Genomic DNA, 57,265 nt, shown 5'->3' on the forward strand with positions numbered 1-57,265 from the left:
AATGTTGAGGATCTACTCAGTCAGGCTCCCTCTCCCCTGGCTTCGCCCGGGGAGAGGGTTGGGGTGAGGGGGGCTCTTCAACCCTTCAACTTGCGCCCCAAAAAATCCCGCATATACCCCGCAATCTCAACCGAATGCGTCTCCAACGCAAAATGCCCCGCATCCAGCAAGTGAATTTCCGCATCGGGAATATCACGCCGATACGCCTCCGCACCTGGCGGGATAAAGAACGGATCATTCTTGCCCCATACCGCCAGCAGCGGCGTGCGATGGCTGCGAAAATACGCCTGGAACTCCGGATAGCGCGCCACATTGCTGCGGTAATCCAGGATCAGGTCCAACTGGATATCGTCCGCACCAGGGCGCGCCATATAGCCGATATCCAAGGTATAGCCATCCGGCGACACGCGTCCGGCCGGCGCACCGTGCAGGTATTGCAGATCGCGAATCACCTGCGGCGACAAGGCGTCGCGGCAAGCCTCACGATGAGCTGCCGTCGGCTCGCGCCAATACGTCTGCCAGCTACCCCAGTTGTCGCTGAACCCGTCCAGATAAGCATTGCCGTTCTGGCTGATGATCGCCGTGACACGCTCGGGATGCGCAAGCGCCAGACGCAGCCCGGTCGGTGCGCCGTAATCGAAGATATACAGCGCATAGCGTTGCAAGCCGATGGCATCGACGAACTGACCGATGACGCGTGCGAGTTCATCGAAGCTGTAGTTGAACGTTCCGCGCGGCGGCGCCTTGGTCTGGCCGAAGCCGGGCAGGTCGGGAGCGATCACGCGATAGTTCTGCGACAGCTGCGGGATCAGATCGCGAAACATATGGCTGGAGGTGGGGAACCCATGCAACAGCAGGATCACGGGTGCATCAGCCGGGCCGGCCTCGCGATAGAACACTTCGACATCGCCGACCTTTTGGGTGCGAAAGAACACCGGCTGGCGGCTGGCCGAGGCAGGCGCGCCAGATGCGAGTTTCCTTGGGGCGGCCATCGAGCTGGTGGCCAGCGCAGCGGTTCCTATCGCCGTGGCGAGGATCGCTTTGCGGCGCGTTTTGTCGACAATTTCATTATGAATATCATTCGATTGCATGACTTATCTCCTGTGCTTTGTCATATCGGGCGCACTTGAGCCGTCATGCGCCATCCTGTAAAATACTAACTACCGATCGGTAGGATATGACTGCCAGCTTATGAAAACAAGTCTCGACACCATCATCAGCGAGGCCCGCGAGCTCTTTCGCGACCATGGCTATGCCGGCGCGTCCATGCAGGACCTGGCCACGCGGGTCGGCATCAAGAAGCCCAGTCTCTACACCCGCTTCCCTACCAAGGAGTCGCTGGTGCCCGAGGTGCTGGCCTTGACCACGCGCGAAACCTTCGACGACTTGCCGGATGCGTCGGCGCCGTGGATGGAGCGCTATGAGACGGTGCTGCGGCGCATTGCCGATACCCTGAGCGATCGCACCCGCTGTGTGGGTCTGCATCTGGCCTATGGGATAAACGACGAAACACCGGAAGCGGCCGATGCGGTGCGGGCGTTTTTCCGCGAGCAGCGCGACGGCATCGCGCGGATACTCATGCCGGCGTTTGCCAAGGACACCGCCCACGCCATGGCGACCGACGCATTGACGCGTCTGGAGGGCGCCACCTTGTGGGCTGTCATCGACGGCGATACGCAGCCCATGCAACGCGCAGTCGATGCGTTGCTGGCCGATGCCAGGGTACGCGGCAAGGCGTAACCATCATCCGGATATCGCCATCGTTGCGATATAGTCGGCCGCTCGTTACGTCCCCTCGGAGAAGCTCCATGGCGCGCATGCGTTTGAAGTGGTCGGTCGGTCTGCTCTCGTTGCTGGCGCTGGGCTCGGCCGGGGTCGCGCATGCCGATGACCTGGTGGTGTCGGCGGCGTCCAGCCTGACCAACGCCTTTCAAAGTGTCGCCAAGGCCTACGAGGCCAAGCACCCCGACACGCATGTGGTACTCAATTTCGCTGCCTCCGACGTGTTGCTGCAACAGATCGCCAATGGCGCGCCGGCCGACGTGTTTGCCTCGGCCGACCAGACGGCGATGGACAAGGCCGAGTCCAAGAACGTGCTGCTCAAGGGCTCGCGCAAGAACTTCGCCGCCAATCAGCTGGTATTGATAGCGCCGATGGCCAGCAACTTGAAGGTCTCCAGCCTGCGCGATCTCACGCAGCCCGCCATCAAGCGAATTGCCGCCGGTGATCCGGCCTCGGTGCCGGTCGGCCGCTACACCAAGGGCGCGCTGGAAACACAGGGTTTGTGGGACGGTCTCTCGGCCAAGACCGTGCTGGCGCAAAACGTTCGCCAGAGCCTCGACTATGTAGCGCGCGATGAGGTCGATGCCGGTTTCGTCTTCGCTACCGATGCGGCGGTCGCCAAGGACAAGGTCAAGGTGATCATGACGGTGCCGACGACGACGCCCATCAGTTACCCGATGGCGGTGATCGCGCAATCCAAACATCAGGCCGAAGCGCAGGCATTCGAATCCTATGTGATGTCCAGCGAGGGCCAGGCGGTACTGGCGCAATACGGGTTTCTGAAGCCCTGATTCCCATCATGGATATCTGGGCGCCGCTGCTGTTGTCGCTCAAGGTCGCTTTGTGGGCGACCGGCTTGAATCTTCTGTTCGGTACTGCGGTGGCTTACGGCTTGTCGCGCTGGCGCTCGCCGATCGCCGAGCTGGTCGATTCCTTGCTGACCTTGCCGCTGGTATTGCCGCCCACGGTACTGGGCTACTACCTGCTGGTGGTCCTGGGGCGCCACGGCGTGCTCGGTGCGTGGCTGGAGCGCTGGAACATCAATCCCGTATTTACTTGGCAGGGCGCGGTCATTGCCTCGACCCTGGTGGCGTTTCCGATGATCCAGAAGGCTGCGCGGGCGGCGTTTGAAGATGTCGATCCGCACCTGGAAGGCGCTGCGCGCGTCTTGGGGTTGCCGGAGTGGTCGGTGTTTTTCCGTGTATCGTTGCCGTTGGCGGCCAGGGGCATCACCGCCGGTGCCTTGCTGGCGTTTGCGCGTGCACTGGGTGAGTTCGGCGCCACCTTGATGATTGCCGGCAATCTGCCCGGCCGCACGCAGACCTTGTCGGTGGCGATCTATGCCGCGGTGCAGGCTGGCGACGATGCAGGCGCCAATACCATGGTCATCGTGGCGTCGATCACCTGCGTCGTCGCCTTGTTGATTGCCGGACGCCTGGCTCCCCAGCACAGCCAGCGGCGGTCGGAACGATGAGCGTCGATATCGCCATTCACCGCATCATGAATGACGCGCAGCGTCGGTTCGAGCTGGATGTGGCGTTTCGTTCGGACCGGCGTCGTATTGTGCTTTACGGTCCGTCCGGTGCGGGCAAGAGCCTGACCTTGCGTGCCATCGCCGGGCTGCTGAAGCCGGACCGCGGACACATCGTGGTGAACGGACGCTCCCTGTTCGATGCCGCGCGGCCGCTGAATCTGCCGACGCAGTATCGAAAGGTCGGTTATCTGTTCCAGGACTATGCGTTGTTTCCGCATCTTACGGTGGCGCAGAACGTGGCGTTCGGCGTGCAACGCGGCATGTTCAATCCACGCCGGCACGGAGATGTGCCGGCGCCGGCCTTGCGCTGGCTGCAGGCGTTCGAGCTGGAGCCGATCGCCGGCAATTATCCCGCGCAGATTTCCGGCGGTCAGAAACAACGCGTCGCCCTCGCTCGTGCACTGGCTGCCGAGCCGGACATCTTGCTGCTGGACGAGCCATTCTCGGCGCTCGATCCGGCACTGAAGAGTCGCATGCGCAACGAACTGACCATGGTGCAGGCGCAGCTCGATCTACAGATGCTGGTGATTACCCACGATCCCGCCGATGCCGAGGCGCTCGGCCAGCATGTATTCGAGATCCACGAAGGTCGCGTACGCAGCGAGTCGAACGTCTCAGCGTAGAAGGTGGGCCAGATCGTCCGGTGTGTCGATATCTATGGCGGCGTGCGGCACGGGCAGGGCGCGAACGCGTTCGGCATGGCGTTGCAACAGGACACGTGCGCCCTGCGGCCCGGACAGTTTCATCAGCGCATCGATATCACCGCGAGGAAACAGGCAAGGGGGCCCGAGCACACTGGCGAAGCTCGCCGCGATGATGAACTCCGGATCCAGGCGATGTGCGTCGATAAGCAGTTGCAGATCGTAGGCGTCGATCAGCGCCTGATCGGCGAGGCACAGCATGACGGCAGATAGACCAGGATGTTGCTGTGTCAGCTGATGCACACCCAGTGCGATCGAACTGCCCAGGCCTTCGTGCCATTGCGGATTGAATACGAGCGACACATCCAGGCCGTCGAGCAGGGGCTCGATCGCATCGCGATGCGCGCCGAGCACCACGGTGACGGTCGCGCCGGTCTGAACAGCTTCTCTGGCCACGCGATGCACCAGCGGCACACCATCGATCAGCGTGGCTTGCTTGGCCGAGCCGAAGCGGCTTGCTTCGCCGGCCGCCAGCAACACGATGCCGATCTCGCTCATGAGTGGATCGGACCGCTGGTGACGCTCAGTCGTCGGCCTTCGCGCGCGTTGAACGTGGCGACGATCTCGGCGAGCACGGCCAGTGCGATTTCCTGTGGCGTGTCCGAACCGATATCGAGCCCCGCCGGTACGTGCAACTGATCGAACTGCCCGTCGAGCGCGTGGTTCATTCGTCGGGCACGGTCGCGCGAGCCGATGGCACCGACATAAGCTGGAGAGCTGTCGCCCAGGGCGTTGAGGTACTCCACGTCGAGTTCGTAGCGATGCGTCATCACGACGACAGCAGTGAATTCATCCGGTTTCAATAGCTCGCAAACCGTGCTTGGGGTAGCAACGCGCGCCACGACCTTTGCCGGTAAGGCCATGGCGAGGAGTCGTTCGGCGTGGCTATCTACGACGGTCACCTGCCAGCCCAGCGTCAATGCCAGGTCGACCATGGCGCGAGCGCCCACGTTGGCACCGATCAAGGCCAGCGCCGGTCGTGGATGCAGTCGTTCGAACAGGGCAGTTACCGCGCCGCGTGGGGTGGCCAGTTCCCGGCGTTCGACGCGGGCGGAAAGAGCGCTCATGGGTTCGTCGAGCAGCGAACTCAGCGCTTCGTCGCCGATGTCGTCGAAAAGCGTGCGATGCGTGTCGTCGATTCTTCGGCGCGGGCGTGCCTGGACCGTGCCGTCATGGGAGAAAACCGTGGCCATGCTGCCAAGACGTCGCTCGCCGAGACAGTATTCCAAGGCCTCGAGATAAGCGATGTCCTGATCGCCGAGCACCGGTTCGATCAATACATCCAGCTCGCCGCCACAACCCATTTCGATCAGCACGTCGTAGTTGGCATCGCGGTTGTAGTGCACCAGCTGGGTTTGGCCGGTGGCGATGACTTCGTTGGCACGAAAGACGATATCGCGTTGCGGACAACCGCCGGCCAGCTCGCAGACGATGCGGCCGTCGCCGCGCACCAGCATGCTGGTACCGGCACGGCGAAAGGTGGAGCCGTGCGTATAGGTAATCGTCGCCAGCGCCGCGCCACCTGCGAAGCCGTCGCGTTGAAGTTCGCGCAGCGCGTCGATCAGCGACTGCAGCTCCTGTGGCGAGTTCATGGTGTCGTGGCTGCGGCATCCATATGCATGCCGATCCAGCCGCCGCGCAGGGAATAGACGTTGGCATAGCCTTGTTCGCGCAGGCGCTCGGCAGCGTAGCGGCTGCGCGCGCCGCGCGCGCAAATCAGCAGCCAGCGGCTGTTGGCGAAACTTGCCGCGTGGTCGAGCACTTCACCGGAGGGAATCCACAGCGCCTGGGTTTGAAGCGGATCGGCTTCGATCTCGTCGCGTTCGCGCAGGTCGACCAGTTGATAACCCGCCAGCACGGCGGCCTGCAGGCTTGGAAAATCCCGCTCCAGTGCTTCGTTCGATCGGCGCGCCGACAGACCTAGCTCGGCTTCGGCATGACAGTCGTGCTCGGCGCGGCGGGTGCGAATGCGGCGCATCTCCAGATCGGTCAAGTCGACCAGCACCAGGTCGTTGGCCAGTTTGCCGGGCAGATCGAGCAGAAGCTTCAAGGCCTCATTGGCTTGCAGCGTGCCGAGCACGCCCGGTGCCGGCCCCAATACACCTGATATTTCACAACTGCCCAGTTGTGCCGGGTCGGGTTCCTGCGGCCAGAGGCAGCGCATGCACGGCGTGGCCTGATCCGGACGATAGACATGCAGCTGGCCTTCGTATTGATACACGCTGGCGAAGATCACCGGTCTGCCGGTGACGACCGCCGCATCGCTGCAAAGATAGCGGCTGCGCATATCGTCGGTGCATTCGAGGATCAGATCGTAGGACGCAAACAGCGGCACGATCTCTTCGGCGGTCAAGGCGTGATCGATGCAGGCGACATCGACGCCGGGATTGAGCGCGCGGATACGCCGCGCCGCCAGCAGCACCTTGGGCTGGCCGATATCCGCCGCGTCGTACAAGGTCTGCCGATGCAGGTTGCTCGCTTCCAATACGTCGCTGTCGACGATGCCGATATGGCCCACGCCGGCACCGGCCAGGTAAGCGAGCACCGGGCAGCCGAGACCGCCGGCACCGATGACCAGCACCCGGCTTGCCGCCAGCCTGGCCTGGCCCTCCGGCCCGACTGCGGCCAGTCGCGTCTGGCGCGAGTAATCGGGTACGAAGCCTGGGGTCACGAAGCTTTCCTCAACCGTTGCAGGATGTCTTCGCGTTCGCCGGGTGAATTGGCGTTGTCCAGCGCCTGCGGATCGACCGGGGCGATCAGTTTCGTATCGATCGCGATCAGGCCCTTGCGCGGGCAAACCCGTCCGGTCGCAACACTCGCGGCCAGAGCGTCGATCGCCGACGGTTCCCAGATCGCACACAGCGGTTCGGGCAGGCCGTCATGCGCGCTGCTAAACGCAGTCGCATCGCGTGAGACATCGCGAGCGGCAAGCAGCGCATTCAAGGTCGCGCTATTGAGCAGCGGCAGATCGCAGGCAAGCACCAGCCACGCGGCATCCGGGTGGGCCGCATGTGCGGCAAGGATGCCGGCGGCCGGCCCGATATCGGCAAGCTGGTCGACGATCTGCGGCAGGCTGCGACGCGTCTCTTCGTTGCGCTGATCCTCACGCACTGACACATAGGCCTGCTCGACCACGGTTTCCAACAGGCGATACGCGGTCAGCAGTTGCGGCTGGTCGCCATAGTTCAGCAAGGCCTTGTCCTGGCCCATGCGTCGACTGGCGCCGCCGGTCAGCAACAGACCATAGAGTGGACGAGCCGGGGTATTCATGGCGTGGGCTCCGTAAGATCGATATCGCGCTTGCCGCCGCTCTTGCTCAGCAGACGCACGTCGCCGATCACCATGGCGTGCGACATCGCCTTGCACATGTCGTAGATGGTCAGCGCGGCGATGCTGGCGCCGGTCAGCGCCTCCATCTCCACACCGGTCGTGCCTCGGCAGGCCACTTCGCACTCGACCACCGCGTCATCGCCTTCGATATGGATGTCGAGGTTGCAGCGTTCAATGGCCAGCGGATGGCAAAGCGGGATCAGTTGCGGGGTGGCCTTCGCGCCCATGACGCCGGCAATCTGGGCGACCGTGATTACCGCGCCCTTGGGCGTGACATAGCCGGCATCGCGCAAGGCGGAGGCAACGTCGGCGGGGAAGCTGACCCGGGCCTGCGCGCGGGCAACCCGCCGCGTGATGGCCTTGTTGCCCACATCGACCATGCGTGGCTGTTGATTTTCGTCGACGTGCGAAAGCATCTTGAATCACTCCTGCATGAACATCGGCGCGCCGGTCATGACCATGCGCGAAAGGGCGCCGTAAAACCCGCTTCGAACGGCGACGCATTCGGCGGTAGCTCGATAATGCCATCCGTGCGCACCAGCGAAGCGAAATCACCGGACGTCGCCGACGGTACGGGTTGCGCCATCAGGCGGCCATCGTCACCGTCTTCGAGTGCGACGGGAATGAAGCAGGTAAGGCTGGCATGGGTGGTCAGCGGCGCGGCGAGGGTTACCGCGCGTGGCCGCGATGCCGGCATGCCGCTGGCGGCGCGCAATGCGGGTAGCACGTAGCGCAGCGTGCATACGAGCGCGGAGACGGGGTTACCGGGCAGGGCAAAGACCGGTTTGTCGCCCGGGGCGATGCCGAACCACATCGGTTTTCCGGGCCGTTGCGCGATCTTGTGGAAGACTTGTTTGACACCCAGTGTTTCCAGCGCACTCGGGATGTAATCGCGCTGCCCCATCGAGACGCCGCCGCACAGCACGATCACGTCCCGGTGTCGCAGCAGCTCGTCGAGCAAACCCAGGATGCGTTCACGCTCATCGGTGACGTGATGCACCGACACCTCGCCAAAATGGGCATCGCGCAGTGCCGCGGCGATGGCATGGTCGTTGGAGCGTCGGATCTGCCAAGGTTCCGGTTGCGCATCGATGTCGACCAGTTCGTCGCCGGTCGACACGACGGCAATGGCGGGCAGGCGGGAAACCTCGACATCGGCGATGCCATTGGTAGCCAGCACGGCGATTTCCGGTGCGCGCAGCATCCGCCCTGGCGACAACAGCAGATCGCCTTCGCGGCAGTCCGAGCCGCGGCGATGCACGAACTGTCCCACGGCGTTTACCGCGCCGACCGTCAGGTTGGCGTAGCCTTCCGACTTCCCCAGGCTTTCGACCGGCACTACGGTATCGGCGCCTTGCGGCAACATGGCGCCGGTCATTACTTCCAGGCAGTGGTCCGGCGTCGCGAGGGTCATGGCAGTCTCGCCGGCCAGCTGGGTGCCGGCGATGCGATAACGCGTAAGCGACGCCTCGTGGCGGATGGCGATGCCATCCATCATGACGCGGTCGAACGGCGGTTGATCGCGATCGGCGCGAATGTCCTGGCGCAATATGCGGCCTTGCGCCTGCGCCAGCGGAATGCGCTCGATGGCAAAGCGCGGCATATGCGCTTCGATCAAGGCCTCGGCGGCCGCCACGCTGATCGGTCCCTCCACGTATCGACTCCGGACTTGAAACGGGCTGGCAGTTTAGCGCGTTCCGTCGTCATCCCGGCGCAGGCCGGGATCCATTCCTCAGTGCCAATGCTTGCCAAATGTTGCCTGACAAGCGAGAGGTGAGGAGTGGATCCCGGCCTGCGCCGGGATGGCGAGTAGGAGGGGCTTCTACACGCCATCTTTACATCTGACGCGGCACGCAACACAAACAAGCGACTTAAAGATCAAGTTAGTTTTTTTGTGCTCAAGCGAGTGCTTTAATGACCCATTAGCGGAGGGTCCTCGGCCTAATGCCTCTCAGGGATGAGACCGAATCAAACTGGGAGAAGCTTATGTTGTCCTTGTCCGTCAATGGTCAGTCGCACCAGGTCGACGTTCCGCCCGACATGCCGCTGCTATGGGTATTGCGCGACGTCATCGGGCTTACCGGGACCAAGTTCGGCTGCGGGATTGCGCAGTGCGGCGCCTGCACCGTTCATCTGGATGGCCAGCCGGTACGTTCTTGCGTATTGCCGGTCGGCTCGATCGGTAGCAAGGCCATCACCACCATCGAAGCGGTGGGCAACACGCCCAATGGCGCCAAAGTGCAGCAGGCCTGGCTCGAGGTCGACGTCGTGCAATGCGGTTACTGCCAATCGGGCCAGATCATGTCGGCGACGGCCTTGCTCAATCGCACCGCCAATCCCAGCGATGCGGATATCGATGCGGCCATGTCCGGCAATATCTGCCGCTGCGGTACCTACGTGCGCATCCGTGCGGCGATCAAGCAGGCTGCCACCGGCAAGCTCGACATCCTGCAGACCATCGTGACCGCACCGCAAGGAGCCACGTCATGAGCAACGAAACGCAACATCTGCCGACCGATGAGTCGATCGACATCAGCCGCCGTCGCGCGCTCCAGCACACCGGCCTGGCCATTGCCTTCCTGTGGCTGGGCGGCAGCGGCATCGCATCGGCCAGTATCAATGCGCGTCGCCAGCCGGGCGATGCGGAGGCCGCAGCGGCCGATGGCAACCCGCCGTTCGCGCCCAATGCCTTTATCCGCATCGACACCGATGGCAGCATTCGCCTGGTCATGCCCTCGGTGGAGATGGGGCAGGCGATCTATACCGGCATGAGCATGATGATCGCCGAAGAACTCGGCGTCGGCCTGGATCAGATCAAGGTCGAAGCCTCACCGCCCAGTGATCAGCTCTATGGCATTCCCGCGCTTGGCGGACAGATTACCGGCGGCTCCACCAGCACGCGCGCTACCTGGCCGGTATTGCGCGAGGCCGGTGCGGTGGCGCGAACCCTGCTGGTCAGCGCGGCGGCGACACAATGGCAGGTCGATCCGTCGACCTGCTCGGTCGATCGCGGCGCCGTGCATCACCAGGCATCCGGGCGCAGCGCCAGTTACGGCTCGCTGGCGACGGCGGCCGGTAAGCTGCCGCTCCCGGACAAGGTGCAGCTGAAAGATCCCAAGGATTTCACCTTAATAGGCAAGCCGCTGCGTCGCGTCGACTCGGCCGACAAGGTCAAGGGGGCGACCCAGTTCGGTATCGACGTACGGCTGCCCGGCATGAAAGTCGCCGCGGTCAAGGCGTGCCCGACACTCAACGGAAAGTTCGCCTCTGTCGACGACAAGCCGGCACGCGCCATTCCTGGTGTGGTCGACGTCATTCATACCGAAGATGCCGTCGCGGTCATCGGCGATCACTTCTGGGCCGCCAAGCGTGGTCTGGAAGCGTTGGACATCCAGTGGAATCTGGGCGAGAACGCCAAGCTCACCACGCAGCAGTTGCGCGATGCACTGGCCGACAGCGCGCAGAACGGCAAATCCATCGTCGCCAAGGAAGTCGGCAAGCGGCCCGAAGGCGGTACAACCGTTACATCGACCTATCAGCTGCCGATGCTTGCCCACGCCACGATGGAGCCGCTCAACACGACGGTGTTCGTGACCTCGGACAAGTGCGAAATCTGGGTGGGCACACAGGTGCCGATGCGCGTGGTCGACGTGGCTGCCAAGATCACCGGCCTTGCCGCCGACAAGATTGTCGTGCACAACCAGTATCTGGGCGGCGGTTTCGGTCGGCGCCTGGAAACTGACTCGGTCGAACAGGCCGTGGCGATCGCCAAGCAGGTGTCCTATCCAGTCAAGGTGATCTGGACACGCGAAGAAGATATCCGGCATGACCGTGTGCGCCCGATGTATCACGATCTGCTGACGGCGGTGGTCGATGCCGACGGCAAGCCCTTGTGGTTCGGCGACCGCACAAGTGGCGGTACCGTGCTCGGTCGTTGGGCTCCCGGCGCGATGGGCAAGGATGGCCTCGACAGCGATGCCGTCGAATGTCTGGTCGAAACGCCTTACGACATTCCAAATACAAAGATCGAATGGATCCGCCACGACATGCCACCCGGTCTTGTGGTCGGCTGGTGGCGTGGGGTCGGGCCCACGCACAATCTGTTTTCGTTCGAAAGCTTTATCGACGAGCTGGCGCACAAGGCCGGCAAGGACCCGTTGGCCTATCGCCAATCCCTGCTGCAGAAGAACCCGCGCAGTCTGAAAGTGCTCAACACCGCCGCCGAAAAAATCGGCTGGGGCAGCCAACCGTTGCCCGCGCGCGTGGGCCGCGGGATCGCATTGGGCGAACCGTTCGGTAGCCGTGTCTGTGCGATCGTGGAAGCGGAAGTCACGCCGCAAGGCGAAGTGGTCATGCGCAAGGCGGTGGTGGCTTTGGACTGCGGTATCGCGATCAATATCAGTTCGATCGAAGCCCAGGTTCAGGGTGGCCTGCTGTTTGGCCTGAGCGCAGCGCTGTATAGCGAAATCACGCTCAAGAATGGAGCGATCGAGCAAAGCAACTTCCACGACTATCGCAATCTGCGCATCAACCAGACGCCGGTCGTCGAAGTGCATCGGATCGAGAACGACGAAGCGCCGGGTGGGTTGGGCGAAGTCGGCACGGCTATCGCAGCACCAGCGTTAGCGAATGCCATCTTTGCGGCAACCGGTGTGCGTCTCTACAAACTGCCGGTCGATCGCACACTGCTGGTCCAGAGCGGCGATGCCATGCAGCACGTCGTGTCATCGGGGTCCGGCAAGGGGAGGGACGTGGCATGAAACGTTTCTTTCTGATCATCGTCCTGCTCATCGTTATCGGCGGCGTGGCCTATGTCTTGCTCAACCGCACCGACCCCGCCGAAGGTGCGGCGCCCGTCATTGTTGGCGCGCCATCCGGTTCCGATCCGATTGCGCGTGGCGAGTACCTGGCCAAGGCGGCCGATTGCACCGCCTGCCATACGGTGCCCGGTTCCGATAAGCCATTCGCCGGCGGCGTAGCATTCAAGTTGCCGTTCGGCACGATTTATTCGAGCAATATCACGGCCGACGAGGCGACCGGTATCGGTAGCTGGAGCGACGACGACTTCGTGCGCGCGGTGCGCGAAGGCGTGCGCAAGGACGGCGCGCATCTGTATCCGGCATTTCCGTATACCTCTTATACGCAGCTGAGCCGTGGCGACGTGCTGGCGATCAAGGCCTACTTGTTCAGCCTGCCGAAGATTCACCAGGAAGACCGCGCCAACGAACTCGGTTTCCCGTTCAATCAGCGCTGGGCGATGGGTTTCTGGAACGCGGGGTTCTTCAAGAGCCAGCGCTTCGTTGCCGATACATCGAAGTCGCCGCAATGGAATAGCGGAGCGTATCTGGCCAATGCATTGGGTCATTGCGCGGAATGTCATACGCCGCGCAACTTCGCCTTTGGATTGAAGAACGGCAGCGCGCTGTCCGGCGAATCGCTGCAGGGCTGGCGTGCCTATGACATCACCTCCGATCCCGATCATGGCGTCGGTGGATGGAGCGAAGCGGAGCTGGCGAGCTATCTCAGCACCGGCCATGCGCAAGGTCGTGGTTCGGCCTCCGGTCCGATGGGCGAGGCGATCGAGAACAGCCTGCAATATTTGAAGCCGGAAGACACCGCCGCTCTGGTGACCTATCTGCGCGGCGTGCCGGCGAACTCCGGCAAGGACCCGATCAGCGTCGACGCCAAGGCGGCGCCCGCACTCGCATCCACCGACGCGGCGCCCGGCGGCGACTCCGCCGATAGCCAGCACCTGGGCATGCAACTGTTCGAAGGCGCGTGCGCGAGCTGTCACCAGTGGAACGGCAAGGGTCAGCAGACCAGCTACGCCTCGCTATTGGGCACGCGTGGCGTCAACGATCCGGCCGGCACCAACGTCACCCAGGTGATCCTCAACGGTTCCAAATTGCGCATTGGCGATACGGACGTCTACATGCCGGCTTTCGGCAAGGCGTATTCGGATACGGAAGTCGCGGCGCTGGCCAACTACGTGATTTCGCATTTTGGCGCCAAGACAGGAACCGTGACGCCTGCCGAGGTGGCTCGGCGACGGGCTATATGAAGCGGATACTTGTTGCCTTGTCTTTGCTTTGGACGGCCGCGGCGGTTGCGGCCGATGCCCCGGTCCAGCACATCAACCCGCCGGCATTGAGTACGCCCCACGGGTATTCGCACGTGGTCGTCGTGCGCAGTGGCCGAACGGTTTATGTGGCTGGGCAGGTGCCGCTTGATCGGAATGGGGCGCTTGTGGGGGCGGAAGATCTGGCAGCCCAGGCCCGGCAGGTATTTGAAAATATGAAGGCCGCGTTGAGTGCGGCTGGTGCGAGCTATGCGGATGTGGTCGACATGACGACCTATCTTACGGACGTGTCGCAGATCGATGCGTATCGAAAAGTGCGCGACCAATATATGTCGGCGCCATTGCCTGCGGCGAGTCTCGTCGAGGTGAAGAGTCTGTTTCGCAAGGATGTGATGATCGAGGTTAGTGCGATCGCGGTCGTACAGTAGCTTTCGGGTTCTTTGTGGGAGCGGCCTAAGCTGCTCCCACAAAAGAAGGTTGCCGAGATCGGCTTCAGCCCCCGGTATGGCTCCGCGTCACCTCAAAAAGAAACCACATGCGACGTTCCGACTCGTCGATCCAGTTCTCGATCAGGCTGGCAGTCGCAACGTCCTTATGGTCGTCGCACAGGTCGTGCACCTTGCGCAGATAGCCGGTCAACGTCTTGTTGTCTTCGCGCAGCTCGGCAAGCATGTCTTCGGGCTGTACATACTCGGCATCGTTGTCCGATAGGCGCTGATGTTTCGCGATGCTGCCGATCGAGGTAAGGGTGCGGCCGCCGATCTTGCGCACGCGCTCGGCGATGTCGTCGGTCATCGCAAAGATCTGCGAAGCCTGATCGTCCAGCAGGAGGTGGTAGTCGCGGAAATGGGGGCCGCTCATATGCCAATGAAAATTCTTGGTCTTCAGGTACAGGGCAAACACATCGGCGAGGGCGACGTTCAAGGCGGCGCTCAGGTCACGGGTCGCCTTGGCGGACAGATCGGTCGGCGTGGCTAGCGGCGCGTTGCGGCGCTTCTGCAGTTGCTGTTCGCGTTTCACATCGTTCTTGCTCATGGTCAGCTCCGACGGGGTGGGTTTATCGCTTAAGGTACCACCGTCGGAGCGGTTCGGATCAGTGATTGCGTGGCGCTTCGTAGTGCTGGTCGACCTCGAGCGCCTTCGCATAGGGGCCGTTCCAATCCCGCTCGAAAATCTGGGTCAGCGTCTTCGCGGGTGCCTCGCCCTGCACAAAGATCGATGCATCCACCGTATTGTTGAAATAACTCCATTCCCAGTTGCCCGTGCCGATATAGACGCTGCGGTCATCGGCTACCGCATACTTGGCATGTTCTACGCGTGCGTAGGGGATAAAGCCTTGCGGAGAGGGCGGCAACTGGGTGAATTTGATCGTCACGTTGGGCAGTACGGCAAGGCTCTTCAAATACGACTGCATGGGTTCGCGCAAGGCCCAGTCCGCCACGATGATATGCACCTGCACACCACGCGCCGCGGCATTGCGTAACGCGGCATCCACCTCCGCCCACCAGCCCTTCGGGCCGTACTGACGAATCGCCGATAGCGTCATGACCTGGATGCGCAGCATGTGCTGGCTCTGGTCGATCATCCGCACCAGCGCCGGCTGCTCGGCGGTCAACGCGTAGGGTGTAAGCGAGGGCGGACTGAACGCGGGGAACGCGGTCAGCACAGCGCCGCCATCGCCATGCAGGATGACCGGATCGTCGCTGGTGACGGGGGCGAAGGGGAGTGGCCTGGTCGCTTGTTCGGCGGCCTTGGGCAGATCGGGCTTGCCGGCGACTTGCCAGTCGAAATCGAATGCCGCGCCGAACGTCTGCGCCAGACGTGGATTGGCGATGCGTGCACCGATCTCGTGAATCTGGTCGATGGCGCGCCAATCCCAGTTCTGGCTGCCCACGAAGACGACGCTGTTGTCGACCACCATGTACTTGGCGTGCAGCACGCCGCCGGTCAGCTTTTCCACGGGAAGCTCGCGTACTTCGATGCCATCGATGCCGCGCAGGCGCGTTACGCTTTCCAGGTTGTCCTTGAGAAAGGTCTGGTCTACCAGCAGACGCAGCTTGACCCCGGCCTTTGCCTTGGCGATGAAGGCATCGACGACCGCGGCAAACTGGCTACCTGGTTTGTCGGAAATATAGAACGCCGCAATATCGACGCTCTGCTTGGCGCTACCGATCATTTGCAGCCATACGGCCTGTGTCCGGGCAACCCCGGGCTCACCATAAACGCTCGCTTCCGGCACGCTTTCGACGATCTGAAAATCCGGCGCGGCCTGATCCGGTGCATGTCGCGCGGATAGCTGGGTGGCTGGGCTCAAAACGAGGCCCGCGAAGAGACAGCCCAGGCCAATGGCCCGGCGTGCGCGTGTGAAATCGAAATAGTGCATGGCAATGGCCCCCTTGAGTCGCTGTTATAACATAACAATCGCAAGGCAATGCGTCAGCGTTATGACCAAGACGAAGTCCGGAATTCGTGACGCGAAAAAGTGACGTCACAAAAATACAGTGCTTGCCGCGGCGCGCCCCAATTTCAAGGAAATTTGCCGATTTTCGTTACGCGGCACCGTACTTTCTACTTGAATATAGTGACGCGTCACAATATTATGCAGCCAACGTCATAAGGAGGAATCGTGATGCGTGATGCAAAAGACCCCGGCACGCTCGAATTGCGCTTTCGAGCGCGAGCGGGTCGTCCATCGTTGTTTGGCCGGCCGCTGACTCCGGCCGAGCGTGCAAGGCGTTATCGCCTGCGCAGGGCCGATCGCATGCGCATGGCCAGGCGTTCGCCGGAAAAGGCCACCGATGTCAGTTTGCTGGACGAGCTGCGCGGCAGCATGGCCATGGGTCGTGCGCGCAATATCCATCGGATCATTCGGGAGATCGCCGCGCGCTACCCCCTTTAGGCAGGGGCGGTGTCGCGGAAACGGACATAAGATGTGCCACCGTTGCCACGTCCCGGGGTTCGTATGATCTGCAAATCGTTTGCCACCGCCGCCGTCGTTATTGCTGCTGTTCTCACGATGTCGCCCGCTCGGGCCGACACGAGCGAAGAGAAAGCCGTGTTGGTGCCGATCCAGGCGCTGTTCGACGGCATGGCCAAGTACGATCGCGATGCCATGCTCGCGCCGGTACAGCCCGAGGGGAGTGTGGCCTTGCTACGTGACGGCAAGGTCGTGCGCATGACCCTGGGCGACTTCGCCAATCACATCAAACCGGGCAAGGACAAGATCCAGGAGCGTATCCACGATCCGCTGATTCGTATCGATGGGGATATCGCCATGGTCTGGGCGCCTTACGAGTTCTTGATCAACGGGCAGGTCAAGCATTGTGGGACCGATGTGGTGAACCTCGTGCGGATCGAGGGGCGCTGGCTGATTGCAGGTATTGCCGATAACAGTCGGTCGAGTTGTTCGGCGCGGTAGCGGAGCGATTGGATGACAACCACATACATAGTGTGGCTGTGGTGGGCCGGTCGCGGCTGAAGGGGGGGGGCTTCGAATAACTTCACCATTCCTATCGTCGTCCAGGCGTAGGCCGGAATGACGAGTAGGAGGTTATTCGAGGTCCCCTGAAGTTGCTGCCCACCTAGGCGCGACGAATAACTCAACTCAGCTATTCAAAATGCAACACAAACAAAAATAGACGTCCGGATGTCCATCCGTACTTTGTAACAAGAGTGAAGTGCAAGCAGCATAGGCTTGCCCGCGCTATCGGCGCCACTTCATCGCGCGTGTTTCCCCGGCACGCATCGATTCGACATTCACTTTCTGCTTCCTCCCCATGTCCACAAAGAAACCGCAAGATCCGTCTCAGCCCCTCTCCGATGCACCCATCGACTCGAACCGACGCCGCCTCCTCGGCGGCATGGCACTGGCGGGTGCAGCCATCGCAGCCGGTGGCGGCGAGGCATTGGCACATGCGGCAAAGCCAGCTGCGCAAAAACATTCGACGGGCGACCTCGATGCGCAACTACGCAAGCATGTCCAGCATGTGGTGGTGATCTACGCGGAGAATCGCAGCTTCAACAATCTGTTCGCCGAGTTCCCCGGACTGGAAAAGCCGCTTTCATCCTTGCAGCCCCACGAGTATCAACAGCGCGATCGCGACGGCACGCTGCTGAAGACATTGCCGCCGATCTGGGGCGGCATGGTGCCGTGGGAGCAGGTCGCCGACCATCGCAAGCATGTGATCAAGGAATCGGATATCACGGGGTTGGCCAACGCGCCGTTCACCCTGAAAACGACGGATGGCCAGCCGCTGCCGCATGGCCTGATCACGCGCGACCTGTGGCACTCGTTCTATCAGAACCAGTTGCAGATCAACGGCGGCAAGAATGATGGCTTTGTCGGCTGGGGCGATTCGGGCGCGATGGTGATGGGGCGCTATGGCGATACCCATATCAACCTGCGTCTGTGGCAGGTCGCCAAGCAGTACACGTTATGCGACAACTTCTTCATGGGCACGTTTGGCGGCTCGTTCCTGAATCACCAGTATCTTGTCGCGGCGCAGCCGGGGTTCTATCCCGATGCAGCCCAGAGTCCGGCCAAGATGCTGATCGCCGAGCTGGAAAGCGACGACCCGACCGACATTCACCTGAAACTGGCGGAGAATTCGCCGAAGAGTGCGATGGCCGGCATACCTCGTTTTGCTTCGCGCAGCGCATTGACGCCCGATTTCTTTGCGGTCAACACCATGAGTCCGCCGTATGCGCCAACGTTCCCGTTGGACGCTACGCATCCGGAGCTCGCCGATGCCAATAGCCCCAACCGGTTGCCACCGCAGAACCACGAGACCATCGGCGACAAATTGTCGGCCAAAGGTATCGATTGGGCCTGGTACGCCGGTGGTTGGCAGGATGCGCTGGATGGACATGGCGACGGCGGCGAGAACGAGTTTCCGCAGCGGCCGAATTTCCAGATGCATCATCAGCCGCTCAACTACTTCAGCCAGCTGGCTCCTGGTACCGAAGCGCGCAAGCGGCATCTGCGCGATGGCGGCACCGGCGACATCGCACGCAGCAATCACTTCATTGCCGACGCGGAGGCCGGCAAGCTGCCGCCGGTAGCGTTCTATAAACCGCAAGGCGATCTCAATATGCACGCCGGGTATTCGGACGTGCATGCCGGGGATCAGCATATTGCGCGTATTCTCGATGCCTTGCAGCGCAGTCCGCAGTGGCAGTCGATGGTGGTGCTGATCACCTTCGACGAAAACGGTGGCTGGTGGGATCACGTGGCACCACCCAAGGGCGATCGTTGGGGGCCGGGTTCGCGTGTGCCTGCCTTGGTCGTATCGCCTTTTGCCCGTCGCGGTTTCGTCGATCACACCGTTTACGACACCGGCTCGATCGCCCGCTTCATCACGCGTCGCTTTGGGCTGGACAAGCTGCCAGGCCTGGCGATGCGCGAAAAGGCGATGCTTGCCGCCGGCGGCGTAGCGCCGGGCGATCTCACCGCGGCGTTGCAGTTCGAGTCATAGCCCACCCGTATACGCAGTCTTGTTTGCTTCGCTCCGATGAAAGCGCAAACCCCATGGCCGCTATCCTGCAGTGAATCAGCTCCTGGGTTTGCGCTTCTTCGCCGGAGCCGGTCGCGTAGACGGCGCCTTGTCCGCACGCGCCGAACTTCGTTTCTTCAAGGTGGCGGCGTAGCGTTCCTCGCCCTCGACAAACTTGTCGTAGTAGCGCACCACCATTTCGGCGACTTCGGCATTGATCATGTCGCCATCGAGCTGCGGATTGTCGATCACCATTTCGGTGGCGGCGTACATCACTTCGGTGGACAGGCGCATGGAGAAGCGCAGGTCTTCTTCGCGCGCATTGGGAAAACGATCGCGCAAACCTTGGTAACTGGTTTCCGATACCGATTCGTGCGAATCGAGACGGATGTGACGCAAGGTCGGCACGGCGCGCAACGCGCGCATGATCCAGGCCGAACCCGGGAAGGCGAGGGTGGCGGCGTTGATCGCGGCCTGCATGTCGCGCAAGCCGCGCGTGGTCGCTTCACGCGAACCGTCATAGTCGAGCGCTTGTTCCTGCGCCAGCCACGCGCGATAGGCCTGGTTCTGACACTTCATCAGGCGCTCGCCAAGCTCTTTCAGAATGGCGTACTTGTTGGGGAAATAACGGTAGAGCGCCGGCGGCGACAGGCCCGCCTTTTCGCAGATCAGATTGGTCGACAGGCGCTCCACGCCCACTTCGCCGAGCAGATGCGAGGTGACGTCGAGAATCAATTCGAAGGTTTCGACCGAACGCTGTTGTACCGGTTGCTGCTTGGTGTCCAGCGAAATCTTGGTCGTGCGCGCGCCGGGTCGCTTTCGGCGCATCGTGTCAGTCATGGGTCGCCCTTGAGATCTGAGCTCCTGCGAACGTTCGTGTCGCAAAGAAGCCATCGCTCGAATCATACGGTTCTTTATGTCGGCTGGCGATGCGCAACATCTGCTGCATCGCGTCACGCGTCATCTGAGCGTCAACGCGTCGTCATCAAGTAACGATAGTCTTAATTACTGTTTCTGTAGCACCCCTCACATCCAGGTCTCGCACACCCCATCGGGCTCGATCGAGCTGACCGGTGCGGGCGAGTGCGCGATCTTTACCCGCAGGAGTTTCGACGTTCATGCATCACGCAATACGTATGGGCCTGGGTTTGGCGGCCCTGGCCACTGCACTTGGCGCAGCCGCGCAAAACACCAGCAATCTTCAGGGTATTTCGGTATCGGCCGCGGTCGACGACCCCAACGCTGCGCCGCCGGGCACTGCTGCCGCGTTGGCGCCGGCGCAAGGAAACATGGCCGAGCTCGAGCCCCAATCGGTGTTGAATCGTAATTACATCCAGACGATCGCATCGCCTAAGGACGATTACCTCGCCGTACTCGAACTGACGCCATCGGCGGTCAACGCTTCTCCCAATGGCGCGGGTCTGTCCAGCAAGAGCGGTACCGTGCGCGGTTTTCAGGACGGCGAATACGACGTCACGTTCGATGGCATTCCGTTTGGCGATCCGGGTGCGTTCGGTCACGCGACGACTGCGTTTTTTCCTGCGCCGACACTCGATGCCGTCGTCGTCGATCGCGGTCCCGGTACGGCGAGCAACCTCGGTAACGCAACCTTCGGCGGCACCGTCGCACTTTACTCCGCGCCGACCACCGACAAACCGTCGGGTCAGGTGTCGGCGATGTTCGGCAGTGGCAATACCTGGCAACTCGCCGGTACGGCCAATACCGGCACGATGAACAAGATCGGCACGGAAGCCTCGGTCAATTACACCCATCTCGAATCCGATGGCTTGCTCGATTTCGCCGGGCTGCGCCAGGACAACGTGCTGTTCAAGATCAAGCAGCCGCTGGGCGACAGCACCACGCTGACGCTGGTAGCCGACTACAACAAGGTGAAATGGAATACGTTCACCGCCCAGCCCACCAAGCAGACCGACCGCTTCGGCCTGGATTTCGGCGGCCTCAACAACGACCCGAATTCGCAGGGCTACTACAACTACAACATCGACGATCGCCACGCCGATTTCGAGTACCTGCAGCTGCATGGCGACTACGGCACCTGGCGCCTCGACAACAAGCTCTATACCTATGGCCTGCGCGACAGCGGTCCGGGTGGCGTGGACTTGCTCGGCAATACACCCAACAAGGCCCTGCTGCCCAATGGCGGTGTGCCCGGCGCGATCAATCACAGCATCTATCGCGCGTATGGCGACATGCTCAAGGCGGAGAAGGACGTCGGCAGCGGCTGGCTGGATAGCACCTTGCGCGCGGGTATCTGGGCGGAACGTACCTACCAGAACCAGGACCAGGTCACGGTCGATCTCTCGACGATGACGCCGCGTGTATTGGCGGGTACGCCGAACGCCAACATCATCGACACCCGTCAGCACACCAATACCACGCAGAGTTATGTCGAGGTGGAGTGGCGACCGATCGAGAACCTGAGCATCGTGCCGGGTATCAAGCACATTGATTTTGACCGCACGCTGGAGGGTGTTTCGAACTTCCTGCCCGTGGGTGGCGCCGGGCATTTCAGTACCACGCTGGGAGCGGTCGCGGTCAACTATCGCTTCAGTCCGAACCTCGCCGGTTACGCGCAGTGGGCTGAAGGTTTCCAGGCGCCGAAGGTGAACATCCTGCAGGGCGATGGCAGCAACGTCGATCCGCAGCAGACCAAGAACTACCAGGCTGGCCTGGTGTGGAAAGACGCACACACCGTCGCGGACATCGATGTGTATTACATCGATTTTTCCAATCTCGTAAGCAGCGTGGAAGAGCCCATCGGTCCCGGCGGTTCGCTGATCTCCGTGTTCGTCAATCAGGGCGGCGTGATCTACAAGGGTATCGAGGGCGAGATCACCCATATTCTTGGCGATTCGGGGTTCAGCGTCACAGCGAACGGCAGCATCAACAGTGCCTATTCCAAAACTACGGGCCTGCAGATCGCCAACGCGCCCAATGCCACGGCCGATGCGGGTTTTATCTACGACAAAGGTCCGTTGTACGGTTCGTTCCTGATCAAATACGTGGGGACGCGTTTCACCGGCGTGGGCGAGACCAGCGGTGCGACGTACAACGCCAACACGCGTTTGCCGACCTACAACTATGCCAACTTGAACATCGGTTATCGATTCACGCCTGACCTGAGACTGCAACTGTCGACCAATAACCTGTTCGACCATCGCACGCCGATCCAGGGCAACGGAGCGGCGACCAATCCGACGTTCTACTACCTGGCGGCGCGTAACTACACGCTGCAGATGACCTACACCTTCTGATATCTGTTACCGAAGAAGAGAAGCATTGATGAAACCTTTTGTTTCAAGCATGCGCCGCGCACTCGGGCTGGCGATCGCCTGTGTGGCGATCGGCGCGCCGCTCATGGCACAGGCCGGTGAGCATGTCGCCGACGTCAATCCGTTTATCGGTGAAGACTGGTATGGCGAAGTCTTTGTGGGTGCGTCGGTGCCGTTCGGCATGGTCAAGCTGGGGCCGGACCTGCACGGTTATGGCAATCGCAAGGGCTTCCAGAGCACGGGTGAGGTGCGTGGTTTCACGCACCTTCACCTGAGTGGCGGTTCGGGCAAGTACGACAACATCCGCGTCGCGCCGAGTACGGGCGAATTGCAACCGACCGATATCCATTCGCCGCGCGGCGACGAGCAGGCCAGCCCGGGTTACTACGCGACGGACCTGACCCGGTATCGCGTCAAGGCCGAGCTGACGGCGACCCGCCGTACCGGTATGCATCGCTACACCTTCGCCGATGCCGGCGAGGCCCACATCACGATGGACCTCGATCTGCTGAGCAAGGGTACCGGTCCGGAAACGCAGCGCTTCCTTGGTGGCGAGATCAAGGTGGTCTCGCCCAACGAGATCGTTGGCGTGGGCCGTTATATCGGCGGCTGGAACGAAGGCGGTGAGTACGACGTCTACTTCGACATGGTCACCGATACTCCGGCGCAGGCAACGCGAACCTGGCTCGGCAAGCAGCTAAGCGATGCACAGCAGGCGCATAGCGACATCGACCAGCCGCTGGGCGCATCACTGGATTATCAGGTCAAGGCAGGGCAGGCGATCCAGGCCAAGGTCGGCATCTCCTTCGTCAGCGGAGCGCAAGCGCACCAGAACGTGACGCAGGAGATCGCCGGCTGGAACTTCGATGCCGTACGCCAGGCCACGGCGGCGCAATGGAATCAGGCGCTCGGTCGCATCGAGATTCAAGGCGCGAACGACGCCGAGCGTCGCGTGTTCTACACGGCGCTGTTCCATACGATGATGATGCCGTCCGACCATACCGGCGAAAATCCGAAATGGACGTCCAGCGAGCCGTACTACGACGATTTCCAGGCCATCTGGGATACGTTTCGCAGCCAGGGCCCACTGCTGACCCTGATTGCGCCGGATCGCCAGCGTGACATCGTGCGCTCGCTGATCGATACCTATCGTCACGCCGGTTATATGCCCGATGCGCGCGTGGGTAACGACAACGGTCGCACGCAAGGCGGCAGCAATGCCGATGTGCTGGTCGCCGATGCTTACGTCAAGGGACTCAAGGGCATCGACTATGCCACGGCGTTCAAGGCGATGTTGAAAGACGCGACGGTGCCGCCGGCCGATGCGCGCAAGGAAGGGCGCGGCGGTCTGGACACCTATAACACCCTCGGTTATGTCGCCCAGCCTACCGAGCGTGCCGGTTCGCGCACGGTCGAATATGCGTACGACGATTTCACCATCGCGGAGCTGGCTTGCGGTCTGGGCCATGCCAAGGAGGCCAGGCTCTATACGCAGCATGCCGGCAATTGGGCCAACCTATGGGATGCGACCCAGGTACAGGAGGGCGTGAGTGGCTTCCTGCGGCCGCGTAACGCCGATGGCAGCTGGGCGCCGCAGTATCTCGTGCGACGCGGCACCTGGCCCGACTTCTACTACGAAGGCGATCTGTGGACCTATTCGCTGTATGCGCCGCAGGACATGCGCAAGCTGGTGGCGATGTCCGGCGGTAACGAGGCGTTCGTGAAGCGGCTCGATGCAACGTTCGACAACCTGCATTTCGACGTGACCAACGAGCCGGGTTTTCTGATTCCCGATCTTTATCTGTGGGCTGGCCGACCGGACCGTGCTGTCGATCGCATCGTTACCTTTCTGCAGAAGGCCTTCAAGGACACGCGCGGCGGCATTCCGGGCAATGATGACTCGGGCGCCATGTCCAGCTGGTATGCCTTCCAGTCGATGGGTTTCTATCCGAGCCCGGGCCAGGATGTCTATCTGATCGGCACGCCTTCGTTTCAGCGCGTGGATATCGATCTCGGGCAGGGCAAGACCTTTACGATCGTGGCGGAGAACTTCACCCGTGACCGTGTGAACCGCTACGTGCAGTCGGCCACGCTCAATGGCAAGCCGCTGGACAAGGCGTGGTTCCGTCATGGCGATATCGCCAACGGAGGAACCTTGACGCTGGTGATGGGGCCGAGTCCTTCGCGTTGGGGCACGACCACGCCGCCGCCTTCGATGTCCGACCCCGATTTTGCGCTGTGCAAGCACTGACGCTTGCCGCCCATCCCATTGCACAGGAACTCACCATGCTCATCTTGCGCCACGCTTCCTTGTGGTCGATCGTCGGCACGTTGCTTACGTTGTCCGCTTCTGCATTTGCCACCGATGATTCGGTGCGTATCAATCAAATCCAGGTTGTCGGTACGCACAACAGCTATCACGCGGGTTTCGCACCCAGTGCCACCAAGGTCATGTTGAAGGAGGCGCCGAAAGAATTCGCCGCCATCAACTACAGCCACCCGTCCTTGACGCGTCAGTTCGACGATGGCGTTCGCCAGATCGAGCTGGATGTGTTTTCCGACAGCAAGGGCGGCATGTATGTGGACCCGGCCATCGATCATATGGTCGACCTGAACGGCCTTCCGGATGATCCGCCGACGGCGCCGCCCGGTACGTGGGAAAAGCCCGGCTTCAAGGTGATGCATATCCAGGGCGTCGATCAGCGCAGCGTATGCCAGCCTTTCACGGCCTGCCTCAGTGAAGTCCGTGCGTGGTCGAAGGCGCATCCCAAGCACGCGCCGCTATTCATCCTGGTCGAGACCAAAGAGGAACCGTTGAAGGTAAAAATCCCGACGGTGGACCCAGAGCGGTTTACGCCGGCTGTTTTCGATGCGCTCGACAAGGAAATCGCTTCGGTGTTTCCGGCCAGCGAGATCGTGACCCCGGATAACGTGCGCGGCAAATACGCCACGCTCGACGAAGCGGTGCGCAAGGGTGGCTGGCCGACCCTGGCCAAGGCGCGCGGCAAGGTCGTCTTCCTGCTCGATCAGCGCAAGATCGAAAGTGTCTATCTCGATGGGCATGATGCATTGCACGGCAGGATTGCGTTTACCAATGCCACGCCTGGCGCTCCCGATGCCGCGTTTACCGAGTGCAACGAATGCGGTGCGGATGAGATCAATGCTTTGGTACGTCGCGGTTATCTGGTGCGTGCGCGTGCCGACGATCCGGCGCAGGGGCAGGGTGTGCGTAACGATGGCACGCGTCGTGATGTGGTGTTGAGTAGCGGCGCGCAGATGATCAGTACCGATTATCCGGTGCGTGAGCCGTCGGAGCATGGGTATGAAGTCGGTCTGCCCGGTGGGGTTGCGGTGCATTGCAATCCGGTGTTGACGACGGCGGCGCAGTGCAAGGATGTGGGGTTGGAGATGTTGGGTACGAAGTAGCGTGTAGGCTCGCTTCGCATCGCCTCTGGCGCCCCCTCACCCCAATCCTCTCCCTGGCTTGCCGGGGGAGAGGGCTGGGGTGAGGGGGCGCTCTGGATCACCCAAGCTCCTTGATCATGTCCACAAACGCACGCAACCCGGCCGGCACCAGGCGATTGCTCGGGTAATAAAGACATTCACCAGGAAACGGCGGCGTCCACTCGGTCAATATCGATTGCAACCGCCCACTTTCGATAGCCTCCTGCGCCGCATCGATGGACACATACGCGATGCCCAATCCCTGGATGGCCGCGTCGACCATGGCGCCCATATGGTCGAGCGTCATCGGACCGGACACATCCAGTCGCAACTCCTGATCGTAACGCTCGAACTCCCAGCGATAGATCTTGCCGCTGGGCAGTCGAAAGCGAATGCAGCGATGCGCGGCCAGTTCATCGGGCGTCTTTGGCGCGCCGTGCGCAGCCAGATAACCCGGCGAAGCCACCGCCAGGAATTGTCCGTCGCGACCGAGCGGGATGGCGATCATATCCTGCGGTATCGCCTCGCTCAGCCGAATGCCCGCATCGAAGCCTTCGGCTACGATGTCGACCAGCTTGCCTTCGGTGACCAGATCCAGATGCATTTCCGGATAGCGCGCGATAAATGCCGGGACCACCTTGACCATCAATCGACGCACGGACGATTCGTGCGCATTGATCCGCAGGCTGCCCGAAGGGCGGTCGCGAAACGTGCCCACGTCGGCCAGCGCCAGATCGAGTTCGCTCAGCACCGGGGTCAGGCTGCGGAACAGCCGCGCGCCGGCCTCGGTCGGTGCCACGCTGCGCGTGGTGCGGTTGAACAGTCGCAGTCCCAGGCGCTCTTCCAGCGACCGCATCATATGGCTGAGGGTCGAGGGCGACATGCCCAGTTCGTCGGCCGCGATGCGAAAGCTGGCATGGCGGACGATCGCCGTGAAGGCGCCGAGTTCGGTCAGGCTGGGGCGTTGATTCATGGGTAATTACCACTAAGTCATGCCGATATTAGGCCATAGACCCAGCAATGTGCGCTCCCTATAGTTTCGCGGTTGTGTTCGCTCACTCTTAACCGCTAAGGAAATCACTATGCAGACCAAGGCTTTTGCCGCCCAGACGGCGACCACGCCGCTCGCGCTCACGACGATCGAACGGCGCGAACCCGGAGCCGCGGATGTGGCGATCGATATCCTCTATTGCGGCGTTTGCCATTCGGACCTGCACACCGCACGTGGCGAGTGGGGCGGCGTGCGTTTCCCGAGCGTACCGGGGCATGAAATCGTTGGCCGCGTGACCCACGTTGGCAACCAGGTCTCCAAGTTCAAGGTGGGCGATATCGTCGGCGTCGGCTGCATGGTCGACAGCTGCCGCACCTGCGCCTCCTGCAACGATGGCCTGGAGCAGTATTGCCGCGGCCCGCATGGCTTCCAGGGCACGTACAACGGTTGGGTCGATGGCAGTGGCGAGAACACCTATGGCGGCTACTCCGCCGCCGTGGTGGTCGATCAGGCTTTCGTGCTGAAGATCAGCCATGCCGAAGCCGACTTGGCCGCGGTCGCGCCGCTGCTTTGCGCTGGCATCACCACGTGGTCGCCGCTGCGCCACTGGGACGTGGGCCCGGGCAAGAAAGTGGGCGTCGTCGGTATCGGCGGCCTGGGCCATATGGGTGTGAAGCTGGCGCGTGCGCTGGGTGCGCACGTGGTGGCGTTCACCACCTCGCCGTCGAAGGTGCAGGCGGCGCTCGACCTGGGTGCTCACGAAGTGGTTGTCTCGCGCAACGCCGATGAGATGGCAGCCCACGTCAACAGCTTCGATTTCATCCTCAATACCGTGGCCGTGTCGCACGACCTGGATGCCTTCACCAACCTGCTCAAGCGCGACGGCACCCTGACCCTGGTCGGCGCACCGTCGAGCCCGCATCCGTCACCGTCGGTGATGGGTCTGATTTTTGGTCGCAAGTCCATCGCCGGTTCGCTTATCGGCGGCATCGCCGAAACGCAGGAAATGCTCGATTTCTGCGCCAAGCATGGCATCACTTCCGATATCGAAATGATCGCGATGCAGGATATCGAGAACGCCTATGAGCGCATGTTGAAGAGCGATGTGAAGTACCGCTTCGTCATCGACATGGCAACGCTGTAAGCATGGCTGAAGGTTCATCCCGGACGGAGGCGACGCCTCCGTCCGGTGGTGCATTCAGGTCGATAGTCCGAAGGTGCCGAAATACGCGGTAATGGCACGCATGAAGTCATCGTCCTTGCGCGGCTGGACAATGCCGAGCTGGGTCCGAACGTGCTTCAGGGAAAACATGGCTAGCGCTCCAGACCGGCGCAGCAGTTCCGAATAGGTCTTGTCCGTCGCCACGACAGTCGGGTCGTCGGTCTGCTTGTACATGCGGTACAGAATGGACGCGCCTTGTACCAGGCCGTGAATGTTTCGCTCGTCGAACTTGAGCATTTGCGCCATGGCCGGACCGTTGGGGTTTCGAGGGTCCAGGATGGTGGCCGCAAAATCGCCAAACATGGCGAAGGTCATTTCGTCCAGGCGCTTTCGCTTGTACGTGGATTCGGCCTTGTCTTTCCTGGTTTCCCGCTCGGGGCGGCGCGGCAATTTATCTTGCGAAATGAATTGTTCGACTTCGTAATCCGTTGCGCCGGAAGGCGATCCGAAAAAGACCGCCCGCACGAATGTTTCCAGTTGCGCCCGGAACAGCGTGGCTATGGACGCTCCATGCACGCTGGTGTTGAGCCCGATCAGCTGGGCGGCGGATGCGCCATGATCGAGCGAGGTCAGGGTGAGCGCCAGCGAGAGCCCGGCGCGCGGCGATTCCGCAGGCGAACTCAAGCGTGCGACCGCCTCTCTCGTGGCGGTAATGAGGTTTAAAGTGGCAATGGCTTTGGCGTTAATGGGCGCCTCCTTTCGAGCCACCGCGCTGTTCTGCGCTCCATATTTCACGCTTGGCGTGAACGCTCTGCGCTCAGGACGTTTTCGACTTGTCGACGCCTTGGGCGGAACGGGTTTGAGCATGGGCATCATCGCGATTACCTCGGTAGCATTAGCCCCCTAGATTTCGAGTCATCACGTTCCACGTGAGAAAAGGAAACTGGGTTTGTTGCGACAGGCCCGGAATGACTTGCGTGCTTGATGACGGAGCTGACGCGTGGGTGCGAGGTCTTCGTGAAATAGCCGCCATGTCATAGCTGCCATGACATGGCGGCTTCATCCCGACCTTCGCCCCGGGCGTAATCTAAGGTGGCTGGGGGCGCGGCATCTTTGCCGGAGCGGCGTTTTCCTATGCTGGAGCGCAAAAATGTCAACTGGAATGCCTATAATCGGTTGACGCCAGCAGCGGTCGCTTGCCGGCACACAGGACACATGGGGGGCCACTTGTCCGTATCCGTTTCGCCGCATGTTCTGGTGATCGACGATGTGCCCGAGGACATTCGTTCCTTGCTGCAGGCCTTGCGGGCGCAGCAGTGGCGCGTGAGTCTGGCCACCACCGGCGAGCAGGGTTACCAGCGTGCGCAGTCGCTTGAGCCCGACCTGATCCTGCTGGACGTGCGCATGCCGGATATGGACGGCTTTGCGCTCTGTCGGCTGCTGCAGGAACTGCCGCGGATCAGGCATACGCCGATTCTGTTCCTTACCTCCGCCAATGCGCCGACCGAACGTCTGGAAGGACTCAGCCATGGCGGCGTGGATTACATCCTCAAGACCTGCGACCCGGCCGAACTGATCGCCCGCGTGAAGATTCACCTGCGATTGGCCGAGCGCACCGCCGCGACGCCACAGGATGAACAGGACGGCACCGCAGTAACGCACGATGAAGTGGTATTGCGTGCGGCGATGCGGCTGATCAGCGGACGGTTGGCGGAGCCTTTCACGCTCGAACAGATCGCGGCGGACGTGGGGACGTATGAAAAGCGGCTTTCGGCGATTTTCCGCCAACGCCTCGGCATGACCGTATTCGCATGGATCCGGGAAGAACGTCTGCGCAAGGGGCGTGCCCTGCTGGTCGAAACGACACTGGGCATGCAGGACATCGCCGAACAGGTGGGTTTTCGAAGCGCCAGCAATTTCACCACCGCGTTTCGCGAGCGCGTGGGCGTGACGCCAAGCCAGTACCGCCAGGCGGCACAGCAAGGTGCGGCATTGACGGAGCCGCCGTGAAGCAGCCGGAAAGTGTCTGCGCGCGTCACCGGTGGTCTGCGCGATTGGCCTTGCTCGTACTGTGCTGGCTGTTGCCGCTGGTTGTCGCGGCAACGCAATTGCCGCTGACTTTTTACGACCAGGCGAACGGACTGACCAGTCTTTCGGTGATTCGCCTGTTTCAGGACAGTGAAGGCTCCATTTGGGCCGGCACCGAAAAAGGTCTCTACCGATTCGACGGCGTGGGCTTCAATGCGATCGGTAGCGAGCTTGGCTTTCAGACGTCCGAGGTGATCAGTTTCGCCGAGGACACCAGCGGTCATTTTTGGGTGGCATCGCGGGCCGGTTTGCAGCGACGCGATCGCGATGGTCAGTTTCGCTGGGTGCGTCCGGACGGGAAATTGTTGATGGCCGATCGCGGCCAGACGCTGGCAGGGGACGAGCAAGGCGGCATGCTCGTGGTCAGCGGCCATCGCTTGTGCCGCCTGATGCAGGATGCATCGGGTGATTGGCGAGCGACACCCTTGTTCACCGACGCGCAGCTGCATACGGAGCGCGGGCTCGATCAGGTCGCCGCGGTATTTCACCATGCGGGAACCACCTGGTTCGGCTGCGGCGGCGAGCTCTGTCGCCTGAGCGCCGGACAACTCACTCGCTACGGCCCAGAACAAGGCATTCCATCCGATCGATGGCTCGGCTTTCTTGGCGCTCGCAATGGCAGCCTATGGGTGCGCGGCATCCACACGGTGCGTAGCCTGGCGACGGGTGCGAATCAGTTTGTCGCTCACGATATGCCTGGTGGCCACGCCGATGTCGCCGCGTCGAGCATCGACCTGATCGAGGATCGCGCCGGGCGCATCCTCACCCGGACGGACATGGGTATCGGGCGCTGGGATGGCGCGCGCTGGGAATTGTTCGACACAGATAATGGCCTTCCGGGTGTGGGCGTGTCGTCCCTGCTGGCGGATCGGGATGGCATGGTGTGGTTGGGTACCTACGGTCGCGGCATTCTTTATTGGAGCAGCGCGGACGCGGTGGAGAACTGGACGGCGTCGCAAGGCGTGAGCGACAGCCTGATCTGGTCGATCGCACGCGCCGATGCCAACAGCGTGTGGATCGCCGGCGAAACGGGCGGCGAAGTGGTTGCGCCTGCTGAGGGCCGCGCGCACCGTTGGCCGCTGACGGTTGCGCCGCCGAACCAGGCACATGCGGTGCTGGTGGATGCGCAGGGAGCCATCTGGTATTTCCTGTTCGATGGGCGCGTGCTGCGTTACGAGCCCGCCAATGGACGCACGACGTCCATGGCCGTGTTGCCCTATCTGGTGCGTGGCGCATACATCGACCACACCGGAAGCATCTGGGCGTACACGCTCGGTGGGCTATACGAGGTCGATAGCCATACCGGCCAACTGACACGCGCCGCGCCGGAACTGATTCCGCAAACCATGTGCTCGGACCTTGCCGAGGATGCCGATGGCCGGCTGTGGCTGGCGTGCAGCTCGGGACTGTTCCGCCGCAACAGCCATGGCTGGTCGAAGGTGAGCGTGCAGCCGGCGGAGGCGCTTGGCGGTTACGAAAACGTGGCTGTGACCCAGGACGGGCGACTCTGGTTGAGTTCGCTACAGCCGGGCCTGATGGAAGGTCACGTCACCGATGCCGATCATGTAGATGCTCCCGCCGTAGCCGATCCGCTGCTTGCTGATACGCGTTTTTATTTTCTGCGTGCCGATCGGCGTGGCCGTCTCTGGGCGGGCGGCGGTAATGGCGTGGACGTGTTTGACGGTCACGGCTGGTCGCGGCTTTCCTCGCGTGATGGCTTGCTTTGGGAAGAGGCCAATCATGGTGCCTTCTACGCCGACAACGACGGCACGGTGTGGATCGGCACGCCAGTGGGCCTGACACACATACTCAAGCCCGACCAGTTGCTGGCGCCGCGAAGCATCCATCCGCTGATTTTTTCCGCGCGTTATGGCGATCACGAATTCGGAGCGCAGTCGCCGACGCTGGCCTTCGAGCATGCCGGTGCGCTGGTACTGCGCTTTGGCGTACTGGGCAACAGCGCGGGCAATCCGGTGCATTTCCGCTACCGCCTTTCGGGCGTTGATCGCGATTGGGTAGAGACGGCCCAGCGCGAAGTGCGTTATGCGTCGCTGCCTTCGGGGAGTTACCACTTCGAGCTGCAAGCGGTGGACGTCAACCGGCGCAGCGCGTCGGGCACGGTGGCGCTTTCCTTCGAGATCGCGCCGCCGTGGTGGAATACGCCATGGGCCTATCTGGGCGCGGTGTTGCTTGCCCTGGTGTTGATCGCACTCGCCTGGCGCTGGCGCACCAGTTTGCTGATCGCTCATGCGAAGCGTCTGGAGCGCCTCGTCGCCGATCGCACCTCCGAACTGCAACAGTCCCTGCGTTCGCGCAGCATGCTGCTCGCCCATATCAGTCACGACCTGCGCTCGCCGCTGGCGGCCATTCTCGATGGTGTGCGGCAATGGCGCATGGGACAGGGAGAGCGCGACCACCCGCATGAGATCGAGCGGCATGTGCGCCAACAGATGGCCCTGATCGATGAATTGCTCGAGTTCTCGCGTGGTGAGTTGATCGAGCTCGAATTGATGCCGGCACCCGGTTATCTGTATAGCTTTCTCCAGCAGATGGAGGGCGATGCGACGCTACTCGCCGAACGGCAGCGCAACCGCTTCGAGCACGACATCGATGTCCATCTGCCTCCCGTAGTGACGGCGGATTTCCCCAGATTGCGTCAAATACTGCTGAACCTGCTGGGGAATGCGGCGAAGTTCACGCATGACGGTGTCATACGCTTTGGCGTTGCGGTCACGTCCGGGGACGCTGGCCGGGTGCGCCTGCGCTTTGTCGTGCAAGACACCGGCATCGGCCTCGAGCCGGGCGCCGCGGAACGGCTCTCTGAACCGTTTGTCCGCGGCGACAACGTCAGCGGCCAACAGGGCAGCGGCCTTGGTCTGGCCATCGTGGCGCAACTGCTCCAACGGATGGGTAGCCGTCTTGACGTCCAGTCCGTGGCGTCCGGTGGTAGCCGGTTCGAGTTCGAACTGGATCTGGCCAGCGCCGAGGAAGCGGATATCGAGCCGGTGCTCGAAAGCGGCGGCGATCTTGACGAGTTCGACGGGGAAGGGCGCAAGATTCTGGTGATCGAGGATATGCCGGACTTTCGCGCACTGCTGTGCGACCTGTTGAACGGATGCGGTTTCGTCAGCGTTCCGGTTATCGACGGTGGAGATGCCGTGGAAACCATGAGGCACGAGGCGCCCGACCTGATCCTTCTGGGACAAACCGGCAGAGCCGGCTGGCAGCTGTTGGAGGCGGTGCACGGTGGCCATCCGCACATTCCGATACTTCTCTATGCATCGGTGCCGCCTGGCCAGCCACCGACCACGCCCGCGCGACTGATGTTCGACCATGTGTTGCTTAAGCCGTCCAACGCCAGTGAACTGCTTGTGCGGATCTTGCGCTTGATGGATAGCGCGAAGAAGGCGAAGGCACCCGGGATTTCGGTCACGCCAGCTTGAACCCCGAAACCATGTGCTCCAGTTGTCCGGCCTGCTCCTGCAGTGCCCTGGCGGCGGCCGTGGCCTCTTCGACCAACGCGGCATTTTGCTGAGTCATCGCGTCGAGCTGAGACACGGCATGGTTGATCTGGTCGATGCCTGTGCTTTGTTTCTCACTCGCGGTCACGATCTCGCCCATCGACGTGGCCATATGACTCACGCGCATCTGCAGTTCGGCGATCAGGCCGCCCACTTCCTGCACTGCGCCAGCGCCCGCTTCGATGCGTTCGGAGGATTCGCCGATCAGGCGGTGGATATCCTTCGACGCTGCGCCCGAGCGTTGTGCGAGCAACCGCACTTCGTTGGCGACTACCGCAAACCCCCTGCCGTGGTTGCCGGCACGTGCGGCTTCAACCGAAGCGTTGAGTGAAAGCAGGTTGGTCTGGAACGCAATGCCATCCATCATGGCAGTGATTTCGGCGACGTGATAGGACGAATCGCGAATATCCTGCATGGTCTGCATCACGTGCCTGGCGTTTTCATCGTTGCGGGCGGTAAGGGTCGCTACCTGACCGGCGATGCCGTTGGCGTGGCGTGCGTGATCGGCATTCTGCCTGACGGTGATGGAGAGTTCCTCCATCGATGCGGCTGTTTCCTCCAATGAGGTTGCCTGCTCCTCCGTGCGCGCCGACAAATCGAGATTGCCCCCGGCGATCTGGCGTGAAGCGGCTGCGATGGCGATGGCGCCCTGCTGCACTTCGAGCAACATGCGTTGTAGCCGCGCGATAAACCCGTTGAAGCTGCCGACGATGGCATTGAATTCACTGCCGCGGCCTTGCGCCAGGCGGCGGGTCAGGTCGGCTTCGCCGCTGGACAGTTCGTCGATGTTTGTCTTGAGCAGGGCGAACTGGCGCATCAACAGGCCGATGCCGTACAGCATGACCAGCAGTAGCATGAAAGCGAACGGCAATTGCACCATGGCCAGCCGATGCAGGATACCTTCGCTGCTTGCGGTCAACGCCTTGGTGGGCAGTGCGGTAGCGACATACCAGGGGCTGTCCTTGATCGGTTGGACGAACAGCGTGTAGTCCTTGCCGCCTGACCGATAATTGCTTTCAAATTCACGATCCGACATAAGCCGATGCAACAGCTTGCCGATCGCTTCGGCCATCGGTAGCTGATTACCCAGCGTGGAAACGTTCTTCAGAACGATGTCCTGCTTGAACAGGCTGCTATTGCTGACGATCTTGCCGTCACGCTCGATGATAAGAATCTGCCCGCCGACATGTTCCTCGGCATTTGCGACCAGGGTATTGAAAAAGCCTAGTGTGAGGTCGATGGTGGACACGCCCCAAAGCTTGCCGTTGCGGTAGATCGCCATGGCGCAATTGGTACGTGGCTGCGGACTGGCGTCGTCCTGGTAGGCCGCGGCCCAGCTGCATTGCCCCTGTGGTGCTGCCTGGCCGGCCTCGTGCCAGGGTTGCTTCCAGTATTTGAGTGCGTCGGATGCATTCCAATGCGTATTCAAGGCGAATCTGCTGTCGTCGCCCCGGGCATAGAAGGTGCTGTCTCGTTCCTTGCTCGCTTCGCGTTGGAACGGCAGCGGCCATATACCGCCCCCGGACACATGAGGGTCGCCGTATTGATCGAGAATGCCGGGCAGCAGCCTGTCGACATCCGGGTTTTCCAGCAGAACCACGGATTGGCTGATCGCGCGTGACTGCGCCTGGATCTGAGTCATCTTGCGGGTGATTTCGACGCCGATAGCGTCGACCCGGTTATTGACGATGATGCTTTCCAGTTGCTTGAGATCCGGCGCTACCCGCAGGCGTATCACGGCAATCGTGGCCGCGGTGAGCAGCAGCAAAAAGCTGGCGATACCTAGCCCGTATCGAGCCCTGGTCGATTTGAACACGTCCATGAGATTGTCGCTTGCGGTTGTCCTTGTCCTAACCGGGTTATCGGTAAGTTCTTTCAAGTCTTGAATCAGGCCCTTCCAAACGACGCTTGTTCATGAGCTGGAGGGAAGGGCAGGCTGGAAAGATCGCTGGACGTACGAACTTTCGGCCATTCAGGCATTGACTCTGCCGCGTTGCACCAAGACAATATGCGGGCCGTCCGGCGCGCTGCGCCCTCGGCATTCCTGCCCGACCAAACCAAGGCATATGGACGTTTACCCTAGTCGCAACGTCGACATCCGCGAGCATCGGGTGCCGGCATTGCATAACAAGCTGATTGTCTGCGGCGACCGCCTGCGGTCGGCTGGCGCTTTCCTGGACTAGGGAAGACCGGCCCACTCCTGACGGTTGCCACAGGCACCGTTACAAGGAGATGGGCCATGAGGCTCCTTCGTGGTTTTTTTCGTTTGCGCACCGCAGGCCAGTTCCTGTCGGGCCGTCGTGACGCATCCCGCCGTTCCTGGTCGATTACCGTGCCCGAACCGTTGGTAAAACCGGTGCAGCCGGCCACACCGCGGCACGACCATGCCGTGCCGCAAGCGCGCGCTCACATGCAGCTGATATCCAGCCACTGATTCGCCACCTGTTTCATCGCATTCCCGGAAGCGAATCATGACCAAGCAGTCCTCCCACGTCGCCGCGGACAAGGCGACCGGCAAAGGTGCGCCAGCGCCGGTGCGCATCGCCGTTGCACTCGAAGCGTTCCGGCATAACGAGGCGTTGCTCGCCGCGCTGGACACCAGCGCGGCCGGCCTCAACGAAGAGCAGATCGCCAGTCGCCTGGATCGCGATGGCGTGAACGAGGTCTCGCACGAGAAGCCGCCGCATTGGGGGCTTCAGCTGCTGCATGCGTTCAAGAACCCGTTCATTGTGGTGCTGCTGGTGCTCGCCGTCGTGCAGCTGGCGACGGATCACACCAATCTGACCGGTCCGACCATCATCTCGGCGATGGTCTGCATCAGCGTGTTCCTCAGCTTTACCCAGGAATACCGTTCGTCGAAAGCCGCCGAGAAGCTGAAGGCGATGGTGCGCAATACCGCAACGGTGACGCGCCGTGCCTCGGACGGGCATAGCGAACGTATCGAAGTGCCGGTCGCCGAACTCGTTGCCGGCGATATCGTGCATCTGGCCGCCGGCGACATGGTGCCCGCCGACCTGCGTCTGCTGAGCGCGAAAGACCTGTTCATCAGCCAGGCCATCCTGACCGGCGAATCGCTGCCGGTAGAGAAAGCGGCGCCGGCGCGTGGCGACAAGGACATTTCTGGCGAACGGCCATCCGACGCGGCCGACAATCCGCTGGATCTCGCCACCGTCTGCTACATGGGCACCAACGTGGTGAGCGGCACGGCTACGGCAGTCGTGGTAGCTACCGGCCCGCGCAGCTATCTGGGCTCGCTGGCGCGCACCGTCGTCGGCCAACGCGTGCAGACCAGCTTCGACCGCGGCGTGAAGAGCGTGAGCTGGCTGCTGATCCGCTTCATGGCGGTGATGGTGCCGATCGTCTTCGTCATCAATGGCCTGGACAAGCACGACTGGCTGCAGGCGTTCCTGTTCGCGCTATCGGTGGCGGTCGGCCTGACGCCCGAGATGCTGCCGTTGATCGTCACCGCGAACCTGGCCAAGGGTGCCATCGCGATGTCGCGCCGCAAGGTCGTGGTCAAGCGCCTCAACGCGATCCAGAACTTTGGCGCGATGGACGTGCTGTGCACCGACAAGACCGGCACACTCACGCTGGACAAGATCGTGCTGGAGCGGCATCTCGACCTGCACGGCGAGGATTCGCAGGAAGCACTGGAATACGGCTACCTCAACAGCCGCTTCCAGACCGGCCTGAAGAACCTGATGGACAAGGCGGTACTGGAGCACCGCGACCTCGAGCCGACCGCTGCGCGTTATCACATCGTCGACGAGATTCCGTTCGACTTCCAGCGTCGCCGCATGTCGGTGGTGGTGACCAACGGCGACGGCAGCGAGCTGCTGGTGTGCAAGGGCGCGGTCGAGGAAATGCTGTCGATCTGTGCGTATGCCAAGGCGGGCGATGACATCCTGCCGATGACCGACGCGCAGCGCGACAGCATCAAGGCAATGACCCGGCACCTCAACGAGGATGGCCTGCGCGTGTTGGTGGTGGCGATCAAGCGTCAGCCGCCGGCCGGCGGCCGCCCTTATGGCGTTGCCGACGAAAAGGACATGATCGCAGTAGGCTGCCTGGCTTTCCTTGATCCGCCCAAGGATACCGCCGGCAAGGCCATCGCCGCTCTGCACCATCACGGTGTAGAGGTGAAGGTGATCACCGGCGACAACGAAGCGGTGACGCGCAAGATCTGCCGTGAAGTCGGCCTGGACGTAGAGCATTCGGCCCAGGGCAAGCATATCGAGCCGCTGGACGATGCTGCGCTGGACGAGCTGGTCGCGCGCACCACGGTGTTCGCGAAGATGTCGCCGTTGCAAAAGGCGCGCGTGGTCAAGTCGCTGCAGCGCCAGGGCCACACCGTCGGCTTTCTCGGTGACGGCATCAACGATGCGCCGGCATTGCGCGAAGCGGACGTGGGGATCTCGGTAGATACCGCCACCGATATCGCCAAGGAGTCGGCCGATATCATCCTGCTCGAAAAGAACCTGATGGTGCTGGAAGAAGGCGTGATCGAAGGGCGTATCACCTTCGGCAACATCATCAAGTACATCAAGATGACCGCCAGCTCCAACTTCGGCAACATGTTCTCAGTGCTGGTGGCGAGTGCGTTCCTGCCGTTCCTGCCGATGCTGCCGCTGCAACTGCTGGTGCTGGATCTGCTGTATCACACCTCGCAATTGTCGATTCCGTTCGATCGCATGGACGACGAATACCTGCGCAAGCCGCGCAAGTGGGATGCCAGCGACATCGGCCGCTTCATGGTGTGGATCGGCCCGGTCAGCTCGATTTTCGATATCACGACGTATTGGCTGTTGTGGCATGTGTTCGGCGCGAACTCGCCCGAACACCAGTCCTTCTTCCAGACCGGCTGGTTTGTCGAGAGCCTGCTGACTCAGACCTTGATCGTGCACATGATCCGCACGCGCAAGATCCCGTTCCTGCAAAGCATCGCCGCCGCACCGGTGCTGGCATTGACCGTCGCCGCCATCCTGGTCGGCATGGTGTTGCCGTTTACCGGGCTCGGGGCGAAGTTCGGGATGGTTCCCCTGCCGGCGGTGTACTTCGCCTGGGTGGGCGTGACTGTGCTCACCTATTGCGTGCTGACGCAGGTCATGAAGTTGATCTATATCCGCCGCTACGGGCGTTGGCTCTGAGGACGCGGCCCGTATGAGCTCGGGCCGCGTTGAAAATGTAATCTTCGCAGGAGCGACTTCAGCGAACCCCTAGACCTCAGTTTTCATCGTCGTCCCGGCGGAGGCCGGGACCCATTCCCCGGTCTTTGTTCGTCAGGCGGCGCATGGCAAGCGTCTGCACCGAGGGGTGAATCCCGGCCTTCGCCGGGATGACGAATAGGAGGGTTTTTCGAGACTCCCTTTAGCCGCGACAAACCGTAACGCAAGCGCGGTCGCGGCTGAAGCCGCTCCTACAAAGCTTAGGTAGTTTTTCGAAACTTCCTTAAGTCGCTTGGTCTGGAAGCTATTCAAGGAGCTTCAATATGAAAGGCACTTTCGCTCTGCTCGATATCGCAGGCTATGTCGCACTGCTCCTGTGGGGTACGCACATGGTCACCAGTGGCGTGTTGCGTGGCTACGGCAGCGTGTTACGCCGTTGGCTGGAACGTTATCTCAGCCATCGCCCAGCGGCATTCGCCTTTGGCATCTGCATCACCGCGCTGCTGCAGAGCAGTACCGCCGCCGGGCTGATGGCCGCCTCGTTCGCCGCCAACGGCTTTCTTGGGCTGGCGCCAGGCCTCGCAGTCATGCTCGGTGCCAACGTCGGCACGACGCTGATCGTGCAGGTGATGTCGTTTGATATCTCCGTAGTAGCGCCGGTGCTGATTCTGCTTGGCTTTGTTATTCATCGCCGCACCGATGACGCGCGTTATGAGAATCTGGGGCGCGTGGCGATCGGGCTTGGCCTGATGCTGCTTTCGCTGCATCTGCTGGTGGCCTCATTGGCACCGATGGAGAATGCACAGGTCTTGCGTGCGGTGGTACTGAGCCTGGCCTCCGAGCCGGTGCTGGCCGTGCTGGTAGCGGCACTGTTGACCTGGCTGTTTCATTCCAGCGTTGCCATGGTGCTGCTGATCGCCTCGTTGGCCAACGCTGGCGTGGTAGATGCGACGGGTGCGCTGGCGCTCGTGCTTGGCGCCAATCTTGGTGGCACCTTGCCGGCATTGCTCGAAGCGCATACCCCGATAGCGCGTCGCCTGCCGTTGGGTAACCTGCTGGTGCGCGCAGTCGGCTGCATCATCTGCTTGCCGTTGCTGCATCCGTTGACGCAGTGGCTGGCGCCGCTTGGCGCATCGCCGGCGCGCATGGCGGTGAATTTCCATACTGCGTTCAACCTCGGCCTGGCCGTATTGTTCATTCTCCCGGTCGAGCGCATGGCGCAACTGCTGGTGCGTCTGTTGCCCGACCCGCCGCGCCCGGAGGACCCGGGGGTGCCGCAGTATCTCGACGAAGGTGCACTGGAGTCGGCCAACGTGGCCTTGGCCAATGCCGCCCGCGAGTCGATGCGCATGGCCGACATGGTCGAAGGCATGTTGAAAGGGCTGGTGGAAGTTTTCGGCAAGGATGACCGCGCACGCGCCGCGGCGATCAGCCGTATGGATCCGTGGCTCGACCGTCTTGGCATGGCCATTCGCGAATACCTCGCGGACCTGGGTGCGGAAGCCTTGAATGAAGAGGATGGCGAGCGTAGCCAGGAAATCCTTGCCTTTGTCATCAACATCGAACATATCGGCGATATCACCGCCAACAACCTGATGGAGTTCGCCGCCAAGAAGGCCGAACGCGGTCAGGATTTCTCGGCCGACGACATCCAGGACCTAGCCGCTATGCACCATCTTGTGATGGAAAGCCTGCGGCTCGGGCTCACTGTGTTCCTGCGCGGCGATCTGCGTGCGGCGCAGCAGCTGGTGGCGCGCAAGGAAATGCTGTGGCGGTTGGAGAACGACGCGTCGGAGCGGCATATCCGGGCGTTGCGCGAGCGTCGCGATGGCGGCGGCGGAGATGTTTATCTACGCATTCTGCGCGACCTCAAACGTGTTCACTCGCACCTGGCGGCACTCGCCTATCTGCCGCTGGAGCGTGCAGGCCTGTTGCAGGCTCGCCTGGTGCGCGAACCCGTGGCGCCATCGGCGACCCACTGAAGCGTTCCAACATGTCGTTCATGCAGCGCCTCGCGGTTGCGCTGCATGAACGACGACATCGGACTAGTACTGATACTGGAACGTCACCCCGATCGTACGTGGCTGATTGATCGCAACGCGCCGCGTGGTCGGCAGGTCGGCGGAAATGGCCACTGGCAGATCGGTTTCGCCGCGCTTGTCGAACAGATTGGTCGCATAGAGCGAGACGTCGATGCCGTTATGTCCTTCGATGCCCAGACGGACGTTGGTCGTGGCAAAGCCGCCGCGGCGATAGAACGGGCTGGTCCGGTCGTACAGGAAGGTTTCGTTGCCTACATAGCTGATATCGGCGCGCACGAAGCCGTCGTACTCGTTGTTCACGCTGTGCCGGTATTCGGCCGAGGTCGATGCCGACAGGCGCGGTACATTGGGCAGGCGGTCACCATCCTTGGCCGATGTGCCGGGCACGTCGTTCTTGAGGTGGGCGTCCGTGTATCCGACACCGGCACTGAGGGTCAGCGCACGCACCGGCATGTAACGCACTTCCAGTTCGCCGCCCTCGCTCACTGCGTTACCGAAGTTCGCGGTGATGTTGTAGCCGCAGCTCAGCACGATCTGCTGTTGCACCTTGCTCCAGTCGATGTGGTAGACCGAAGCATCGACAGTCAGTCGATTGTCGAGCCAGGCGGTCTTCATGCCAAGCTCGTAGTTCCATAAATAATCCGGGCCATACTTGTTGAGCTGCGACTGACTCAGGCCCAGGCCCTCGACTTCCGTACCGCAAAGCGCCGCCGGTGCCGGATTGTTCGGACCGCCCGGACGGTAGCCCTGCGAAGCGGTGGCATAGATCATCTTGTCCGGGGTCAACTGGTACTGAAGCGTGTATTTCGGCGTGCTGCCGTAATCCTTCGAGCTGCTGTTCACGCTGCTGTAACCGCCGTTGAACAGGCCGTCTCCGGTCTGTGCAAACGACTGCTTTACCTCGAAGGCGCGCAGGCCGACGCTGCCTTTGAGCCTGTCAGTGAAGTTATAGGAAATCTCCCCGAACACAGCGTACTCGTCGAGCGTGGCGTGACGCGTGCCGGCATAGATCGTCGAATACGCGGGGAACGGCGTATTGAAGGTCTCGTTGAAGCCGGCCGGGTAGGGGATGGACGAAGCCAGCGGCGCGTTCACATCATGGTAGAACGCACCGACAATCGCCTGAAATGGTCCGTCGAAGTTGCTGGTGGCACGAATCTCCTGCGTGAACTCCTTGTTCTTGTAGTCGCCATACATGGTGACCGGATACACGGTCGGCAGGCCAAAGAAGTAATTGACCACCTTGGAGCTGTCGTCACGCAAGCTCACGTTACGAGTGAAGTAAGAGGTCGACGACATCAGCTCGAAGCTGTCGAACTGCTTGCGGATGGCCAGATTGGAGATGGTCGACTTCTGCGTGTTCGCTTCGTTGACGTCGCGCACCTGATAGGCATCTTCCAGGCTGCCTGGAATCTTGTCGTAGGTGAATGGCGAACCCAGACGCGAATACTGGTAGATGAAACTGGGCGTGATGGTCAGCGAGTCGTCCGGCTTGATCAGCAATGCGACACGCGTGCCATACGTCTTATAGGTGTTGACGTTGTCCTGCTTCGGACTGTTCGGGTCGGCCGCGAGATAGTTCTTCGGATCGATCCGATAGCGGTCGATATAGCCGTCGTCGTCGCGGTAGTAGGCCGACACGCGCAGCCCCACCTTGCCCTGAATCAGCGGGATATTCAGGATGCCGTTGACGTTCGCGTTGGGGCCGCCGTGATACGTACCCGACACATCGGTCTTGATGCGCGCCTCGGTATTGTCGGCATCGGGTTGGTTGGTCACGTATTTGATCGTGCCACCCATCGAGCTGGAGCCGTAGATGGTGCCTTGCGGGCCGCGCAGCACTTCCACGCGTTCGATGTCGAAAACCGACGGATCGATCACGCCGCGAGTCGAGAGCAGGGCGGCGTTGCTGGACGCGGCGATCGGCACGTCATCGAGGTAGTAGCCCACCGTCGCTGCCGATCCGGCGCTGGAGGAAATGCCACGGATAATCAGATTGTTTTCGCCCGGGCCGGATGAAGCCACGTTCAAGGCGGGCGCGATTCGGGAGAGATCCGACAAGCTCGTAATACCCTGGCGCTCAAGCTGCTCGCCGGTGTACGCCGTCATGCTGATCGGCACCTTCTGGATGTCTTGCTCGCGCTTGGCGGCCGTTACCACGATGCCTTGCAAGGTGGTTGCATCCTTCGTGCTGGCCGATGCCTTTTCGATCGCCGCAGGCAACGCCTTTTTCTTGCCCGCGTCGCTGGTGGACGCGTCTTGCCCGCGGGCCACGTTCGCTATGGGCGCCGTGGCGATGATGGCTGTGCAAAACAGCACACCCTTTAGATGCTTGTTCATTGGTTATCCCCGGCAGTCTGACTAGCAAATCGAAGCGTTCGTGTGCCTTGAGCCTGCTTGTAACCGCGTCTGTCCCAGGCAGGGCGACGCGATCTTGAGTGTGGCCTTCCGTGGGTTTCCGGCTCGTGCCGAAATGCAAGGCATGCAGCACCGCCCGACGTTCCGGCAACGGCCTTGTTTCTTGGATAACTCCCCATTCCGGAAACGTCTTTCCGGAAGTGCGTCCGCGATCGGTCGCGAGCCGATGGCTTTGCACGATTTTGATCAGATCAAAATATTTTGATGCCGTCAAGGAATTCAAGCTAGGATGACGCCGGGGAAAAAGCTGTGCCCGGATTTGTTCTTCCGGACGTTGCAGCCAGACGCATGAAAGATTTGACCTGATGCGAGGGGAGCATGCCTTCCATGTTGACGACGCAGCACACCTGCAGGTCCCGTGGATCGTCAGCGTTGCCATGTTCGTTTCGTTATCGACCGTTGGCTTTCCATCCTGTTATCGAGAGGCGTCATGAAAACGACTTCGCTACTGTTTTGCAGCCTCGCTGCGCTGTCCGTCAGTTCGCCCGTGCTCGCTGAAACATCGGCTGCCGCAGTACGCGCGTCGATCGAGACAGCGCTTAACCAGAGTGCGGCCGCGTGGACGGCGGGCGACCTGGCGAAGTTCATGCAGGTCTACGAAAAATCGCCGAGCATTCGCTATATGGGCTCCAGCGGCATAGTCGTGGGCTACGACGCGATCCAGTCGATGTATGCGGCACGCTTCGGCAAGGGCCCCAGCATGGGCAAGCTCAGCCTGGAGCTGGTCGATGTGCAGCAGGTGGGTCCGCAATACGCTTTCGTCGTGGGGCGCTATCACCTGCAGCAAGACAATGGCGCTACCGTTTCCGGCGTCACGTCGCTGCTGTTCCACAAAGTAGGAACACAGTGGTTGATCGTCGCCGACCATAGTTCCTGATCATGGCTGCAGCGACGTCCGCCGCCGGCAAGTCTGGCGTGCTCAGCATCGGTACTGCGATACGCGATCGTCGACGCGGGCTCGGCCTGACCCTGCAGGGTCTGGCCAGCGAATCGGGTTTGTCGGTACCGTTTCTGTCGCAGGTCGAGCGCAATCTTGCGTCGCCATCGCTTTTATCGCTGGAAGCCATTGCGCAGGCGTTAGGCGTGGACGTCGACTACTTCGTCGGCGTTCCATCGCCTGGGCAGATCGTGTGTCGCGCCAATGAGCACGAACGCATCGATCTGCATTCTCCGGTGGTCTATGAGCGGCTGAGTGGGCGTCATGCCGAGCGCAAGATGGAGGCGCTACGGCTGATCGTGCCGCCGGGTCTTGCCGCGCCGACCGTTCATCGCGAGGGTGAGGGGTTCTGGTACATCCTCAGCGGCGAGCTGGAAATGTGCGTGGGAAAAAAGAAGTTTGTGCTGAAGGCTGGCGACAGCGCGCACTTCGATCAGCGTCATCCTTACAACATACGCAATCCGGGCAAGGTGGAAGTGCGCATGATCTGGGTGGGTACGCCGGCTATTTTCAGGGACTGATGGGAACTTCGAATAACCTCAGTTTTTCTATCGTCATCCCGGCGCAGGCCGGGATCCATTCCTCAGTCGACGCTTGTCAGGCAGGCTACGGCAAGCATCTGCGCTGAGGAATGGATTCCGGCCTGCGCCGGAATGACGAATAGGAGGTTATTCGAGGTTCCCTGATACGCCGTATCACTCACTCGACGACGGCGTCTGACCATGCGCCAACAGGTGAGAAACCTCTTCGGCAGCCTTGATGAGCAGTCGTGTAGTGGTCGCCATATTCACGGATGATCCGCGGCGTTCGATGAAGGGAATGGTCATCGCGCAGACGGCATGATCGTGCTCGATCACCGGTACCGAAAGATCGGTCACGCCATCGACTACCTGGCTCGGTATCGTCGCGACGCCCGCTTCGCGAATATCGCGAATAGCCGTCTCGATGGGCAGACGTCGCAGATTGGGCTCATGCGCAATCATGGTCTTGAACCAGCGTTCGCGTGTTTCATTGTCCTGCCATGCCAGCAGGACGTAACCCGATGCGGAGTGCGATATCGGACGGCGATGGCCGACGCGCACCACCAGGCCGATCTCGCCCGGCGGGTCGACACGGGCGATCACCACGATCTGTTCCTGCGAGGGCACCACCAGATGGCACGATTGGTCGATCTCTTCAGCGAGTCGGTGCATCACCGGCAGCGCCGTCTCGACCAGACTCTTGACCGGGGGTTGTTCCATGCCGAGGCGAAACAGGCGCGGCGTGATCGAATAAGCACCTTCACCATCCGGGCGGCTGATGTAATCGCGTTCTTCCAGCACCTGGAGCATGCGAAAGATTTCTCCGCGCGAGCGACCCACGCCTTCGGATATCTCGGCGATCGTCAGTGGCGCGACCGCCTTGGCGAGCAGTTCGAGAATGTCGAGTCCCTTGTCGAGGGCGGGGGCGCGGTATTTGGGTGACTCGGCAGCCATATCGGTCCGTGGCATCGAAAAGAAGAAAGTTGCGCGGAGTTTAGCGGGGGATTCGGCTTGTACCGAACCGGGTTACGGTTATGCTGCAACGCAGCTTGTTATGCAGGTGAATAGTAAGTTCATATTTGCACATTATCCAGCCCTTGTCCCGGGGCGGTCCGCTCCACAAAAAGCGTCTGGAGGAGGTCATACACATGCACCCGCAAGGTTCGCCGACCCAGGCGCTCGATGCCTCCCAGGGGCGCACGCCTTGGTTTCCCCTGGCGTTGATCGTAAGCCTTTTCTTTTTATGGGGTGTGGCGAACAACCTCAACGACGTGCTGGTGACGCAGTTCAAGAAGGCGTTTACGTTATCGGACTTTCAGGCGGCGCTGGTACAGAGCGCGTTCTATCTCGGCTATTTCGTTGTCGCGTTGCCTGCGGGCATCTACATGCGCCGATTCGGCTACAAATCGGCCGTGGTTTTCGGCCTGGCGCTTTATGGCCTGGGCGCGCTGTTGTTCTGGCCTGCGGCCGCGTCGGCCACGTACGGCGTGTTTCTCGCCGCACTGTTCGTCATCGCCTCGGGTCTGGCATTTCTGGAGACCTCGGCCAACCCTTATGTGACGCTGCTGGGGCCGGCATCGTCGGCCGCGGCGCGGCTGAATCTCGCGCAGGCATTCAATCCCCTGGGATCGATTACCGGCGTGCTGATCGGCCAGCATTTCATTTTCACCGGGGTCGAGCACTCGACGGCGGAGCTGGCGGCGATGGATGCGGCCACCCACGCCGCGTTCGTCAAGAGCGAGGCGGCGGCAGTGCAACTGCCGTACCTGGTGATCGGGATCAGCGTTATCGCATGGGGCATCCTGATCTTGCTGACCCGCTTTCCGCGCGCCGCGGCCGCTGCCAGTGATGGCGGAGCGACCAAGCACGGCGTGCTGAGAGACCTGTTGCGCGATGGCCGTTTTCTGGGAGCCGTTGCCGCGCAGTTTTTCTATGTGGGTGCGCAGGTTGCCGTCTTCAGCTACATGATCCGCTATGCGCAATCGACGATGCCCGGCACGGCCGACAAAGTGGCGGCCAACTTCGTCACCGCCGGGCTGGTCTGTTTCATGATCGGCCGATTTGCCGGCGCGGGTCTTATGAAGTATGTGAAACCGGCACGGGTTCTGGCGGTTTTTGCGCTGATCAACGTGCTGCTGTCCGTTTTTGCCGCTTTTGTACCGGGCAAATCGGGCATGTACGCCTTGGTGGCGTCCAGCCTTTTCATGTCGGTGATGTATCCGACCATTTTTGCGCTGGGTGTCGAGGGACGCAGCGATGACGAGCGCAAGTTCGGCGCGTCGCTGCTGGTGATGTCCATCATCGGCGGCGCCGTGCTGACAGCGGCGATGGGCGCTGCCTCGGACTACGCAGGCATCGCGCATGCGATGCTCGTTCCCGCCGTGTGCTTCGTCGCGATCTTTCTGTTCGCTCGTCAGCATTGGAGCCGGATCGGCGCGGAGGCCACCGCATGACCTGGCATTGCCTGGCGTTGGACTTGCGCGACGATCCACAGCTGATCGCCGAGTACGAACGCTGGCACCGCAGCGATCGTATCTGGCCCGAAGTGGTGGCATCGATTCGCGATGCCGGCATTCTCGATATGCAGATATTTCGCACCGGCAACCGGCTGGTCATGCTTATGCGCGTGGCGCCTACGTTCGATGCGAGCGCCAAGGCCGCGGCAGATGCCGCCAGCGAACGCGTGCAGGCCTGGGAAGTCCTGATGTCCACATTCCAGCAACCGTTGCCGTGGGCCGCGGCAGGGCAGAAATGGGTGCCCATGCAACGGATCTTCGATCTGGCCGAATGCGCTGACTGATCAGGTACGGCGCCAGAGAATCTCGGGTGAGATGTGCGCAGCATCGCGCTGGCCGGTCAGTGCCATGGTGACGCTGAGTTCGCGACGTATCAGCTCGATCGCTTGCGCAACCCCGCCTTGGCCGCCTGCGCCAAGGCCATAGAGGAAGGCCTTGCCAATAAGCCCGGCGCGCGCGCCGAGCGCCAAGGCCTTGAGCAGATCCTGGCCACTGGTGATACCGCTGTCGAACAGCACTTCGGTGCGCCCATCGACGGCTTCGACGATCGACGCAAGCACATCGATCGAGCCGGGCGCGCCATCGAGCTGACGACCGCCATGGTTCGATACAACGATCGCATCGACGCCGTGTGCTACCGCCAGTCGTGCGTCTTCAGGATCGAGGATGCCCTTGATGATGAGCTTCCCCGGCCAAAGTTCGCGAATCCACGCCAGGTCGTTCCAGTTGAGCGTTGGATCGAACTGATTGGCGATCCATTGGGCGAGCGTCGTCAGGCTGTCGGCGCCGCCGATGCGCCCCTCCAGATTGCCGAACGAACGACTCGGAGCCTGTAGCACATGCCATGCCCAACGTGGCTTGCTGGCGATATCGAACAGGTTGCGCAGGGTAATCTTCGGCGGCACCGAGAGACCGTTCTTGATCTCGCGGTGGCGTTGGCCTTGTACGGTGAGGTCGGCGGTCAGCATTAGCGCGGAACAGTCGGCTGCGCGGGCGCGCTGGATCAGTTCGCGGGTAAAGCCGCGATCGCGCATGACGTAAACCTGGAACCAGAACGGCGTATCGCTGGCCGCGTGCACCTGCTCGATCGAACAGATCGACATGGTGCTCAGACAGAACGGAATGCCTGCCTGAGCCGCCGCGCGCGCGCCGTGGATCTCGCCGCTGCCGTGCTGCAGCCCGGTCAGCCCGGTCGGCGCGATGGCCAGCGGCATACTTGCCGGCGAGCCGATAATCGTCGTCGCTAACGACCGGTTGTCGACATCCTGCATCACACGCTGCCGGAGTTGCAGGCGATCCAGTGCGCGCCGGTTTTCGTGCAATGTGGCTTCGTCGTACGAGCCGCGATCGGCATATTCGAAGAATGCCCGTGGCACGCGTCGGCGGGCGAGCGCACGCAGGTCGGCGATATTCGTCACGGGCGTCTTCATGGGCTCAGCCTGCTTCTGCCAGCGCGGTGTTCTTCCACACGATGCCGTTGGGGAACAGATGATCGCTTATCGAGGCATCGTGCATACGGGCGGAAAACCCTGGCGTCGTGGGCGCGAGATAGCGACCGTCGACGATCCTGACCGGGTCGACGAAATGCTCGTGCAGATGGTCCACGAATTCGATCGCGCGATCTTCTTTCTTGCCGGTGATGGCAACGAAGTCCGCCATCGCCAGATGCTGCACCAGTTCGCAAAGCCCGACGCCGCCCGCGTGCGGAAATACGCGCACGCCGAAATGCGCCGCCAGCAACAGGATGGCGAGATTCTCGTTGACGCCGCCGACACGCGCCGCATCGATCTGGATCAGATCGACCGCGCCCGCCTGGAGCAATTGCTTGAACAGGACGCGGTTCTGTCCGTGCTCGCCGGTAGAGATCGGAATAGGCGATACGCCTCGCCGGATAGCGGCATGGCCGAGCACGTCATCGGGATTGGTGGGCTCTTCGACCCAGGCCAGGCCGACGTCCTTGAGCGGCTGCAACCAGTCGATGGCCGCCTGGACGTCCCAGCGCTGGTTGGCATCGACGGCGATCGCAATGTCCGGCCCCACGGTTTCACGCGCGAGGTGACAACGACGAATATCGTCCTGCAGGTTCAGTCCCACCTTGAGCTTGATGGTGCGAAAACCATCCTCGACCGCCTTGCGAGCGAGCCGCTGCATCTTTTCGTCCGAGTAGCCAAGCCAGCCGGGCGAGGTGGTGTAGGCCGGATAGCCTTCGGCTTCGAGCTGCGCGATACGCGCCTGTTTATGCGGCTCGGCCTCGCGCAGTATCGCCAGCGCCTGCTCGGGCGTGAGCGCGTCGGTGAGGTAGCGAAAGTCGATCTGTTCGACCAACTGCTCGGGTGACATGTCGGCAAGGAATCGCCACACGGGTTTGTTCGCCATGCGTGCGGCCAGATCCCAGGCGGCATTGATCACCGCACCGATGGCCATGTGCATGACGCCTTTTTCCGGGCCAAGCCAGCGCAACTGCGAGTCGCCGGTGAGCTGGCGGGCGAATGCGCCAAGATCGCTGACGATCTCATTCACCGGCCGGCCCACCACCATGGGCGCGAGCGCAGCCAGGGCCGTGGTCTGTATGTCGTTGCCGCGACCGATGGTGAACACCAGTCCGTAGCCGGCGAGTTTATCGGGGCTATCGGTCTTGAGTACGACGTAGGCCGCGGAATAGTCCGGATCCGGGTTCATGGCATCCGCGCCATCGTGCGCTAACGACGTCGGAAAACGCACGTCGAAAGTTTCCAGGGCGATAATTTTCACCATCGTGACCGGCCTCCCGTGCCGGAAACCAAAAAGCTGGAGATAAACAGGATGCTCAAATCGTCGAGTTGGGGTGGGCGATGACGTCTTGCCGCTGACGCCCCAGGCCTTCGATGCCCAGCTCGATCACATCGCCGGGTTTCAAATAGGTAGGTGGTTTCAGTCCGAGGCCGACGCCTGCCGGCGTTCCCGTGCTGATGACGTCGCCGGGCATGAGGGTCATGTAGCGACTGATGTAGCTCACCAGGTGCGCGACACCGAAAACCATCGTGCGCGTATTGCCGTTCTGGTAGCGGTGCCCGTTGACCTCCAGCCAGAGCGAGAGGTTCTGCGGATCGGCCACCTCATCGGTGGTTACCAGCCAGGGACCGATCGGGCCGAACGTATCGCAACTCTTGCCCTTGACCCATTGGCCGCCGTGCTCGAGTTGAAACTCGCGCTCGGAGAGATCGTTGATGACCGCATAGCCGGCAACGTATTCCAGCGCCTTGTCGATGGAGACGTCGCGGGTCACTGCGCCGATGACGACGCCCAGTTCGACTTCCCAGTCGGTTTTCACCGAGCCGCGCGGAATGACCACGGTATCGTTGGCGCCGCCGATGGCCGTGGTGGCTTTCATGAAAAGCACCGGCTGCTCCGGTACCGGCGCCTGGGTTTCCGCCGCATGATCGGCATAGTTCATGCCCACGCAGATCATCTTGCCGACGTGCGCTACCGGTGTGCCGTAGCGCGGCGTGCCTTCCACGCGTGGGAGGGCGGCCGGATCGATCGCGGCCAGCCGGCGCAAGCCTTCATTTGCCAGTACATCGGCGGTGATGTCGCTGACGTGCCCGGACAGGTCGCGCAGCGTTCCTTCGTGATCGATCATGCCCGGCTTTTCGGCGCCGGCTTTTCCGTAACGACACAATTTCATGACATGGCTTCCATCAGTTCGACCAGCCGCCATCCACGACGTGGATCGTGCCGGTGGTAAATGACGACTCGTCGGAGGCGAGGTAGAGGGCGAGGGCGGCGATTTCGGTGGGATCGCCCAGGCGACCCATCGGTTGCCGCGATGTAAAGCCCCGCCACGCGGCTTCTTCGTCGCCGCCCAGGGCGCGTACGCGTTCGGCCAGCGAGGGCGTTTTTACCGTGCCGGGGCAGATCGCGTTGCAACGGATACCGCGCGCGACGTAGTCGGCGGCGATCGAGCGGGTCAGGCCGATGACGGCGGCCTTGGTCGTGCCGTAGGCAAAGCGATTGGGCACGCCCTTGATGCTCGACGCGACCGACGACATGTTGACGATGCTGCCCGCGCCACGTTGCAGCATGCCGGGCAACACCGCGCGACAGAGGTGGAACATGCTGTCGACATTGATGCTGAAGGAGCGCCGCCAGCTTGCTGCATCGGTATCCAGAATGGTGCCGGCGTGGACATAGCCCGCGCAGTTGAACAACACGTCGACGCGATCGAGCGAGCCGACCAGTGCATCGATGGCCGCAGGAACGGTGACATCGAGTGCATGGGGGACAATCGCATCATGCTCGGCGGCCAGGGTCGACAGACTGCTGGCATCGATGTCCGTCGCGAACACGGTGGCGCCGGCATGGGCGAAGGCGAGGGCAGTAGCCCGGCCAATGCCCGCGCCAGCGGCGGTCACCAGGGCGTATTTGCCGGCAAGACGGCCGCTCATGCGACCGCTCCGCTGACACATCGAACAAGGGGTCGGCAGTGCATATTCATGACAGGTTTCCCGATACGTCGTTTGCCGGCAGGCGTCCGGCGAGTGAGTAGATGGTCGCGGCGTTGCCACCGAATACCGCCGCTTCGTGGCGTGCGGCAAAGCGTTGGGTCAAGTTGTGCGCGCGGTCTTTCCATTGCTGGTAAGAGGCATGCGTCGTCAGTACCGGCCAATCGCTGCCCCAGATCACACGCTCGCCGCCAAAGCTCTCGAATATGTGCGCGGCGTAGGGTTCGATGGCGGAGCCATCTTCGTCGGCACCGGTCAGCGTCAGCAGGCCGGAGAACTTGCAGGCAACATCAGGTAGCTGCGCGATACGCGCGATAGCGCCGGACCAGGCGGCAAAGTGTCGGCCGACAATGTTCGGCTTGGCAGCGTGGTCGACAACGGTAAGCAACCCGGGATGTCTGGTCAGACGCTGTGACAGCGCGCGAAGATGCCGCTCATCGACCAGTGCATCAAAGACAAGATGGTGATCGCGCAGGCAGTCGAAAGCGCGATCCAGCGATGGCCTGGCCAGCCATTCGGTATCGGGGATGTCCTGGACCATCGGTCGAATGCCGCACAGGAGGCCCTGGCCTTGCGCTGCGAGCCAGGCGATGCGCTCGGACGCATCGTCCGATGCCATGTCGACCCATCCGACAACGCCGAGCACACCTTGGGTACGCCGGGCGAGGTCGAACAGACAAAGCGTTTCGCGTTCGTCGGGCGCCGCCTGCACAAGAATGCAGGCATCCGACGAGTCCAAGTCGCCCGGCAGAAAGGCGCGTTGCAGCGTGGCCGGCGCGTGTGCCAGCCAGCCGTATTCGAGCCGCGAGGGATCCCAATAGTGGCGATGCGCGTCGATGATCATGGTGTCGGCACTCCGGACGCGAGCAGGCCTTCGTCTTTCAACGCCTTCCATGTCGCGGCGGGCACGGCTGCGTGCATTCGATCGAGCGCGCTGTCGACCTCGGCGATGGAACGCAGTCCGCACACCACGCTGGCGACTGCCGGATGGGCCGCGGGGAATTGCAGCGCGGCCGCGCCGACCTGCGCTCCGGTGCGGTGGCACAGCTCGTAAAAGCGTTGCGCGCGCGCTTTGACTTCGGGCGTTGCCGGGACATAGTCATACGTATCTCCCGGACCGTTCTCCGAACCGAGCAGACCGGAGTTGTACGGGCCGGCGATCAGCACGGCGACGTCGTCGGCCTCGGCGCGTGCCATGACGGCACGGCTGTGGTCTTGTTCGAAGAGGGTGTAGCGGCCCGCCAGCATGATGGCGTCGAGCGGGAAGCGTTGCATGACCTCAAGGCAGATGGCTTCCTCGTTGACACCGATGCCGATGGCGCCAACGACACCCTGGTCGCGCAGTTCGGCCATGGCCGGCAAGGCCTCGTCCAGGGCTTTCGCGAGTACATCCGCGTGCCGCGCGCCATGCGTCAAGGCACCGATGTCGTGCAGCAGCAGAATATCGATGCGATCCGTGCGCAGCCGTCGGATGCTGGTTTCCAGACTGCGTAGTACGCCGTCACGGCTGTAATCGAAATGAGCGCGTTGTCCATCGACGGCAAAGCCATCGCTGCGATCGCGGCGACCTGCATCGACGTCGATCAGGCGCCCGACCTTGGTGGAGAGCGTATAGGTACTGCGTTCCACGCCCTCGAGAGCGGCGCCGATCCGGGTCTCGCTCAGGCCGTAGCCGTAATAGGGCGCGGTGTCGAAGTGCCGGATGCCGCCATGCCAGGCATGGGCGATGGCCGCCAGCGCGCCGGTCTCGTCCACGTTCGCGTAGAGGTTTCCGACGGGGGCGCCACCAAACGCGAGGGACGACAACTCTAGGCGTCGCCTGGGCGATGGTTTCGTCTGGTCCTGACCTTCTGGCTGCCGCGACATCAATGCTCCCGAGTTTGTCCTGCGGACAAAAAATGACCGCTATGGGTCAGGCGATCCGTGGCCGCCGCCGCACCCCTATGTAATGATACTCGCTGTACAGGTATGAAAACCACGTTTACATATGAGCAACGATATGTTGCGACGCAGCACAGTAATAGAGCCTTTTATACGGCCTATTGCGTACTATGGAACACCAGTGAATAATAAATTCGCCAATGAACAGTTGGCGCCGGGATGCTCAAGGCACGGGGGTGCTAGCGATGACAACGTTGTCGGATGTGGAGTGGGGTCCAGTGCAAATCGATCGATCGCTGGAAGGCGCAGCACACGTCCCGGTCCTGACCGGAGATCGGCGCCAACGCGTGGATTCGCTTTTCCTGGCGGTCGACCTGGGCGGTACGCATGCGCGCGTGGGGCTTGTCGCGGCCGGCGATGCAGCGGAGCCACCCGCCATTCTTGCGTATGAGACGTATCGTTGTGTGGCGTATCCATCGCTGAGCGACATCCTGTCCAGCTTTCGTCGCACTCATCATGTTCACTCGTGCGCCCTGGTGCTCGCCTGCGCCGGCTATATGGAGCAGGGGGCCGTCATCAACGACAACCTTGCCTGGCCGGTGATTCCGGAAATACTTCGGGTAGAGGGCGGTTTCACCACGGTGGCGGTGCTCAACGACTTTGAAGCGTTTGCGCATGCCATCGGCCATATCGATCGCCAATACATGACGATGATCGCCGACGGCATCTCCGACCCGCACGGCCCTATCGCCGTCGTCGGGCCCGGCACGGGTCTGGGCGCGGCGTTGTGGCTACCGGGAACGCCGGTACGCGTACTGCATAGCGAGGCGGGGCAGATGGAACTTGCCGCCCGGCCGGGCGTGGAACAGGCCATTCGCGCCGAGCTTGGCCCAGAGGATGGCTATGTAGCCTACGAACACGTGCTGAGCGGTCCGGGTCTGCTTCGACTTTATCGCGCGCTTGGCGTGGTGCGCGGATGTTCCACGCCCTTGTCCGACCCGAGCGCCATCAGCGCGGCGGCACTCGCCGGCACGGACCCTTTCGCCGTGGAAGCGGTGGATTTTTTCTGCCGTTGGCTCGGCGCATTTTGCGGCGACGTTGCCGTGGCGTTCGGTGCCAGTGGTGGCGTTTGCCTGGCCGGCGGATTTCTCGCGCAGCTGGCGAGCGTGCTGCGGGCCGGATCCTTTATGGAACGGTTTCTGGACAAGGGCGTGATGCGCTCGTTTCTGATGAACACGCCGGTATTCGTCGTCGAACATGGACAGTTAGGGGTTTTGGGCGCCGCCACCTGGCAGTCGCACAAGTGATGCGTTGCCCGCCCATGACAGAGGTACAAGCTTTGTTGCTCCACCCGGCGCAAACAGACGTGTTTTGCGCCGGTTCTTTTTCGGCAGCGTTATTTTTTACCCGGCGAAATGCGCGCAGGTGATACAACCGGCGACTATGGCCTCTCGAACATCCGTCCTTTGAGCATCGGCAGCACCTAACTCCCTCCAAGCCAGGATATTCAACCGTGATGCGACGAACTCTTGCTTGTGCTGCTCTCACAGTGAGCTCGTTGCTTGGCGGTTTGGCAATGGCCCAGTCGGCGACCGCGCCGACCGCCGACACCTTGTCTCCCGCGGCGCAGGATGCCGCGTGGCAGCAGGCAAGCGCCAAGTTCGCGCCGCAACGCAAGGCGATTCTCGAGCGCGTGGCGCAAGGTGCCGGTCAGGGTCCCTTCCGAAGCGACTGGACATCGTTGCAGCAATATCGCTCGCCTGCGTGGTACGACGATGCCAAGTTCGGCATCTTTATCCATTGGGGCGTCTATTCCGTGCCCGCGTTCGGCAGCGAGTGGTATTCGCGCAATATGTATCAACAAGGGACCAAGGAGTTCGCCCATCATGTGGCGACCTATGGCCCGCAGTCGACCTTCGGCTACAAGGACCTCGTGCCGCTGTTCAAGGCCGAGCACTTCGACCCCAATGCGTGGGCGCAACTATTTCACGATGCGGGCGCTCGCTACGTCGTGCCGGTTGCCGAGCACCATGACGGGTTCGCCATGTACGACTCCGCGCTGTCGGACTGGACGGCGGTGAAGAAAGGCCCGCACCGCGATGTCATCGGGCAGTTGGAAAAAGCGGTGCGCGCGCAGGGCATGCGTTTCGGCGTCTCGTCCCATCGCGCCGAGCACGACTGGTTCTTCGACGGCGGCCGCCGCTTCGACTCGGACGTGAACGATCCGCGCAATGCCGAACTCTATGGCCCTGCGGTGGCCCATCTGAGCAAGGATGATCAGAACCTGGCAGCGGACTGGACCTACGTTTCGCAAGCATGGCTGGACGATTGGCTGGCACGCACCGCGGAGCTGATCGACGACTACCACCCGGACATCATCTATTTCGACTGGTGGATCGGGCACCCGACCTTCCGCAACACCTTGCCGACCTTGCTTTCGTATTACTACAACGAAGGGGCAAAGCGTGACGGCGTGGTGGTCAACTACAAGCTTGGCGATTTTCCGGAAGGCGCGGGTACGCTCGATATCGAACGCGGCCAGCTTCCAGGCATCCATCCGACGCACTGGCAGACCGATACCTCGATCAGCAACGAATCGTGGGGATATATCGATCACGATACGTACAAGTCGCCGACCTTCATCATTCATCTGCTGGTCGACGTGGTCAGTAAGAACGGCAATCTGATGCTCAATGTCGGGCCGCGCGCCGACGGTACGATCCCGCAGGCCGCGCAGGATACGTTGAAAAGCATTGGACGCTGGTTGAAGGTCAATGGCGAGGCGATCTACGGCAGCAAGCCGTGGCGTACCTATGGCGAGGGGCCGACCGAAGTCGCGAGCGGGACCTTCCAGGACACCAAGACCAAGGCCTATACGCCGCAGGATTTCCGCTTCACGACCGGCAACGGCAAGCTCTACGCGATCGAGCTGGGTTGGCCGACGACTGCTGCGGCGACGATTCACTCGATCAAGCCGGCCGACAAGGTGACGCGCGTCGAGCTCGTGGGCGACGGCAGCGTCGTTCCCTTTACCCAGGACGCGAAAGGCCTGCACCTGCGTCTCCCTGCTCACCCCGTCGGGACGGATGCCTATGTTTATCGCATCACGCTGTCCTCGCCGACCTCGCTCAAGGCTGCTCCATGAAACGATGTCTTTTGATGCTGATTGCCTGCTTGGGCATGTTGCCGTTCGGCGTGTTCGCGAAAGCACCGAGCGCGCTCTTCTACATGATCGAGACGCAGAAATCGATCAATTCGTTTGAGGCGCACATCGATAAAATCGACGTGCTCGTTCCGACCTGGTTCGGCGTGGACGAGAACGGGCTGGTTTCCGGCGCACCCAATACGTATGTGCTGGGTCTGGCCAAGGCGCATCGCCTGCTGGTCATGCCGATCATTTCGGCCGGTGGCGATCGCAAGAAGTTCCACGACCTGCTGGCCAGCGAAACGGCCAAGAAGACGATGATCGACGGCATGATCGTGCAGGCCAAGCTGTACGGCTTCATCGGCTTCCAGTTCGACTTCGAGAATATCGCGTGGACCGATCGCGATGCCTTGACGCTGATGACACGCCAGACGGCCGAGGCGCTACATAAGCACGGTCTGAAACTTTCGATGGCGGTGGTGCCCAATGCGCCGGGTTATGCAGGGCGGGGGCCGTTCGGCAAATGGATGTGGGAATACTGGCGTGGTGCCTATGATCTCAAGGCGCTTGGCCAGGTGCTCGACCTGGTTTGCCTGATGACCTATGACCAGCACACGCGTTGGACCACGCCGGGCCCGGTGGCGGGCATGCCATGGGTGATGGAGAACCTGGAGTACGCACTCAAGGTGGTGCCCAAGGAAAAGCTTTCGCTCGGCATCGGCCTGTATGGCTATCACTGGTT

Annotated in this window: 48 protein-coding genes (1 of these 48 only partly in view); 27 read left to right on the forward strand and 21 right to left on the reverse strand. The window is 61.8% G+C overall.

The genetic code is table 11. The features are described 5' to 3' along the window. Positions 1–77: 77 nt before the first annotated feature. The gene (locus tag ACZ6WW_RS06035; protein WP_465273379.1) at positions 78–1,091 is read right to left on the reverse strand and encodes an alpha/beta fold hydrolase; all 1,014 of its coding nucleotides are present in this window, start codon (positions 1,089–1,091) and stop codon (positions 78–80) included. Between the two features lie 100 nt (positions 1,092–1,191). Here ACZ6WW_RS06035 and ACZ6WW_RS06040 point away from each other — a divergent pair, with 100 nt between their 5' ends. From ACZ6WW_RS06040 to ACZ6WW_RS06055, 4 genes are all read left to right on the forward strand, one after another. Then, positions 1,192–1,740: a TetR/AcrR family transcriptional regulator gene (locus ACZ6WW_RS06040; protein ID WP_465273380.1), complete on the forward strand. Its 549-nt coding sequence runs from the start codon at positions 1,192–1,194 to the stop codon at positions 1,738–1,740. 68 nt (positions 1,741–1,808) lie between these two features. Further along, positions 1,809–2,573 (forward strand): molybdate ABC transporter substrate-binding protein, encoded by a 765-nt coding sequence (modA, locus tag ACZ6WW_RS06045; protein WP_465273381.1) that lies wholly within the window; start codon positions 1,809–1,811, stop codon positions 2,571–2,573. 8 nt (positions 2,574–2,581) lie between these two features. Beyond that, positions 2,582–3,256: a molybdate ABC transporter permease subunit gene (gene modB / locus ACZ6WW_RS06050; protein WP_465273382.1), complete on the forward strand. Its 675-nt coding sequence runs from the start codon at positions 2,582–2,584 to the stop codon at positions 3,254–3,256. Then, the gene (locus tag ACZ6WW_RS06055; protein WP_465273383.1) at positions 3,253–3,939 is read left to right on the forward strand and encodes an ATP-binding cassette domain-containing protein; all 687 of its coding nucleotides are present in this window, start codon (positions 3,253–3,255) and stop codon (positions 3,937–3,939) included. The genes modB and ACZ6WW_RS06055 overlap by 4 nt, the downstream gene beginning before the upstream one ends. On the opposite strand, the gene ACZ6WW_RS06060 is transcribed toward ACZ6WW_RS06055, so the two are convergent. Genes ACZ6WW_RS06060 through ACZ6WW_RS06085 form a run of 6 tightly spaced genes read right to left on the reverse strand, consistent with a single transcriptional unit; the run spans position 3,931 to position 9,001 of the window. After that, positions 3,931–4,515 carry a nucleotidyltransferase family protein gene (locus tag ACZ6WW_RS06060; RefSeq protein ID WP_465273384.1) on the reverse strand — a complete coding sequence of 195 codons (585 nt, stop codon included), beginning with the start codon at positions 4,513–4,515 and terminating at the stop codon, positions 3,931–3,933. The two genes, ACZ6WW_RS06055 and ACZ6WW_RS06060, sit on opposite strands and share 9 nt — an antisense overlap. Next, the gene (locus ACZ6WW_RS06065; RefSeq protein ID WP_465273385.1) at positions 4,512–5,609 is read right to left on the reverse strand and encodes an XdhC family protein; all 1,098 of its coding nucleotides are present in this window, start codon (positions 5,607–5,609) and stop codon (positions 4,512–4,514) included. The genes ACZ6WW_RS06060 and ACZ6WW_RS06065 overlap by 4 nt, the downstream gene beginning before the upstream one ends. Continuing rightward, complete coding sequence (locus tag ACZ6WW_RS06070) at positions 5,606–6,688, reverse strand: ThiF family adenylyltransferase (RefSeq protein WP_465273386.1); 1,083 nt, start codon at positions 6,686–6,688, stop codon at positions 5,606–5,608. Before ACZ6WW_RS06070 ends, ACZ6WW_RS06065 begins: the two co-directional genes overlap by 4 nt. After that, positions 6,685–7,287, reverse strand: coding sequence for an NTP transferase domain-containing protein (locus tag ACZ6WW_RS06075; RefSeq protein ID WP_465273387.1), 603 nt, complete (start codon positions 7,285–7,287; stop codon positions 6,685–6,687). The genes ACZ6WW_RS06070 and ACZ6WW_RS06075 overlap by 4 nt, the downstream gene beginning before the upstream one ends. Beyond that, positions 7,284–7,763: a cyclic pyranopterin monophosphate synthase MoaC gene (gene moaC, locus ACZ6WW_RS06080; protein ID WP_465273388.1), complete on the reverse strand. Its 480-nt coding sequence runs from the start codon at positions 7,761–7,763 to the stop codon at positions 7,284–7,286. Before moaC ends, ACZ6WW_RS06075 begins: the two co-directional genes overlap by 4 nt. A 35-nt stretch (positions 7,764–7,798) precedes the next feature. After that, positions 7,799–9,001 carry a molybdopterin molybdotransferase MoeA gene (locus ACZ6WW_RS06085; RefSeq protein WP_465273389.1) on the reverse strand — a complete coding sequence of 401 codons (1,203 nt, stop codon included), beginning with the start codon at positions 8,999–9,001 and terminating at the stop codon, positions 7,799–7,801. A gap of 332 nt (positions 9,002–9,333) precedes the next feature. Between ACZ6WW_RS06085 and ACZ6WW_RS06090 the strand changes: the two genes are divergently transcribed. From ACZ6WW_RS06090 to ACZ6WW_RS06105, 4 genes are read left to right on the forward strand one after another with little or no spacing between them, the layout of a single operon-like run. Beyond that, a complete protein-coding gene (locus tag ACZ6WW_RS06090; protein ID WP_465273390.1) occupies positions 9,334–9,837 on the forward strand; it encodes a (2Fe-2S)-binding protein in 504 nt (167 codons plus the stop codon). Next, on the forward strand, positions 9,834–12,107 hold the full coding sequence (locus ACZ6WW_RS06095) for a xanthine dehydrogenase family protein molybdopterin-binding subunit (protein WP_465273391.1): 2,274 nt from the start codon (positions 9,834–9,836) through the stop codon (positions 12,105–12,107). Before ACZ6WW_RS06090 ends, ACZ6WW_RS06095 begins: the two co-directional genes overlap by 4 nt. Then, the gene (locus tag ACZ6WW_RS06100) at positions 12,104–13,408 is read left to right on the forward strand and encodes a c-type cytochrome (RefSeq protein ID WP_465273392.1); all 1,305 of its coding nucleotides are present in this window, start codon (positions 12,104–12,106) and stop codon (positions 13,406–13,408) included. The genes ACZ6WW_RS06095 and ACZ6WW_RS06100 overlap by 4 nt, the downstream gene beginning before the upstream one ends. Beyond that, positions 13,405–13,854: a RidA family protein gene (locus tag ACZ6WW_RS06105; RefSeq protein WP_465273393.1), complete on the forward strand. Its 450-nt coding sequence runs from the start codon at positions 13,405–13,407 to the stop codon at positions 13,852–13,854. The genes ACZ6WW_RS06100 and ACZ6WW_RS06105 overlap by 4 nt, the downstream gene beginning before the upstream one ends. A gap of 64 nt (positions 13,855–13,918) precedes the next feature. On the opposite strand, the gene ACZ6WW_RS06110 is transcribed toward ACZ6WW_RS06105, so the two are convergent. Beyond that, positions 13,919–14,461 (reverse strand): Dps family protein, encoded by a 543-nt coding sequence (locus ACZ6WW_RS06110; protein ID WP_465273394.1) that lies wholly within the window; start codon positions 14,459–14,461, stop codon positions 13,919–13,921. 58 nt (positions 14,462–14,519) lie between these two features. Then, entirely contained in the window at positions 14,520–15,809 is a 1,290-nt protein-coding gene (locus tag ACZ6WW_RS06115; protein WP_465273395.1) for a phospholipase D-like domain-containing protein, read from the reverse strand. A 246-nt stretch (positions 15,810–16,055) separates the two neighbouring features. Between ACZ6WW_RS06115 and ACZ6WW_RS06120 the strand changes: the two genes are divergently transcribed. The 3 genes from ACZ6WW_RS06120 to acpA all read left to right on the forward strand — a co-directional run bounded on the left by ACZ6WW_RS06120 (position 16,056) and on the right by acpA (position 18,900). Continuing rightward, positions 16,056–16,325, forward strand: a complete 270-nt coding sequence (locus ACZ6WW_RS06120) for a hypothetical protein (RefSeq protein WP_465273396.1) — start codon at positions 16,056–16,058, stop codon at positions 16,323–16,325. Between the two features lie 63 nt (positions 16,326–16,388). Then, positions 16,389–16,844, forward strand: a complete 456-nt coding sequence (locus ACZ6WW_RS06125; RefSeq protein ID WP_465273397.1) for a nuclear transport factor 2 family protein — start codon at positions 16,389–16,391, stop codon at positions 16,842–16,844. Positions 16,845–17,202: 358 nt separating this feature from the next. Beyond that, positions 17,203–18,900, forward strand: coding sequence for an acid phosphatase (gene acpA / locus ACZ6WW_RS06130; protein WP_465273398.1), 1,698 nt, complete (start codon positions 17,203–17,205; stop codon positions 18,898–18,900). Between the two features lie 75 nt (positions 18,901–18,975). Here the strand turns inward: acpA and ACZ6WW_RS06135 are convergent, their stop codons facing one another. Continuing rightward, the gene (locus ACZ6WW_RS06135) at positions 18,976–19,758 is read right to left on the reverse strand and encodes a TetR/AcrR family transcriptional regulator (protein ID WP_465273399.1); all 783 of its coding nucleotides are present in this window, start codon (positions 19,756–19,758) and stop codon (positions 18,976–18,978) included. A gap of 278 nt (positions 19,759–20,036) precedes the next feature. Between ACZ6WW_RS06135 and ACZ6WW_RS06140 the strand changes: the two genes are divergently transcribed. The 3 genes from ACZ6WW_RS06140 to ACZ6WW_RS06150 are packed head-to-tail and all read left to right on the forward strand — an operon-like array spanning position 20,037 to position 25,637. After that, positions 20,037–22,193: a TonB-dependent receptor gene (locus tag ACZ6WW_RS06140; protein WP_465273400.1), complete on the forward strand. Its 2,157-nt coding sequence runs from the start codon at positions 20,037–20,039 to the stop codon at positions 22,191–22,193. A 28-nt stretch (positions 22,194–22,221) separates the two neighbouring features. Next, a complete protein-coding gene (locus tag ACZ6WW_RS06145) occupies positions 22,222–24,462 on the forward strand; it encodes a GH92 family glycosyl hydrolase (protein WP_465273401.1) in 2,241 nt (746 codons plus the stop codon). A gap of 35 nt (positions 24,463–24,497) precedes the next feature. Beyond that, a complete protein-coding gene (locus tag ACZ6WW_RS06150; protein ID WP_465273402.1) occupies positions 24,498–25,637 on the forward strand; it encodes a phosphatidylinositol-specific phospholipase C1-like protein in 1,140 nt (379 codons plus the stop codon). 97 nt (positions 25,638–25,734) lie between these two features. Here the strand turns inward: ACZ6WW_RS06150 and ACZ6WW_RS06155 are convergent, their stop codons facing one another. Continuing rightward, entirely contained in the window at positions 25,735–26,628 is an 894-nt protein-coding gene (locus ACZ6WW_RS06155; protein WP_465273403.1) for a LysR family transcriptional regulator, read from the reverse strand. 109 nt (positions 26,629–26,737) lie between these two features. Here ACZ6WW_RS06155 and ACZ6WW_RS06160 point away from each other — a divergent pair, with 109 nt between their 5' ends. Then, positions 26,738–27,790, forward strand: a complete 1,053-nt coding sequence (locus ACZ6WW_RS06160) for an NAD(P)-dependent alcohol dehydrogenase (protein WP_281848566.1) — start codon at positions 26,738–26,740, stop codon at positions 27,788–27,790. A 54-nt stretch (positions 27,791–27,844) separates the two neighbouring features. Here ACZ6WW_RS06160 and ACZ6WW_RS06165 read toward each other — a convergent pair whose 3' ends face one another. Then, positions 27,845–28,684, reverse strand: a complete 840-nt coding sequence (locus ACZ6WW_RS06165) for a hypothetical protein (protein ID WP_465273404.1) — start codon at positions 28,682–28,684, stop codon at positions 27,845–27,847. A 351-nt stretch (positions 28,685–29,035) separates the two neighbouring features. Between ACZ6WW_RS06165 and ACZ6WW_RS06170 the strand changes: the two genes are divergently transcribed. Then, positions 29,036–29,818: a response regulator gene (locus ACZ6WW_RS06170; RefSeq protein WP_465273405.1), complete on the forward strand. Its 783-nt coding sequence runs from the start codon at positions 29,036–29,038 to the stop codon at positions 29,816–29,818. After that, positions 29,815–33,339 (forward strand): hybrid sensor histidine kinase/response regulator, encoded by a 3,525-nt coding sequence (locus ACZ6WW_RS06175; protein WP_465273406.1) that lies wholly within the window; start codon positions 29,815–29,817, stop codon positions 33,337–33,339. Before ACZ6WW_RS06170 ends, ACZ6WW_RS06175 begins: the two co-directional genes overlap by 4 nt. Here ACZ6WW_RS06175 and ACZ6WW_RS06180 read toward each other — a convergent pair. Then, positions 33,326–35,239 (reverse strand): methyl-accepting chemotaxis protein, encoded by a 1,914-nt coding sequence (locus tag ACZ6WW_RS06180; RefSeq protein WP_465273407.1) that lies wholly within the window; start codon positions 35,237–35,239, stop codon positions 33,326–33,328. The genes ACZ6WW_RS06175 and ACZ6WW_RS06180 overlap by 14 nt on opposite strands. Positions 35,240–35,656: 417 nt before the next feature. Between ACZ6WW_RS06180 and ACZ6WW_RS06185 the strand changes: the two genes are divergently transcribed. The 3 genes from ACZ6WW_RS06185 to ACZ6WW_RS06195 all read left to right on the forward strand — a co-directional run bounded on the left by ACZ6WW_RS06185 (position 35,657) and on the right by ACZ6WW_RS06195 (position 40,564). Continuing rightward, a complete protein-coding gene (locus ACZ6WW_RS06185; RefSeq protein WP_281848572.1) occupies positions 35,657–35,851 on the forward strand; it encodes a hypothetical protein in 195 nt (64 codons plus the stop codon). Positions 35,852–35,888: 37 nt separating this feature from the next. Then, positions 35,889–38,564, forward strand: coding sequence for a magnesium-translocating P-type ATPase (gene mgtA, locus ACZ6WW_RS06190; RefSeq protein ID WP_465273408.1), 2,676 nt, complete (start codon positions 35,889–35,891; stop codon positions 38,562–38,564). 341 nt (positions 38,565–38,905) lie between these two features. After that, on the forward strand, positions 38,906–40,564 hold the full coding sequence (locus tag ACZ6WW_RS06195) for a Na/Pi cotransporter family protein (RefSeq protein ID WP_465273409.1): 1,659 nt from the start codon (positions 38,906–38,908) through the stop codon (positions 40,562–40,564). 63 nt (positions 40,565–40,627) lie between these two features. Here the strand turns inward: ACZ6WW_RS06195 and ACZ6WW_RS06200 are convergent, their stop codons facing one another. Further along, positions 40,628–42,964, reverse strand: coding sequence for a TonB-dependent receptor (locus ACZ6WW_RS06200; RefSeq protein WP_465273410.1), 2,337 nt, complete (start codon positions 42,962–42,964; stop codon positions 40,628–40,630). Between the two features lie 508 nt (positions 42,965–43,472). Between ACZ6WW_RS06200 and ACZ6WW_RS06205 the strand changes: the two genes are divergently transcribed. Next, positions 43,473–43,919 (forward strand): YybH family protein, encoded by a 447-nt coding sequence (locus ACZ6WW_RS06205; protein ID WP_281848576.1) that lies wholly within the window; start codon positions 43,473–43,475, stop codon positions 43,917–43,919. Between the two features lie 2 nt (positions 43,920–43,921). Further along, entirely contained in the window at positions 43,922–44,500 is a 579-nt protein-coding gene (locus ACZ6WW_RS06210) for a helix-turn-helix domain-containing protein (RefSeq protein ID WP_281848577.1), read from the forward strand. 174 nt (positions 44,501–44,674) lie between these two features. Here ACZ6WW_RS06210 and ACZ6WW_RS06215 read toward each other — a convergent pair whose 3' ends face one another. Further along, positions 44,675–45,454: an IclR family transcriptional regulator gene (locus ACZ6WW_RS06215; RefSeq protein WP_465273411.1), complete on the reverse strand. Its 780-nt coding sequence runs from the start codon at positions 45,452–45,454 to the stop codon at positions 44,675–44,677. A 194-nt stretch (positions 45,455–45,648) separates the two neighbouring features. On the opposite strand from ACZ6WW_RS06215, the gene fucP reads away from it, so the two are divergent. Together fucP and ACZ6WW_RS06225 are read left to right on the forward strand one after the other, a co-directional pair. After that, positions 45,649–46,953: an L-fucose:H+ symporter permease gene (gene fucP / locus ACZ6WW_RS06220; RefSeq protein WP_465273412.1), complete on the forward strand. Its 1,305-nt coding sequence runs from the start codon at positions 45,649–45,651 to the stop codon at positions 46,951–46,953. Beyond that, entirely contained in the window at positions 46,950–47,300 is a 351-nt protein-coding gene (locus ACZ6WW_RS06225; protein ID WP_465273413.1) for an L-rhamnose mutarotase, read from the forward strand. The genes fucP and ACZ6WW_RS06225 overlap by 4 nt, the downstream gene beginning before the upstream one ends. Here the strand turns inward: ACZ6WW_RS06225 and ACZ6WW_RS06230 are convergent, their stop codons facing one another. The 6 genes from ACZ6WW_RS06230 to ACZ6WW_RS06255 are packed head-to-tail and all read right to left on the reverse strand — an operon-like array spanning position 47,301 to position 53,363. Further along, positions 47,301–48,446, reverse strand: coding sequence for an alpha-hydroxy acid oxidase (locus ACZ6WW_RS06230; protein WP_465273414.1), 1,146 nt, complete (start codon positions 48,444–48,446; stop codon positions 47,301–47,303). A gap of 4 nt (positions 48,447–48,450) precedes the next feature. Beyond that, entirely contained in the window at positions 48,451–49,770 is a 1,320-nt protein-coding gene (locus ACZ6WW_RS06235; protein ID WP_465273415.1) for an L-fuconate dehydratase, read from the reverse strand. A gap of 52 nt (positions 49,771–49,822) precedes the next feature. Then, positions 49,823–50,680 (reverse strand): fumarylacetoacetate hydrolase family protein, encoded by an 858-nt coding sequence (locus ACZ6WW_RS06240; RefSeq protein ID WP_465273416.1) that lies wholly within the window; start codon positions 50,678–50,680, stop codon positions 49,823–49,825. A gap of 13 nt (positions 50,681–50,693) precedes the next feature. Then, on the reverse strand, positions 50,694–51,440 hold the full coding sequence (locus tag ACZ6WW_RS06245; RefSeq protein WP_465273417.1) for an SDR family oxidoreductase: 747 nt from the start codon (positions 51,438–51,440) through the stop codon (positions 50,694–50,696). A gap of 46 nt (positions 51,441–51,486) precedes the next feature. Then, on the reverse strand, positions 51,487–52,341 hold the full coding sequence (locus ACZ6WW_RS06250) for an amidohydrolase family protein (protein ID WP_465273418.1): 855 nt from the start codon (positions 52,339–52,341) through the stop codon (positions 51,487–51,489). Beyond that, a complete protein-coding gene (locus ACZ6WW_RS06255) occupies positions 52,338–53,363 on the reverse strand; it encodes an aldo/keto reductase (protein WP_465273419.1) in 1,026 nt (341 codons plus the stop codon). The genes ACZ6WW_RS06250 and ACZ6WW_RS06255 overlap by 4 nt, the downstream gene beginning before the upstream one ends. Positions 53,364–53,656: 293 nt before the next feature. Here ACZ6WW_RS06255 and ACZ6WW_RS06260 point away from each other — a divergent pair, with 293 nt between their 5' ends. The 3 genes from ACZ6WW_RS06260 to ACZ6WW_RS06270 all read left to right on the forward strand — a co-directional run. Beyond that, positions 53,657–54,685, forward strand: coding sequence for a glucokinase (locus ACZ6WW_RS06260; RefSeq protein ID WP_465273420.1), 1,029 nt, complete (start codon positions 53,657–53,659; stop codon positions 54,683–54,685). 209 nt (positions 54,686–54,894) lie between these two features. After that, complete coding sequence (locus ACZ6WW_RS06265; RefSeq protein ID WP_465273567.1) at positions 54,895–56,523, forward strand: alpha-L-fucosidase; 1,629 nt, start codon at positions 54,895–54,897, stop codon at positions 56,521–56,523. After that, positions 56,520–57,265, forward strand: partial view of a glycosyl hydrolase family 18 protein gene (locus ACZ6WW_RS06270; protein WP_465273421.1) — the 5' portion only. Its footprint extends 310 nt past the window's final position; only the first 746 of its 1,056 coding nucleotides appear in the window; it begins with the start codon at positions 56,520–56,522; its stop codon lies beyond the right edge, outside the window. Before ACZ6WW_RS06265 ends, ACZ6WW_RS06270 begins: the two co-directional genes overlap by 4 nt.

The organism is Dyella sp. NPDC103356 (assembly GCF_055584465.1).

Excerpts from the sequence above, each read along its gene's own strand:
- ACZ6WW_RS06035 (WP_465273379.1), bottom strand. The coding sequence starts at position 1,091 with ATGCAATCGAATGATATTCATAATGAAATTGTCGACAAAACGCGCCGC.
- ACZ6WW_RS06040 (WP_465273380.1), top strand. The coding sequence starts at position 1,192 with ATGAAAACAAGTCTCGACACCATCATCAGCGAGGCCCGCGAGCTCTTT.
- modA (WP_465273381.1), top strand. The coding sequence starts at position 1,809 with ATGGCGCGCATGCGTTTGAAGTGGTCGGTCGGTCTGCTCTCGTTGCTG.
- modB (WP_465273382.1), top strand. The coding sequence starts at position 2,582 with ATGGATATCTGGGCGCCGCTGCTGTTGTCGCTCAAGGTCGCTTTGTGG.
- ACZ6WW_RS06055 (WP_465273383.1), top strand. The coding sequence starts at position 3,253 with ATGAGCGTCGATATCGCCATTCACCGCATCATGAATGACGCGCAGCGT.
- ACZ6WW_RS06060 (WP_465273384.1), bottom strand. The coding sequence starts at position 4,515 with ATGAGCGAGATCGGCATCGTGTTGCTGGCGGCCGGCGAAGCAAGCCGC.
- ACZ6WW_RS06065 (WP_465273385.1), bottom strand. The coding sequence starts at position 5,609 with ATGAACTCGCCACAGGAGCTGCAGTCGCTGATCGACGCGCTGCGCGAA.
- ACZ6WW_RS06075 (WP_465273387.1), bottom strand. The coding sequence starts at position 7,287 with ATGAATACCCCGGCTCGTCCACTCTATGGTCTGTTGCTGACCGGCGGC.
- moaC (WP_465273388.1), bottom strand. The coding sequence starts at position 7,763 with ATGCTTTCGCACGTCGACGAAAATCAACAGCCACGCATGGTCGATGTG.
- ACZ6WW_RS06090 (WP_465273390.1), top strand. The coding sequence starts at position 9,334 with ATGTTGTCCTTGTCCGTCAATGGTCAGTCGCACCAGGTCGACGTTCCG.
- ACZ6WW_RS06095 (WP_465273391.1), top strand. The coding sequence starts at position 9,834 with ATGAGCAACGAAACGCAACATCTGCCGACCGATGAGTCGATCGACATC.
- ACZ6WW_RS06100 (WP_465273392.1), top strand. The coding sequence starts at position 12,104 with ATGAAACGTTTCTTTCTGATCATCGTCCTGCTCATCGTTATCGGCGGC.
- ACZ6WW_RS06105 (WP_465273393.1), top strand. The coding sequence starts at position 13,405 with ATGAAGCGGATACTTGTTGCCTTGTCTTTGCTTTGGACGGCCGCGGCG.
- ACZ6WW_RS06110 (WP_465273394.1), bottom strand. The coding sequence starts at position 14,461 with ATGAGCAAGAACGATGTGAAACGCGAACAGCAACTGCAGAAGCGCCGC.
- ACZ6WW_RS06115 (WP_465273395.1), bottom strand. The coding sequence starts at position 15,809 with ATGCACTATTTCGATTTCACACGCGCACGCCGGGCCATTGGCCTGGGC.
- ACZ6WW_RS06120 (WP_465273396.1), top strand. The coding sequence starts at position 16,056 with ATGCGTGATGCAAAAGACCCCGGCACGCTCGAATTGCGCTTTCGAGCG.
- ACZ6WW_RS06125 (WP_465273397.1), top strand. The coding sequence starts at position 16,389 with ATGATCTGCAAATCGTTTGCCACCGCCGCCGTCGTTATTGCTGCTGTT.
- acpA (WP_465273398.1), top strand. The coding sequence starts at position 17,203 with ATGTCCACAAAGAAACCGCAAGATCCGTCTCAGCCCCTCTCCGATGCA.
- ACZ6WW_RS06135 (WP_465273399.1), bottom strand. The coding sequence starts at position 19,758 with ATGACTGACACGATGCGCCGAAAGCGACCCGGCGCGCGCACGACCAAG.
- ACZ6WW_RS06140 (WP_465273400.1), top strand. The coding sequence starts at position 20,037 with ATGCATCACGCAATACGTATGGGCCTGGGTTTGGCGGCCCTGGCCACT.
- ACZ6WW_RS06145 (WP_465273401.1), top strand. The coding sequence starts at position 22,222 with ATGAAACCTTTTGTTTCAAGCATGCGCCGCGCACTCGGGCTGGCGATC.
- ACZ6WW_RS06150 (WP_465273402.1), top strand. The coding sequence starts at position 24,498 with ATGCTCATCTTGCGCCACGCTTCCTTGTGGTCGATCGTCGGCACGTTG.
- ACZ6WW_RS06155 (WP_465273403.1), bottom strand. The coding sequence starts at position 26,628 with ATGAATCAACGCCCCAGCCTGACCGAACTCGGCGCCTTCACGGCGATC.
- ACZ6WW_RS06160 (WP_281848566.1), top strand. The coding sequence starts at position 26,738 with ATGCAGACCAAGGCTTTTGCCGCCCAGACGGCGACCACGCCGCTCGCG.
- ACZ6WW_RS06165 (WP_465273404.1), bottom strand. The coding sequence starts at position 28,684 with ATGATGCCCATGCTCAAACCCGTTCCGCCCAAGGCGTCGACAAGTCGA.
- ACZ6WW_RS06180 (WP_465273407.1), bottom strand. The coding sequence starts at position 35,239 with ATGGACGTGTTCAAATCGACCAGGGCTCGATACGGGCTAGGTATCGCC.
- ACZ6WW_RS06185 (WP_281848572.1), top strand. The coding sequence starts at position 35,657 with ATGAGGCTCCTTCGTGGTTTTTTTCGTTTGCGCACCGCAGGCCAGTTC.
- mgtA (WP_465273408.1), top strand. The coding sequence starts at position 35,889 with ATGACCAAGCAGTCCTCCCACGTCGCCGCGGACAAGGCGACCGGCAAA.
- ACZ6WW_RS06195 (WP_465273409.1), top strand. The coding sequence starts at position 38,906 with ATGAAAGGCACTTTCGCTCTGCTCGATATCGCAGGCTATGTCGCACTG.
- ACZ6WW_RS06200 (WP_465273410.1), bottom strand. The coding sequence starts at position 42,964 with ATGAACAAGCATCTAAAGGGTGTGCTGTTTTGCACAGCCATCATCGCC.
- ACZ6WW_RS06205 (WP_281848576.1), top strand. The coding sequence starts at position 43,473 with ATGAAAACGACTTCGCTACTGTTTTGCAGCCTCGCTGCGCTGTCCGTC.
- ACZ6WW_RS06210 (WP_281848577.1), top strand. The coding sequence starts at position 43,922 with ATGGCTGCAGCGACGTCCGCCGCCGGCAAGTCTGGCGTGCTCAGCATC.
- ACZ6WW_RS06215 (WP_465273411.1), bottom strand. The coding sequence starts at position 45,454 with ATGGCTGCCGAGTCACCCAAATACCGCGCCCCCGCCCTCGACAAGGGA.
- fucP (WP_465273412.1), top strand. The coding sequence starts at position 45,649 with ATGCACCCGCAAGGTTCGCCGACCCAGGCGCTCGATGCCTCCCAGGGG.
- ACZ6WW_RS06225 (WP_465273413.1), top strand. The coding sequence starts at position 46,950 with ATGACCTGGCATTGCCTGGCGTTGGACTTGCGCGACGATCCACAGCTG.
- ACZ6WW_RS06230 (WP_465273414.1), bottom strand. The coding sequence starts at position 48,446 with ATGAAGACGCCCGTGACGAATATCGCCGACCTGCGTGCGCTCGCCCGC.
- ACZ6WW_RS06235 (WP_465273415.1), bottom strand. The coding sequence starts at position 49,770 with ATGGTGAAAATTATCGCCCTGGAAACTTTCGACGTGCGTTTTCCGACG.
- ACZ6WW_RS06240 (WP_465273416.1), bottom strand. The coding sequence starts at position 50,680 with ATGAAATTGTGTCGTTACGGAAAAGCCGGCGCCGAAAAGCCGGGCATG.
- ACZ6WW_RS06245 (WP_465273417.1), bottom strand. The coding sequence starts at position 51,440 with ATGAGCGGCCGTCTTGCCGGCAAATACGCCCTGGTGACCGCCGCTGGC.
- ACZ6WW_RS06250 (WP_465273418.1), bottom strand. The coding sequence starts at position 52,341 with ATGATCATCGACGCGCATCGCCACTATTGGGATCCCTCGCGGCTCGAA.
- ACZ6WW_RS06255 (WP_465273419.1), bottom strand. The coding sequence starts at position 53,363 with ATGTCGCGGCAGCCAGAAGGTCAGGACCAGACGAAACCATCGCCCAGG.
- ACZ6WW_RS06265 (WP_465273567.1), top strand. The coding sequence starts at position 54,895 with ATGCGACGAACTCTTGCTTGTGCTGCTCTCACAGTGAGCTCGTTGCTT.